This is a genomic window from Sphingomonas sp. AOB5, assembly GCF_029433115.1.
Lineage (GTDB): Bacteria > Pseudomonadota > Alphaproteobacteria > Sphingomonadales > Sphingomonadaceae > Sphingomonas.
On the sequence record NZ_JARNTV010000024.1, the window covers coordinates 1 to 54,427 of the forward strand.

The following is a 54,427-nucleotide window of genomic DNA, read 5'->3' on the forward strand; positions in this document are numbered from 1 at the left end:
TTATCAGCAAGGAAGAGCATGTCGGCCAGGCCACCCGCCTGTTCGACTATATCGACCGCAATGGCGACGGTAAGGTCGACAAGGCCGAACGCGAAGCCCTGCGCGACACAATGGTCGCCATGCGCGCCGGTCCCGGCGGCAAGGGTGGCCATGGCCGCCACGGCCGCATGGGCCCGCCGCCTCCCCCTCCCGCCGGCACCCCGAACGCCCCTCAGGGCAAATAAGCCGGTCGGAAGCCGGGCGGGCTTTTGTGCCTCCTCGCCCGCCCGGCACTTCCGATCCTCTCACGAGTTGCTATCAACCAGCCATGTCAGAGATTCCCCATATCCTGCTCGTCGATGACGAGCGCTCGATCCGCGAGCCGCTTGCACAGTATCTGACCAAGCAGGGCTTCCGCATCACCCAGGCGGGCGATGCCGAGGGTGCGCGCGCACGCATGTCCGCCTATGCGATCGATCTGGTGATCCTCGACATCATGATGCCCGGCGAGGACGGCCTGAGCCTGTGCCGCCATATCCGCGAGACCAGTGAGACACCCGTCATCCTGCTCACCGCGCGCAGCGAGGAAACCGACCGGATCGTCGGCCTCGAAATGGGCGCAGACGATTATGTCGTGAAGCCCTTCTCTCCGCGTGAGCTTGCCGCCCGCATCAAGGTCGTCCTGCGCCGTCTTCAGGCCGGCGGCACCCGCCAGACCGCGCCCGAGGCCGGCAGCTATACCTTTGCCGGCTGGGTGCTGAAGACCGGCGAGCGCGTGCTGGTCGATCGCGAAGGCGTGTCGGTGCCGCTCTCCACCGGCGAATATAACCTGCTCCACGCGCTGGTGACCCGCCCGCGCGCGGTGCTGACCCGCGACCAGCTGCTCGATCTGACCCAGGGTCGCGAGGCCGCTGCCTTCGATCGCGCGATCGACAATCAGGTCAGCCGGTTGCGGAAGAAGATCGAGCCGGATCCGAAGAACCCGACGCTGATCAAGACCGTATGGGGTGGCGGCTACACGCTGGCCGCCGAAGTCACCAAACTTTGAGGCGCTTCCTCCCCAAGAGCCTGACCAGCCAGATCGCACTGCTGGTCGCCGCCGCGCTGTTTCTGGCGCAGGCGATCAATTTCGCATTGCTGCTCAACGAACGCCGCGAATCCCGCTTCGGCCAGATCGTCGTGCCCTCGGTCACGCGCCTTGCCGATGTTGCCGAGCGGCTGAACAATCCCGCCGCCGATCCGCAGGCCGACCGCCCGGATCGTCCGCGCCGCGGGCCGCCCGGCTTCGACCAGCGCAGCCGCATCCAGATCCACGCCACTCAGCCCGATCTGCCCGCCGATCCCCGTCGCCCGGATATCGAGGCGATGGTCCGCCAGGGCATGACCGATGCCGGCACGACGCCGCAACAGGTGATCGCGGTGGTGCGTCCGATCGACGAGAACCGCCCGCTGATCCGCCGCATGAACGAGGAGCGGAAGAAGCGCCTGCGCCGGCTGGGCTCAGAATTGCATATCCTCGTCCAGCTCAAGAGCGGCCAGTGGCTGGCCCTGTCGACGGGCTGGCCGCGCACCGAGCGCGCGCTGATCTGGCAGCTGATCGCCCAGACGCTGATCCTCTATATCGTCGTGCTGATCCCCGTGCTGCTCGCCACGCGCCGCATCGCCAAGCCGTTGCGCAGCCTCGCCGCGGCGGCACGCAGCTTCCACCCCGGCAGCGCCGCCGAACCGGTGGAGGAACGCGGCCCCAGCGACGTCCGCTCGGTGATCTCGGCCTATAACGCGCTGAGTACGCGCGTGACCGGCATGCTGGACGAGAAGGACAAGATGCTCGGCGCGATCGGCCATGACCTGCGCACCCCGCTGGCGGCGCTGCGCGTCCGCATCGAATCGGTCGAGGACGACGAAGACCGCAACCGCATGGCCGACACGATCGACGAGATGAACCGCACGCTGGACGACATATTGTCGCTGGCGCGACTGGGCCGTCCCAGCGAACCGCCGACCGATGTCGACCTGTCGGCGCTGATCGATGCGGTGGTCGAGGATTTCCGCGATCTCGACATGCCGGTCGCGTTCGAAGAAGCGCCACGGCTGAAGATGCGGATCCGCCCGAACCTGATGCGCCGCGCGGTCCGCAACCTGATCGAGAACGCCGTCAAATATGGCGGTGGTGCCGAGGTCCGGCTGGTGCCCGGCACGACGACGGCGGCGATCGAAGTCTGCGATCGCGGTCCGGGCATTCCGGCGGACAAGATCGCCGCAGTGTTCGATCCGTTCACCCGGCTCGAAACGTCGCGGAACAAGGAAACCGGCGGGATCGGTCTCGGCCTCGCGCTGGCAAAGGCCATTGTCGGCGAGGCCGGCGGCACGATCACGCTGGCAAACCGCGAAGGCGGCGGCCTGATCGCCACGATCACCCTGCCGAGAGGATAGAGTTCACCTGATATGGTTCTCCGGCGAAGGCCGGAGCCTTGGCAGCCTCAGTCGAAGCCGGCCAAGACTCCGGCCTTCGCCGGAGAACAAAGAAACCGGGGGCGAGCCACGCCCGCCCCCGTAAGCCTTACAGGCCGTCCACGGCCTTGCTGACCATGATGTTCACCGCAACGCGGCGGTTCTGCGCCTTGCCGTCATCGGTATCGTTGGGCGCCGCCGGATCGGCCTCGGCCATGCCGGCAGGCGTCAGCATGCGATACGGCTTCCAGCCACAGGCCTGCTGCAGATAATTGACCACGCGCGCCGCGCGCTTCTCGCTCAGTTCCTGGTTCAGGTCCTGACTGCCGGTCGAGTCCGTGTAGCCGACGACCAGCAGCAGGGCATTGTCCATGCCCTCAGCCTGGGTCGCTACGCTGCACAGATCGGCCTTCGCGCGTTCGGACAGGCCGGTCTTGCCGGTATCGAAGTTCACGTTGGTCGTGCTCTTCACATTATACTGGTCGATGTCGCCCACGCGGTTGCGCAGCGCGTCGGTCGCCGCGGTCTGCTCGCCGAAGCGCTGGTCGGTGCCGTTATGGATCATCGACGCCGTACGCAGGTCGCGGCTCTTCAGATCGACCCGGCTCGCCACCAGGCCATCGGCCCAGCGCACCGTCCGGATGCTGACCGGCAGGCCGTTCAGCAGCGAGCTCTCGGCCAACCGGTTGCGGTTGAGGCCAAGGAAGCCGCCGCTCGACTTGATCTGGGTTCCCTCGCTGATCAGCACCACTTCGCGGGTGCCGGAAGCAGTGGTGACGTGCACCGTGCCGTCGCGGCGCGCGGAGATGATACCGTCGATTTCGGGGCCTGCAGGCAGTCCGGCCAGATCGGCAGGCGCCTGCCCGCTTACGGTGATGGATGGGTTCTCACCCTGCTGGTCCTGCGCATAGGCAACTCCGGCAGTGCTGGTGAGCATGGCGATGGCAACAAGATACTTCGGGCTTTTGGACATAAAACGCATCCGTGGCTCCTCCACATAAGAACAATCAGGACCGTACGGGCGCAGACTGATGTCCTTGCAGCGCCATGGAAGGCAGCCGCCGCGCCCCGTACGAGGGTGTCCTGAGTTCGCGCCAACCGCCCGCGCGCCCAAATGCTCCGATGGGTTCCCGCCCAAACGGACGGGACGAGCCTGCCGCACGGCGGCCCGATCCCGAAGGCGCTCCGGTTAGGTGGATTGCCCCCGGTCGCGGACGAGCCGTTTGACCTCGCGCAGCACCGGCATCGCCTGCGGGCCGAAGCTACCGTCCTGGAAGATGCCGACGCCCAGCGTTACCGGCACCTGCTCGGCCTGGCTGGCGATGATGAAGTCCGCCAGTTCCTTCGCCTTGAAACGCGGCGGCGGCATCGGCGTGTCCTGCTTGATGTGCAGCCAGTCCGCGTCGAAGCGCAGCGCGACATGCCCCTGCAGCCCCTTGGCCACGCCGGTCTTGATGTAGCGGCCGCCATAGGATTTGACCGGCAGGTCGGTCAATTCGCCCGCGAAATAGTCCTGCCAGTCGGTTTCGTGCGGGAACACCCAGTTGTTCCACGCCACCAGCCGGTCCGGATGGCCGGTCTTCACCGCCGCGTTGATCGCGTCGAACGGCAGGTTCGGGAAGCATTCGGTCGCTTCGAAGGTGGAATCGAACCAGTATCCCGCGACACGCTTGCCGTATCGCGTGCCGAATTCACGGAACACCTCGATCAGATGGTTGGCATAATCGTCTTCGTTATAGGCCGGGATGCCGTTCACCGTGCCGGGGTTGAGCGCCATGTTCCCCACGCCGGGCGGGTTCATGTACAGCATCAGCCGCATGCCGCGCTTCTCCAGCGCATCGGCGAACTCGCTGATCAGGTCGCGCTTGGTGGTGAAGCCGGGATGCAACTTCTCCCAGCTCTTGATCGGCGCGGGGCAGGTCGGATTGCCGTGATTGACCGTCCAGATCATGTATCCGGCGCCGGTCTCGGCCACCCGGCCGACCAGTTCCTCGACATCGATCCGGTTGACTGCCTCCTCATAGGGAATGCGCGGCCCCTTGGGCGGCTGGGTCAGGTCGAGGAAGTGGAACCACACGCCATAGCCCGCCTTCGCGAACCAGTCGGTATTGGCGCGCTTCGCTTCCGCACGCTTCTTCTCCGCAGCGATTCCCGCACGCGCGCTCACCGGCGTCACCTCGACCGAGCGCAGGCGGAGCATTTCCCGACCCGGCCCCGCCCTGCCACTCATCACGCGCAGCCGCACGACATTGACGCCGCGGACCAGTTCGAACTCGGCCGGCACCGGCACCCGCGCGAAATTGTAGAATTCCTTCAGCCGGAAGAAGCTCTCGCCGCTGGGATCGCCCGGGTTCTCCGCCGGCCCTTCCGGATGCGGGTGGAAATAGCCTTCGGTCACCGGCACCGCGAAATCGACTTCGGTCCGGCCCGCCTTGATCTTCACCGGCAGCCCGGCCTCGGTGGTCGAGCAGCACAGCGCCACTTCATAGCGGCCCGCCTCCGGCACGCTAACCGTCCAGGTGATCTCTCCCGGCCCCAGGAAGGGCATCATCGTTCCGATCTCCGCACCAGCGAAGCGAATATCGCCGAGCCTGCCCAGCGCCTTCACCGGATACAGCCGCATCGTCGGATTGAGCCGCGTGATCGTCACCGGGCCAGCGGGAGCGGGACCTGAATCGATCGCCACGGTCGCAGCACGGGCAGCCCCGGGCAGGCTCGCCGCCGCAATCGCGGTCACGCTGCCGCGCAGGAATTCGCTACGATTCATCATCGGTTCTTCCCCTCTCCACTCATGCCCGGCCACATCTTGCGCGCCGCCTCGACCTTGCCGACAAGTGTCACCCATGGTACGTCGTGTCAATAATGAAACATCGTTGGGAGGGGTCATGCGAATTCGGGCCGTCGAGCCGTTCATTCTTCACGCGCCGATCGCGCGCGGCACCATTTCGGATTCGACCAACACGATCTCGCACTGGGGCATCGTCGGCGCCCGCATCACCACCGATGACGGGCTGATCGGCTACGGCTTCACCGGCACCCACGCGCACCTGCCGTCGGACCGGCTGATCGCCGCCTGCATCCGCAATTGCTACGCCCCGCTGCTCGAAGGCGAGGATGCGCAGGACGGCGACCGGCTATGGCAGAAGCTGGCGCGCTATCCCGCGATCCAGTGGGTCGGCCGCGCGGGCATCGTTCATCTGGCTCTGGCCGCCATCGATATCGCCCTGTGGGACCTGCGCGCGAAAAAGGCAGGTCTGCCGCTATGGAAGCTGCTGGGCGGCGCCACGGTGGACCGGCTGGAAGCCTATAACACCGATATCGGCTGGCTCTCGGTCCCCAAGGACAAGCTCGTCAGCGGCTGCGCACAGGCGGTGGAGGAAGACGGTTTCCGCAGGCTCAAGCTCAAGGTCGGCCATGACGATCCGATGATCGATGTCGAGCGCATCACGGCGGTGCGCAAGCGGCTGGGCGACAATGTCACCATCGCAGTCGACGCCAACGGCAAGTGGAACCTCCCCACCTGCAAGCGCTTCTGCGCCCGCGCCGAGGGTCTCGACATCTTCTGGCTGGAGGAACCGCTCTGGTATGACGACGTCCACGGCCATGCCGAGCTCGCCGCATCCACCTCGATCCCGATCGCGTTGGGCGAGCAGCTCTATACCGCCGACGCGTTCCAGACCTTCCTCGACGCCGACGCGGTCCACTATGTCCAGCCTGACGTGACCCGCCTCGCCGGGATCACCGAATATATCCGCGTCGCGGACGCCGCCCATGGCCGCCGCCGCCCGGTGGTCGCGCATGTCGGGGACATGGGGCAGGTCCATGTCCACCTGTCCTTCTGGCACCCGGCAACGACGATGCTCGAATATATCCCCTGGATCCGCGACTGTTTCGTCGAACCCATCACGGTCCGCGACGGCGCCTATGCGCTGCCCGCAGCGCCAGGAGCGGGGTGCACCCCGACCGAACAGGCGATGCGCGACTACGCCCAGCCGCTTTGAGCGCAAAAAGAAACCCTCCCTCGCACGCTGCGAGAGAGGGTTTCTTTTCACATCGGGCATCCCGGCGAACCGGGAAGCAATCAGCCGACGATTTCTTCCGGCTTGAAGAAGAAGGCGATCTCGATCGCGGCATTCTCTTCCGAGTCCGAACCATGGACCGAGTTCGCCTCGATCGATTCGGCCAGTTCCTTGCGGATCGTGCCGGCGTCGGCATTCGCCGGGTTGGTCGCGCCCATGATGTCGCGGTTGGCCTGGACGGCGTTCTCGCCTTCCAGAACCTGCACCACCACCGGGCCCGAGGTCATGAAGCTGACAAGGTCGCCGAAGAAGGGGCGCTCCTTGTGGACGCCGTAAAAGCCCTCGGCCTGCTCCTTGGTCATCAGGATGCGCTTCGAAGCGACGACGCGCAGGCCGGCTTCCTCCAGCATCTTGGTGACCGCGCCGGTGATGTTGCGGCGGGTTGCATCGGGCTTGATGATCGAAAAGGTCCGGGTCGCGGCCATGGCCGTGCGGCTCCTGTATTTTGAGTTGTGGAAAAGTCGCGGCTCCCTAGTCTGAAGGGCTTCAGGATGCAAGCGGGGGCGACGACTTGGGGGATCAGGCGGAAGTCATTTCGGAACAGCCGAAGCAAAGGTTCAGGCTGACCGAACGCCAGTCCAAATTCGCTCGCGACGTCGGCGGCGTCGTGCTCGGCGTGCTGATCGCGCTGGGCATTGGCGAGATCGCGGAGGCCGTGCGCTGGCAATGGCGGATTTCCAGCAGCACCCAGGCGATGCGCGCCGAACTGGCCGGCAATCGCTACAATTTCGCCGAGCGACGCGCCTATCAAAGCTGCGTCCAGCGCCGGCTCGGCGAACTCGGCGCGATCCTGACCGAGGCGCGACGTACGCATCGCCTGCCGGATATCGGCGCTATCGGCGATCCGGGCAGGCGCCCGACCGAAACCACAGCGCTGGATACGGCCACCGGCGAAGGTGTGCTGCTCCACATGCCTCGCGCCGAAGCGCGGGCATATAGCTCGAACTACAGTATGGCCGCCTATTATGATCAGGAGGCCCTGTCGGAAATCGCCCCATGGGCGACACTGGCCCTGCTGCAAGGCGCGCCGGGTGAGATCGATGGCGACTTGCTGGCCACGCTGCTCGACGCCTGGACCCAGGCGCGGACACGCGCCCGATGGGTGGGGCTCATTGCCGAGCAAAGCGACGAGGCGCTCAAGGCGTTCGGCATCCCGATCGAAGAGCTCCCAGCGGGCGCGACCTATGAGGCGCTCACCGGCAGGATCGCGAAGCGCAACCTACTGTGCAGCCCGCTGATCGTCGATGGCAAACCCTATCAGGCGAAACCGGCGTCATGACCGAAACCCGCCCCCATCGCCTGCTGTTCTGGCGCACCGAACGCGGCGCGAAGTTCGCCCGCGAAGTCGGCAGCGTCGTGCTCGGCGTCCTCATCGCGCTCGGCTTCGGCGCCATCGCAACCGAAGTCGGCTGGTGGTTCGAGGTCCGCACCGCGCGCCATGCGATGAAGGTCGAACTGGGCGAACTGATCGGTCAGGGCGACGAGCGGGAGAAGGTCTCGCACTGTGTCGAGCACCGCCTCGATCAGATCGCGGGGATCGTCGATGCCGCGGAAAAGGCCGGCAAGCTCCCGCCGCTCGGCTCGATCCAGCTTCCGCCCTGGCGCACCTGGCCGCGCGGCATCTGGGCCAGCACGCAAAGCGCGCAGACCGCCGCGCATCTCGATCGCGACCTGCTCGACAATTACTCCAGCGCCTATGAGTTCGCCGACCAGATGGCGGTGATCAGCGTACGCGAACTCGATGTGTGGACGCGATTGAGCGCCATCGTCGGCCCCGGCGGTCGCAGCTTCTCGAACGTGGAAGCGATCCAGATGCGCAACGCGATCGGTGAGGCGCGGATGCTCAACCGGATGATGGGGCTTAACGGCATCCGGTTGAAGCAGATCGTTGTCGCCTATGATCTCGGCTACGAACAGGACAGCGCCCGCGAATATTCGGAGCGCCCCCTGTCGGCCTATTCGATCTGCAAGCCGATCGGCAGTACGCCGCCTGCGATGTACGGTCAGGCGCCGTTCGACGATGTTCTCCGGACGGCGCATAAATTCCCGATCACGCGCAAGGATGGCGGCGGGCAGAAGCGCTGAAGTGGCAGTTTGCAATGTAGGATTTCGGCTGCTTGACTGGCCTTGCCGCGGGCCCCGGCCCGTGCACGCTCTTTGACATTCCGCAGGCTGTTTGAAATTCCCGGCAGGGGTAAATTCCAACACCTAGAGTCAGCGTCCGTCGCAGGCATTGGGCAGTGTGACTCTTGTGACTCTTGCGGGGTTCCCGTTACCCTGATCGAGTAAAACCTATCAGGCGACCTTTTCCCAGCGCCCCTCGTCATTCTGCTTCCAGTAGCGCCGCTCGACCCCTTCGCGGTCGGCCAGTCCCTTCCAGGCGAGCCGGGCCTCCACGATCCGTTCTTCGTCGAAGAAGTGGAAGGCGCGGTCGAACCCCAGCGCTTCGTCGCGCCACACGCCATCGGCCAGCGCGATGTTGCGCGCGCCATTACCCGCTGCGGCCTCGCCGGAAATCAGCACCGGCTGGCGCGAATCATCCTCGCCTCCCGCCTGCCCATGAGGCAGGAAACTCTCGGGAGAGAAGCTCCACAACACCGTATCCAGCCGCGCCCGCGCACCTTCGTCCTGGGCCACGACAAGAAGGCGCCCGCCGCCTTCCAGTACCTTCTGGGCGATCTGGGGCAGCACGCGATCGAGGGGCCGGTGCGTCAGATGATAGAAATCGACCTGCATGGTTCCTGTTAGCCTGCTCGTGCGTTGGAGGCCAACGCGACGTTGCGGGGCACGAACCGGTGCGATAGGGCTGGATCGTGCGATACGGCAAACAGGGCGCCGCGCGGGAGTGATATAGAAGGTGGGAATCGTCGTGACGCGCAACGCCCTGTTGCTTTCGGGCGCACTGCCGCTGGCATTGTGCCTGGCAGGACGCGCACATGCGCAGGAGGCGGAACCCGCGCCCGCGCCTCAGGATTCGACGATTACCTCGGATGCGCTGCAGGACCGACCGGTCGAACCCGCCCCGCCCTCGCCCACGGCCTTGCCCGACGATCCCGATCAGGTTCAGTTCTCGGCCGATCTGCTCGAATATGACGATGGCAGCGACACGGTGACCGCCACCGGCGATGTCCGTATGTATCGCCGCAGCGACCGGCTTCGCGCCGACAAGGTGACGTGGAACCGCACCACCGGTCAGGTCGTGGCCGAGGGTAATATCGTCGTCACCAACCCGCAAGGCGACGAAGCCTATGGCGACCGGATCGAGCTGACCGATTCGCTGAAGGACGGCGTGGTCCAGAACATGCTGGTCGTGCTCGAAGCCGGCGGCCGCATCGCCGCCGAACGGGGCGAGCGTGCCGAGAATGGCGTTATCACCGTCCGCAACGCCGCCTACACGCCCTGCACGGTCACCGGCGCCGATGGCTGCCCCAAGGAGCCGAGCTGGAAGATCACTGCCGACAAGGTGGTCTACAATCCCGAGATCGGACGCCTGCGCTACACCGGCGCCCGCGTCTCGGTGTTCGGTTTCGCCACGATCCCGCTGCCCGTCTTCTCGCACCCCGTCGGGGGCAAGAGCGACGATGGCTTCCTGATGCCCGATATCCGCTACAGCCGGACCAACGGGCTTCAGATGACCCTGCCCTATTTCTTCAGCCTCGCGCCCAATCGCGACCTGACGATCACGCCGCGAATCTACAGCGCGGTGCTGCCGATGGTGCAGGCCGAATATCGCGAGCTGAACACCCTGGGCGCCTTCCGTGTGTCGGCTTACGGCACCTATAGCCGCCGTTCGGACGATCTGACCGTGCCGATCACCCCGGCGACCTCGAAGAACGACTTCCGCGGCTATATCGACGCCAATGGCCGCTATCAGCTGACCCCGAACTGGGCGATCAGCGGGTCGCTTCGCGTCACCAGCGACCGCACCTTCCTGCGCCGCTACGACATCACCCGCGACGACCGGCTGCGCAACAATATCCGGGTCGAGCGGATCGACGAGGACAGCTATTTCTCGCTCAACGGCTGGGCGGTGCAGACGCTGCGCGTCGGCGAGCGGCAGGGGCTCCAGCCCTTCGTCCTGCCCGAACTCGACTATCGCCGCCGCTTCAACGACGGCCTGATCGGCGGCCGGGTCGAGCTTCAGCTCAACACGCTGGCCATCGCCCGCAGCGGCGGACAGGATTCGCAACGCGCCTTCGCCTCGGCCCGCTGGGACCTGCGTCGCCTGACCGCCTGGGGTCAGGAAATCACCCTCACCGCCTATGGCCGCGCCGACGTCTACAATGCGCACGATACGCTGCTGACCACGGTCACCAGCTATCGCGGTGATGAAGGCTTCAGCTTCCGCGGCGTGGGCGCCGTCGCGCTCGACATGAAATGGCCGCTGGTCGGCGAGTTCCTCGGCGGCACGCAGCGGATCACCCCGCGCATCCAGGTCGTCGGTGCGCCGCGCACCCGCAACATGGACGTTCCCAACGAGGATGCCCGCGCGGTCGATCTCGAGGATTCGAACCTCTTCGCGCTCAATCGCTTCCCCGGCTACGACCGGTTCGAGGATTCGAGCCGCATCACCTGGGGCGTGGACTATGCGCTCTATCTGCCGGGCTTCAGCCTCGATGCGAATATCGGCCAGAGCTACCGCTTCTCCTCGCGCCAGCTCACTATCTTCCCCGATGGCACCGGCCTGAACGAAAGCGTCTCGGACATCGTCGGCCGCACCGTGGTGCGCTTCCGCGATTTCGTGACCTTCACCCACCGTTATCGCATCGACAAGGACGGCCTGGCCTTCCGCCGCAACGAAGTCGACATGACGGTCGGCTCGCGCAGCACCTATGTCTCGCTCGGCTATCTGCGGCTCAACCGCAATATCGGCCCCGCGCTCGAGGATCTTCAGGACCGCGAAGAGGCGCGCATCGGCGCCCGCGTCCAGATCGCGCGCTACTGGTCGATCTCGGGTTCGGCGCTGATCGACTTGACCGATCGCAACGAGGACATATTGTCGGTCTCGGATGGCTTCCAGCCGGTCCGCCACAGGCTCGGCCTCACCTATGAGGATGATTGCCTGCGGTTGGGCCTCACCTGGAAGCGCGACTATGAGACAACCGGCGATGCGCGTCGCGGCAACAGCTATCTGCTGAGCCTTTCGTTCAAGAACCTGGGCCGTTAGAAAGCCGGCACTCAGCCTTGGTTCAGGCACAATTGACGATTAAGCGGCGCAATCCCCGGATAGGATGAGGGCAAGGTTTACGTGAACATTGGTGTTGCGACGGCGGTCCGGGTGGCCCGCAAGACGGTATTGGCGATGGGTCTCGCCGCGGTGGCGCTTCCCGCTGCAGCACAGGTCGTGCCCGACGATCAGGCGCCGCCGATTGCCGGCCTCGACCTCCCCGCAAACCTCCAGATCTTCGGCAAGGCGGATCCGAACGTTCGCAAGCCGACCGCGATCGTCAACGATTTCGTGATCACCGGTACCGATGTCGACCAGCGTGCGGCACTGATCATCGGCCTCAACAATCTGCGCCTGTCGCCGGAAGAGCATAACCAGCTCCGCCTGCAGATCCTGCGCCAGCTGATCGACGAGACGCTGCAGATTCAGGCCGCAGCCGCCGACAAGATCGCGGTCGACCGTGCCGAACTCGACCAGAGCTTCAACCGCGTCGCGCGCAATTTCGAGCGCACGCCCGATCAGATGCGCGCATGGCTCCGCCAGATCGGCTCGTCCGAGCGTTCGATCCGCCGCCAGATCGAAGGCGAAATCGCATGGAGCCGCGTGCTCCGCCGCCGCGTCGACATCAGCGTCAGCGACGCCGAGATCGAAGCGATGCTCAAGCGCATGCGCGACGATCGCGGTAAGGACGAGTATCACTTCTTCGAAATCTACATGAACGCGACCCCGGATCGCGCCAATGAGGTCTTCGCAGCCCAGCAGCGCATCATCGAGCAGATGAAGCAGGGCCAGCCTTTCGCCTATCTCGCCCGCGTGAACTCCGAAGCTTCGACCAAGATCAAGGGCGGCGATCTCGGCTGGGTCCGCCTGACCATGCTGCCCGCGCAGCTTGCCGAACATGCTGCTCAGATGGCTCCCGGTCAGGTCGCCGGTCCGATCGAGGTGCCGGGTGGCTTCTCGATCCTGTATCTCGCGGAAAAGCGTCAGGTTGCTGTCGCAGATCCGCGCGACGCGAAGCTGAGCCTCAAGCAGCTGACCATCACCTTCGCGCCTGGCACCACCGAGGCGCAGGCGACCAGCCGTGCGGCCCAGTTCGCTGAAGCGACCCAGTCGATGCAGGGCTGCGGCGATGCGGAGCGCGTTGCCCGCCTCGTCGGCGCAGAGGTCGTCAGCAACGACACGATGCAGATCAAGCAGCTGCCGCCGGCGCTGCAGGACATCATGCTGCCGCTGCAGATCGGCCAGTCCACCCAGCCGTTCGGCTCGATCGAGCAGGGCGTTCGCGTCCTGGTGCTGTGCGGCCGCGACGATCCGCGCGAGTTCGCCGAGCCTTCGGTCGACGAGATGCGCAACCAGATCGAGGAAGAGCGCACCAACCTGCGCGCTGCCCGCATGCTGCGCGACCTGCGTCGCGACGCCATCATCGAATATCGCTGACGGCCGGCGGGGCGGTGGAGACACTCCGGCCCCTGGCTGTAGCGATGGGCGATCCCGCCGGGATCGGCCCCGAGATCACCGCAAAGGCGTGGAAGGCGCGCGAGCTGCATTCGCTCGCGCCCTTCTTCGCCGTGGGTGACGAGCGCGCGGTCGCGGCGGTCTGGGATGGTCCGGTCGTCCGGATCCAGGATCCCGAGGAAACCGCCGACGTCTTTCCCAACGCGCTGCCGGTCATATCGGTGGCCGATATGGGCGAGATCGTCCCCGGATCGCCAGATATCGACGGCGCCCGCTGTGCGCTGCAATCGCTCGAGCTGGCAGTCGGACTGGCGCGGTCGGATGCGGCCGGAGCGCTGGTGACCGGGCCGGTATCGAAGGCACAACTCTACGGCGTCGGCTTCACCCATCCCGGGCAGACCGAGTTCGTCGCCGAGCGGTGCGGCATCTCCAAGGAAAATGCGGTGATGATGCTCGCGGGCCCGACCCTGCGGGTGGTCCCGATCACCGTGCATATCCCGCTCGCCGAGGTGCCCTCCTCGATCTCGATCGACCTGATCGTCGCCAAGGCGCGGGTCACCGCACGCGGCCTGTATCGCAATTTCGGGATCGAGAAGCCGCGGCTGGCATTCGCCGGGCTCAACCCGCACGCCGGCGAAGGCGGCGCGATCGGGCGGGAGGAGATCGACTTCCTCAAGCCCGCCATCGAACAACTCCGCGACGAGGGGATCGATGCGGTCGGTCCGTTCGCAGCCGACACGATGTTCCATGCCCGCGCCCGCGCCGGATATGACGTGGCGCTCTGCCTCTATCACGATCAGGCGCTGGTGCCGCTCAAGACGCTGCATTTCGACGACGGGGTGAACACCACACTGGGCCTGCCGATCGTGCGAACCTCGCCCGATCATGGCACGGCGTTCGGGATCGCCGGCAAGGACGAGGCCAATCCGGGCGCGATGATCGCTTCGCTGCGCATGGCAGCGACTGCGGCCTTGCGCCGGGCGGAGCTGAGTGCCAGCGGGACGCTGTGACCGACTTTCCCTCGCCCGATCTCCCTCCCCTTCGCGACGTCATCCAGCGCCATGGCCTGTCCGCCAGCAAGGCGCTGGGGCAGAATTTCCTGTTCGACGGCCAGTTGCTCGGCCGGATCGCGCGGGTGCCGGGCGACCTTGCCGGACAGGACGTATTCGAGGTCGGACCCGGCCCCGGCGGCCTGACCCGGGCATTGCTCGCTGCCGGCGCCAATGTGGTGGCCGTGGAACGCGACAAACGATGCATCCCGGCGCTGGCCGAGCTGGGTGAGGCCTATCCCGGCAAGCTGCGCGTGATCGAAGGCGATGCGCTGGAAGTCGACGTGCCCTCGCTCTTCTCGGGCAAGCCGCACATCGTCGCCAACCTGCCATACAATGTCGGCACCGCGCTGCTGGTCGGCTGGCTTTCGGCGGCGTGGGAGCCGTGGTGGGCCAGCCTGACGCTGATGTTCCAGAAGGAAGTGGCCGAACGCATCGTATCGAAGGCGGGCGACGATGCCTATGGACGCCTGGCCGTGCTGGCCCAGTGGCGATCGACCGCGCGGATCGCGATGACCGTCCACCGCTCCGCCTTCACCCCACCGCCCAAGGTCATGTCGGCGGTGGTGCATATCGAACCTGCCGACGAGCCGCCGGGCGTGCGGTTCAAGACGCTGGAGGCGATCACCGCGGCGGCATTCGGCCAGCGGCGCAAGATGCTGCGCCAGAGCCTTAAATCCGTCCCCGGCGCGCTCGACGCGATGGAGACGCTGGGGATCGATTCCAGCCGCCGCGCTGAGACCGTTTCGGTCGACGAGTTCGTCGCGCTGGCCAGAGCGCTGACGGCCTGACGCTTACGGCTTGGCAGGCACCGGGGTCGCAGGCGTAGCGGCCGGCGGCACATTCTGCGCGGTCACCGTCGCGGGCGGTCCCTTGGCGATGGCAGCGGCGAGGATCGTCGCATCGTTGCAGGGATTGGTGCCGCAGATCGTCTTGATCCGGGCGAGATTCTGATTGGCCTTCTCAACCGCCCCCTTCTGCACCATCGCTTCACCTTGACCGCGCAGCGCGGCAAGGTCGTTCGGCTCAAGCAGCAGCGCTTCGCGATACATGCGGATCGCCTTGCCCGGCAGACCGCGCGAACGCGCGATCTCGGCCAGCGCGATATAGGCGGTACGGTTGCGCGGATCGACCACCAGAGCGGCCTCGAACGCGTCGGTCGCGCCATCGATATTGCCGGCGGACTGCGCGGTGCGGCCTTCCTGCACCAGCGCGGTGGATTTGGGGTCGATCTGATCGTCGGCCTTCTGGGCCACGAGCGCCGAGGAAACCGTCAACAGCATCAGCGCGCACGCCGCCGAGATCGCAGTGATCCGCATCAAAATCTCCGAAACTGGAACTCTGGTCGCTACCATGGCCGAATCATCTTCGCGACAAAAAAGCCATCGGTCGAGTGGGACAATGGGGTGAGCCGCAAGCCTGCCCCGCGTGGGCTGCCGGTAGCGAGATCGGGAACCTCGGCGGTCCAACCCGGAAAGGCATCGAGGAATGCGTCGACCTGCCCCGCCCCTTCGTCGTCAAGGAGCGAGCAGACGACGTAGACAAGCACGCCACCCGGCCGGACCAGATCGGCAGCGACGCCCATGATGTGCCGCTGGGTCATCACCAGCTTGTCCAGCCGCTGCGGGGTCAGCCGCCAGCGTGCCTCCGGATTGCGGCGCCAGGTGCCGGTGCCCGAACAGGGCGCATCGACCAGCACGATATCGGCGCGGCCGGTCTGGTCGGCGAGAATGGCGGCTTCCTGGCCCGGATTGAGTAAGCGGATTTCGGCTATGCTCACCCCTGCCCGCTCGGCCCGCGGGGGCAGGCGCTGGAGGCGCCCACGATCGGTATCGCAGGCAAGGATGCTGCCATGATTGGCCATCGCTGCGGCCAGCACGAGCGTCTTGCCGCCACCGCCCGCGCACAGATCGATGACATGATGCCCACGCTCGGGCCGCGCGGCGAGCGCGACGAGCTGGCTGCCCGCGTCCTGCACCTCGATCTGCCCGTCCTTGAAGGCAGGCAATTGCTCGACATTGGTATCGTTGGGCAAGCGCAGCGCATCGGGGGCAAAGCCGATCGGCTCGGCGCCGGGCAGTTCGGCAGCGATCTCCATCGGATCGGCTTTCAATCGGTTGACCCGGATATCGAGCGGTGCGCGCCACAACAGCGCTTCCTGTTCGTCCGCATCCAGCCCGGAGCTATCCAGCAGCTTGATCAGCCAGCGCGGCGCAGTACCCGGCTCCGCCACCGGCTCGGCCGGATCGATCGGCGCGGGGCCGTAAGGCGTGCCGTCGAACGCCGGCACCAGTTCGGGCCGGGTCCGCACCAGTGCGAGCATCGCCGCACGGCCGTTTTCGGGAAGCTCGCCGACAAGGCGGACGGTTTCGTAGATCAGCTCGCGGATCGCCCGCCGGTCCTTCGATCCGGCATAGCGGCGCGCAGCGAAGCCGCGGGCGATGATCGTGTCGGCGGCAGCCCCGCCCTCACGCGCGGCCACGATGATCTGGTCGAGGAGGTCGATGGCGGCCTGTACGCGTGCTGCTGGTGTCATGCGCCACCGAGAGCAGAAGCCACCCCACATTGAAAGCGCGGAATTGCCCGCGGCAGCTTCAAATGTCCGAAAACAGGGTGCGGATACGGTGCGGGGTGAGGCCGGGCATGGTCGCGATGAGGAATGCGATCAGGTCGCGCTCGAAGATACGCCGCGCCGCGATCACCTCGTCGCGGTTGGTTTCGTAGTAGGGGCGCTCGTCGGGTTCCAGATCGGCGAGCATCTTGCGCCATTCCCGGTCCTGGGTAGCGGGATTGGGCCTTTCCCAACCGGTTTCCTTGTCCTTCGGCATCGGCTTGCCGTTGGCCAGAGCCTCGATCCGGCCAAGGAAACGATCGACGTCATGCTCGCGGCCGATGATGTTGCAGGCACCCATCGCGGTGCCGCGGAAGCAATCCATCTCATGCGCCTTGTCGGCATAATCGGCGACGCTGGCATAGACGCGATCGAAGGCAGCAGACTGCCCGGCGTTCCAGCGGCGCTTGAGCCGGGCAATCCGCTGCAGCCGTGCCTGGGCCGCCAGCGACGCTTCATGATCCGTACAGATGCCCTGCGCTGCGCCGCTGGTGATGTCGTCGCAGGTCTGGAAATTCTCGCGGCGGCCCGATCTGCGCAACCCGTCGAGCCGCGCCACGCGGAACTCCCGCGCCGCGATGGAATCGTCGAGTTGGCAAGCGAGATGGATCGCCACGTCCAGATTGCGCGGAACGCCCCGGCCATTGGCGTAGATCATCATGAGGATGCCTTCGCCGGAGAGCAGCGGCCATGGCTCCTCGTCGCTGCCAATCTCGGTCATCGCGCACTGGCGCGCCTTCACGGGATCGGCGGGCGTGCCGATGCCGTAATAGAGGACCTCGCTATCGCATCCCTTCAGCTCAGCGCGCGCGGCGACGGACGGGAAATCCTGCTTCGGTATCTCGACCTTAGCGACCGAAGCGCAAATGCGCTGGGTGGCCGCATCATCCTCGACCCACAGCGGGATGGCAGGCACGGTGAGCACCAGCCAGAGCACTGCAGCCTGAGTGAAGCCTGGGAACATCGCGCCCTCCGCGCCCGCGGAAATGGCCGCGAGCGGAACGGATCATGACGCGAGCAAAGGTTGGCGGCAATGGGTGCCACATCCAAGAGTCGTCGATCGAACCTTAAGTCCGTCAGCGCCGATCAGCTCCCGTAAGCGACCGGATTGGTCGCTTCATAATTGTCGATGCCGTTGCCGAAAAAGCTCCCCGTGGCATCCGCAACAAAGTCTTCGACAAGCTGCGGTTCAGCCCATTCCGGCCGCTCGCCGGATTCGATAGCATCACGTTTCATACGGCGCCTCTCCTGCTTATACGCAGTTTGTATCGGCACTTACGGCGATGTGCCAAGAAAATCAGCGCGTCGGATAGTTCGGCGCTTCGCGCGTGATGGTCACGTCATGGACATGGCTCTCACGCAGGCCCGCGCCGGTGATGCGGACGAATTTCGCGCGTGCCTGAAGGTCCGAAATGGTCTTCGAACCGGTATAGCCCATCGCCGCCTTCACGCCGCCCACCAGCTGGTGGATCACATCCTTGGCCGGACCCTTGAACGCCACCTGACCCTCGATGCCCTCGGGGACGAGCTTGAGCTGGTCCTTGATATCGCCCTGGAAGTAACGGTCGGCAGAGCCGCGGCCCATCGCGCCGACGCTGCCCATGCCGCGATACGCCTTGTAGGCGCGGCCCTGGTACAGGAAGGTCTCGCCCGGTGCTTCCTCGGTACCCGCCAGCAGCGAGCCGATCATCGCGGTGGAGGCACCGGCAGCCAGTGCCTTGGCGATATCGCCCGAGGTGCGGATGCCGCCATCGGCCACCACCGGCACGCCGGCCTTGTTGGCGATGCTTGCGGCTTCCATGACTGCGGTCAGCTGCGGCACGCCGACGCCGGCGACCACGCGGGTGGTGCAGATCGAGCCCGGGCCGATGCCGACCTTCACGCCGTCCGCACCGGCGTCGATCAGCGCGCGCGCCGCATCGGCGGTGGCGATGTTACCGGCGAGCACCTGCACCCGGTTCGACAGCTTCTTCACCCGCTCGACCGCGCGGCCGACATCCTTGTTATGGCCATGCGCGGTATCGATCACGATCAGATCGACTTCGGCATCGACCAGCGCCTCGGTCCGCTCGAAACCCTTGTCGCCCACGGTCGTCGCGGCGGCGACGCACAGGCGGCCCGCGCCGTCCTTGGTCGCGTCGGGATAGGTGACGGCCTTCTCGATGTCTTTGACCGTGATCAGACCGACGCAGTGATACTGGTCGTCGACCACCAGCAGCTTCTCGATCCGGCGCTGGTGGAGCAGGCGTCGCGCATCTTCCTTGCCCACATCGGTGGAGACGGTGGCGAGATTCTCGTGGGTCATCAGCTCGGACACCGGCTGGTTCGGATTGCCCGCGAAGCGCACGTCGCGATTGGTGAGAATCCCGACGAGCTTGCCGCTATCCTCAACGATGGGAATGCCGCTGATCCGGTGCAGCGCCATCAATGCCTGCGCCTCGCCCAGCGTGCCGCGCGGCGACATGGTGATCGGATTGACCACCATCCCGCTCTCGAATCGCTTCACCTGACGCACCGCGGCGACCTGTTCCCCGATATCCAGATTGCGGTGGAGCACACCGATCCCGCCAAGCTGGGCCATGACGATCGCCATGTCCGCTTCGGTGACGGTATCCATAGCCGAGGAGACGATCGGGATGTTGAGTGCAAGGCCGCGCGTCAGCTGCGTGCGGGTGTCGGCCATGCTGGGCAGCACTTCGGACTCGCCCGGAAGCAGGAGGACGTCGTCGAAGGTAAGGCCGAGGGGGATTTCCATGGGGTGCGCCAAAGTCCTGAGTCGGAGGTTGGCGAGCCATGTAAACGCGGCCACCGGGAAACGCTAGGGGGAGCCGCGCTGAAGCTCGAGAAGCGCCGCCATGGCTTCGCCGGCACGAGCCTCCGGCACGAAAATATGGTCGTGATGGAAGGCGGCGATCATGTTGCACGGGATGCCATGCACCGCGAGCGCGCCCGCCGCGGCCGCAGTGAGGCCCACCCCGTCGAGCGCGGAATGTACGGTCAGCGTGATCTGGCACATCGGCAGCGCATCGATACCGAGCGCCACGGCCGTTTCGAACGGAATGACGAAGGAAGGCCCCTCGTCCTCGGCGAACATCGCGATCGCGGCCTCGCGGCAGGCCGCGATCAGATCGGCCCGCTCGCCGCATCCAACGAAGGCGTAGCGGCCGGGGCGAAGCTCGGGCGCCATCGCGGCGATCATGGCGTGGGTGTCGCTGACGATCCCGGTCATGCGCTTCAAGCGAACTTGTGCGGCGTGGGATCGCCGCGTTCGGCGATAAGCTGACGGCGGGCTTCGTCGCGCGCCTCTGAATAAGTGGCGGCGATATCGGGGAAGCGCTCGCGCAGGCCCGCGACGATGGCGTCGTCATCCGCCTTTGCGATTTCGCCTACCAGATCGAGGCTGAGCCGTTCGCCGAGCAGCTTCATTGTGCGGGCGCGGAGGCGGAATTCGAAGTCCATCAGGCGCGCGGACTCGATTTCCTCCTTCTTGAGCAAGGCGCCGCGCAGGTCGAAGACCATCGTCAGCCCCCGGTCCGCGCCAGCACCGTGCGAGCCTCGGCGACGTGCATCGCCTCGATCATCCGGTCGCGGAAGCGCTCGGCGCCCCCGGTCGCGGCCTCGACCAGCGCGCGGGCATCGGCGATTTCTTCCGGCGTGGGGCCAAAGGCGGCAGCGGCGACGGCGACCTGATTGGGGTGGATCAGCGTCTTGGTGTCGAAACCGAGATCGCGGCCGTGGCGGCATTCGGCGGCGAGGCCATCGGGATCGTCGAGCTTGTTGAAGACCCCATCAAATGCCCAGCAGCCGCCTGCGCGGGCGGCGAGGACGATGGCCTGAAGCGCGAGCGACAGACTGTCGCGACTGGCCGAGGGCGGAATGCGCAGTTCGGCGCGCAGGTCGTTGGTCCCGGCGATCAGGCCTTCGACACCCGGCAGCGCGGCGATGGCGGCAGCATTGAGTACGCCACGCGGTGTTTCGATCATGACCAGAAGCGGCTTGCCTTCTAGCTGTTCGACGACAGCGGCAACGCGCGCCGGATCCTCGGCCTTGGGCAGCACCGCGAAGCCCGCCGCCGAATGCGCGGTCGCGATGACGTCCTGCATATGTTCGGTGGAATCGGTGCCGTTGAGGCGGATCGCGGTCAGTCGTTCGCCAAAGCCTTCGGCCATCGCCGCAACCGCCATGGCGCGGGCCTCCGCCTTCATCTCGGGCTTCACTGCATCCTCAAGGTCGAGGATCACCATGTCTGCGTCCAGCTCGCGCGCCTTCTCGATGGCGCGGGCGTTGGAAGCCGGAAGAAACAGCGCGGTGCGCGGCGGGAGGCTGGCGGTGGTCATGACGGCGCTCTATGCTACCAAGACACAAGTTTTACGAGGGGAGTCGTGATGGACATGGATCCGTTGTTTATGCTGGCGCTGCTGGCACTGGCCGTGGTGATCCTCTACCTCTTCTCCAGTCTGAAGATCGTCACCCAAGGCTATCAGTACACGATCGAACATTTCGGCCGCTTCACTGCGGTCGCGGCGCCGGGGTTGAATTTCTACCCGGCCTTTTTCTATCGTGTCGGTCGCAAGGTGAACATGATGGAGCAGGTGATCGATATTCCCGGTCAGGAAATCATCACCAAGGACAACGCCATGATCTCCACCGATGGCGTGGTGTTCTTCCAGGTGCTCGACGCTGCCAAGGCGGCCTATGAGGTCAGCGACCTGTATGTGGCGCTGCTCCAGCTCACCACGACCAATCTGCGTACCGTGATGGGCTCGATGGACCTGGACGAAACGCTGTCCAAGCGTGACGAGATCAACGCTCGTCTGCTCAGCGTGGTCGATCATGCAACGACGCCATGGGGCGTGAAGATCACCCGCGTCGAGATCAAGGACATCCGCCCGCCCGCCGATATCGTCAACGCGATGGGCCGCCAGATGAAGGCGGAGCGCGAGAAGCGCGCCAACATCCTCGAGGCCGAAGGCACGCGTGCGTCGGAGATTCTCCGCGCCGAGGGCCAGAAACAGTCGAAGATCCTCGAAGCCGAAGGCCGCCGCGAGGCTGCTTTCCGCGACGCCGAGGCTCGCGAACGCGCCGCCGAGGCCGAAGCCAAGGCCACCGAAATGGTGTCGGACGCCATCGCCAAGGGATCGGCAACCGCGATCAATTACTTCATCGCGCAGAAATATGTCGACGCGGTGAGCAAGTTCGCGACCAGCCCCAACGCCAAGACCATCCTGTTCCCGGTCGAGGCGACCCAGCTGATCGGCACGCTGGGCGGCATCGGCGAACTGGCCAAGGAAGCGCTGAGCGGTCCCTCCAGCCCGCCCGCGCCGCCTGCCCCCGCCCGTCGCGAGCGGCCGCAGCCCTTCGCCCAGCCGGAGGGTGGTCAGTGACCGAGATCCAGAACCTGCTGAGCGAACCGGGCATCGCCTGGCTCGCGCTGGCCGCGGTGCTGGCGATCATAGAGCTGGTCATGCCCGGCATCTTCCTGGTCTTCATCGCAGCCGGCGCCGCGGTGACCGGGCTGATCGCGCTGGTGCTGCCGATGCCGATCTTTGTCGAGATCGGGATCTTCGCCGTCGCCTCTTCCGTGGCGGTGGCGATCGGGCGGCGCTGGTATCTGAAGAGCCCGGTGCCGAGCAGCGATCCGCTGCTCAACGACCGGGTGGCGCGGCTGATCGGCCAGACGGTGACCGTATCGCACGCGATCGTCTCCGGCGAGGGCCGGGTGCGCGTGGGCGACGGCGAATGGCCTGCTCGGGGCAGCGATGCTCCCACCGGCGCGCGAGTGCGTGTGACCGGCGCCAGGGACGGTTCGCTCGATGTCGAGCCGGTGACGAACTGATTTCCGGAGAAGATTGAATGGATACCGATCGCCGCAACCTGCTGCTCGGGGCGGGCGCAACCGCCGTGCTCGCCACCCTGCCCCAGCGCGCACTCGCTGCCGAGGGCGGCGACGCCAAAGCTCAGGCGCTGATCGACCGGGTCGCAGAAGCGGCGATGAAGGCCTCGCCGGAAAGCGCGACGTCGCTGGGCATCGATAACGGCAAGCGCGTGCGGCTGAAGCACCGGCTGGAAGATCGCACGGTCCGCGGCAAGGCGGCGGTGCAGGCGCAACTCGCGCGGACGATCAGCGAGATCGACAAGCTCGACCAGAGCGGCCTGAGCCACACGATGCGCGTCAATCTGGACGTGGTGAAGACCGCGTACCAATCCGGCATCGACGGGATGAAGTTCGGCTATGGCGACGTCGCGGTCGGCGGCTGGCGCAACGCTCCCTATGTCGTCGTCCAGAATGTCGGCGCCTTCCTCGATACGCCGCGCATGCTGGAGAATGATCACCGGATCGAGAAGCGCGAGGATGGCGAGGCCTATATCGACCGGCTGGCGGCCTATGCCGGTCAGCTGGACGGTGAGACCGAGCGGCTGAAGATCGCCGCGTCGAAGGGCGTGATCGCACCCGACTTCCTGCTCGACAAATGCCTCAAGCAGATCAAGCAGGCGCGCAGCGGCCATATCGCGGGCTGGAGTCTGGTGACTTCGGTCGCCAATCGCACCGCGGGCATGAAGGGCGATTTCGGGCAGCGTGCCTTCGATATCTGCACTTCGGTCATCGCCCCGGCGCTCGACCGCCAGATCGCCGAACTTGAGCGCCATCGCGCCAAGGCGACCAGCGATGCCGGGGTTTGGAAATTCCCCGATGGCGACGCCTATTACGCCTGGGCATTGCGCGCGGGCACGACCACGACGCGCAGCCCCGAGGAAGTCCATCAGCAGGGCCGCGCCGAACTGGCCGAGCTGCAAAACGAGATGGACGGCATCCTGAAGAAGCTGGGCTTCTCCAGCGGCACGGTGGGCGAGCGGATGACCGCGATGGGGAAGGACGAGCGCTTCCTCTACCCCGACAATGACGCCGGCCGCGCCGAGATCATGAAGTTCCTCAACGAGCGCATCGTCGATATCCGCGGCCGCATGCCGCAGGCGTTCCACACGCTGGTGCGCGGCAATGTGGAAGTGAAGCGGCTGCCGCTGGCCGAGGAACCGGGCGCGCCGGGCGCCTATGGCGGGCCGGGATCGATCGACGGCAAGGTGCCCGGGCGTTTCTGGATCAACCTGCACACCACGCGGCTGCACAATCGCTACAGCCTGCCGACGCTGACCTATCACGAATCGATCCCCGGCCATGGCTGGCAGGGTGAGTACACATTCAAGCTGCCGCTCATCCGCTCGCTGCTGGCGTTCAACGCCTATAGCGAAGGCTGGGCGCTCTATGCCGAGCAGCTGGCGAGCGAGCTGGGCGTGTATGACGATGATCCGGTCGGTCGCCTTGGCTATCTCCAGTCGATCGCCTTCCGCGCCTGCCGCCTCGTGGTCGATACCGGGCTGCACCAGAAGCGCTGGACCCGCGCGCAGGCGATCGAATGGTTCGCGACCACCAACGGATCGGGCATCGACGAGGTGACCAGCGAGGTCGACCGCTATTGCTCATGGCCGGGTCAGGCCTGCGGCTACAAGGTCGGCCACAGCGAGATCAACCGGCTGCGCAAGTACACCCAGGCCGAACTGGGCGCGAAGTACGACTTCAAGGCGTTCAACGACGCGATGGTATTGGGCGGTAACGTGCCGATGACCGTGCTGGGCCGCGTGATCGAAGCGCATATCGCCGAGCGCAAGGGCAAATGATCGGGCACCTGCTGCTCGCCGCCTATGCCGCGCATTTCGCCCCGGCCGCGCCGGGCGTATGCGCCGATGCGGTGGAGATCCCGCCCGAGGCAGAGGCATGGCGTGTGGCACTCTATTCGCCCGGCGTCACTGCGCCGCCGCCTGCCCCCGCTCCGGCACTGGCCGCCTATCGCGCCGCCTATCTTGAGGCGCGCAAGAAGGACTGGGCCGATGTGTGCCGCTATCGCGCCGACAATGAACGGCTGATCGCCCTGCCCGCCGCCGAGCGTCGCGTGGTCTTCATGGGCGATTCGATCACCGAGGGCTGGTCGTACGGGGATCGCAGCCTGTTCGTGCGCGGCTGGATCAATCGCGGGATCAGCGGACAGACGACACCGCAGATGCTGGTGCGCTTCCCCGGCGACGTGCTCGCGCTGAAGCCGGCAGTCGTGCACATCATGGCCGGGACCAACGATATCGCGGGCAATACCGGGCCGGTGACGCTGGAGATGATCCAGGCGAACCTGGCGGCGATGGCGACGCTGGCCAAGGCGAACGGCATCCGCGTGGTGATGGCCGCGACGCCGCCCGCGACGAAGTTCGTGTGGCTGCCGGACCTGGCCCCGGCACCGCGGATCGCGGCGCTGAACGCATGGATAAAGGCCTATGCCGCGCGCGAAGGGTTCGAGTTCGTCGATTACGGCACGGTCTGGGCGACAGCGGAGGGCGGGATGAAGCCGCAATTCACCTTCGACGGCGCGCATCCCAATGCCGATGGTTATGTGGCGATCCACAAGCTCGCGCGGGAAGCGATCGAACGGGCGCTGCACTGAGCGCTATACCGCGAAGATCATGATCCCCGGCCCAATGGCCCGCCACAGACTGCTGTCGATCAGGAACCGCCTGGCGATGTGGATCGGCACCAATATGGCGACGACCCACCATGTCGCGGGATGCACGCGGGTCCCTTCCCTCTCCCAAAAGGGAGAGGGAAGATGAGCGTCATTTCTTGCCGAACAGACCCGATGCCATGCCGACGATGTCGTTGATCGGATTGCCGTCGCCATCCTTGTCGAGCATGCCCGCATATTTCGCCAGCGAGCCTTCGCCGCCGATATGGCCGATCAGTTCCTGGATCTTGTCGAGCGGCAAACCGGTCGCCGCGGCCGCACCTTCGGCAGTATCGCCCTGCATCGGATGGTATTTGGCGAGCGCCTGAACTGCCGATTCGACATGTTCGGGCGACAGGCCAACCTTAGCCGCGAGATTGGCCACATCGGTGTTTCCGCCCAGCTGGCCGAGCAGTCCGTCAAGAATTCCCATGGTCGCGACTCCGTTTCAACGAGGCCGTAACGATAGGCTCAGGCGCCCTTCGCGTCGAGGTGCTGCTTGACCGCTTTCAGGCCTTCTTCGCTGGCGACGGCGAGATCGATCGGCCGACCGCCCAGCGCTTCATCATGCGTGTTGAGATAGGCGATCACCGCGGCATTTTCGCGGAACCGCTCCCACGCCAGCGTCGCGGCCTTGCCCTGCCGGGCAGCGGCGTCGACCGGCAGGCGGACGCCGTCGAAACGGCGGCGAAACTGCTTGGTCTTGGGCTTGTCGGTTTCGGGGACTGGGCCGTCGCTCACTGGCTCATCGCTCATCGGCGTGCTCCCTTGCGTTGCTGGAAGCCCATGCTGGCGACGCGTTCGCGATAGACCAGCCGGCCCTTTTCGAGGTCATAGGGCGACATCTCGACCATGACGCGATCCCCGACGAGCGTGCGGATGCGGAACTTGCGCATCTTGCCGGCGGTATAGACGATCACGCGGTGATCATTCTCCAGACAGACACGGAAGCGTCCATCGGGCAGAACTTCCTCGACCAGGCCGTCGAGGGTCATGAGTTCTTCCTTCGCCATGCGTCAGACCGCCTGTTCGGCGACGACGCCGGCGCCGAGCGAAAGCTGGAGCGAGCGGATACGGTCGGCATAGCCCTGCGCCATGCCAAGGTGGGAGAAACGCGAACTGGTGCAGGTCGCCGCATCGGCGCGCATCAGCGAAACCTGTTGTCGATGGAAGAGATAATTGAGGTCCACGCATGGCTCCCGTCATTGTAAGCGGGAGCGCATCGGTCTCTCAGCCGCGGGCGCCTACGAAGGATTTGCCGCGCGATACTCCGGATATAGTGCATCGGGCCGAAATAACCAGCCGAGGCCGGGAATTAGGGCAACGAATTCAGATCCGGCTGAACAAAACCGCGACGTGCAGGGACCGAGAAAAGCAACTCGCGACTGTAGAAGCCGAGCGGCCAGTCGCGCTGGCCCATGGGCGAGAGGAGCAGCGCGTTGACCCGAGCACTCAGTCCGGTCTCGGCAGCATCGCGGAGGAACAGCCGGACGCCGGCAACGAACGCGTGAGTGATCGTATCGTGATAGCCGCCATGGTCGTCATTCACCCCGCCAACGCTCTCGTTGAAGCGTGAGATGATCCCGGCGATCTGCGCGTCGACATCGACGTCGGGACGCTCGGTCAGCAGGTAGAGGCAAGCGGCAAGATGCGCCTCATGCGTCCAGTCCTCGCGAACGAGGCCGCACGCGAGCAGGCCTTCGCCGAGGCGGATCACCTCGGCGTCGGACGAGAACAGGCGGGGTTCGTGGGTGGTCATCGATCGGGCTTTCTCTTGGGAAGGCCCGATCGAGGATCAGGCCGGGTCAGGCGTTTTCGGTCGCTCCGGGCGCCGCTTGGCGGACCCCTTCGTCGACATGCTCCGCGAATTGGGCGAAGTTGGCGACGAACTCGTCGACCAACTTGCCTGCGGTCGCGTCATAATCGGCCTTGTTCGACCAGGCCGCGCGCGGATCGAGCATGTTCGGATCGATCTCGCCGACTGCCACCGGCACCATGAAGCCGAAATTCGGATCCTTGCGGAACTCGGCCGAGTTCAAGCTGCCGTCGAGCGCGGCGTTGAGCAGCGCGCGGGTGACCTTGATCGGCATGCGCTTGATGCCCGGCATCGTCGCCTTGCCGCCCGACCAGCCGGTGTTGACCAGCCAGCACTTCACGCCGCCCTTGGCGATCCGCTCCTTGAGCAGGTTGCCGTAGATCGACGGGTGGCGCGGCATGAACGGCGCGCCGAAGCAGGTCGAGAAGGTCGCCGAAGGCTCGGTCACGCCGATCTCGGTGCCCGCGACGCGCGCGGTATAGCCCGAGAGGAAGTGATACATCGCCTGTTCCGGCGTCAGCTTCGCGATCGGCGGCAGCACGCCATAGGCGTCCGCAGTCAGGAAGATGATGTTCTGCGGCACCGGGCCGAGATTCTTCTCCGACGTGTTCGGAATGAACTCGAGCGGGTAGGAACCGCGGCTGTTCTCGGCCAGCGTGTTGTCGTTGAAATCGAGCTCGCGGGTCTCGGGGTCCATCACGACATTCTCGAGCACCGTGCCGAAGCGCTTGGTGGTCGCAAAGATCTCCGGCTCGGCTTCGGCCGACAGGTTGATCATCTTGGCGTAGCAGCCGCCTTCGAAATTGAAGACCGCGGTGTCCGACCAGCCATGCTCGTCATCGCCGATCAGCGTGCGCGAGGCGTCGGCCGAGAGCGTGGTCTTGCCGGTGCCCGACAGGCCGAAGAACACGGCCGTGTCGCCGTTCGGGCCGATATTGGCCGAGCAGTGCATCGGCATGATGCCCTGTTCCGGGAGCAGATAGTTGAGCAGGCCGAATACCGACTTCTTCATCTCGCCGGCATAGGCGGTGCCGCCGATCAGGATCAGCTTCTCGGTGAAGTTGACCGCGATCACCGTCTCGCTGCGGCAGCCATGCTTGGCCGGATCGGCGCGGAAGCTGGGCAGGTCGATGATGGTGTATTCGGGAACGAAGCTCTGCAGCTCCTCATTGGTCGGGCGGACCAGCAGGGTGCGGATGAACTGGCTGTGCCAGGCGAATTCGTTGATCACGCGGACCTTCACCCGATGCTCGGGCTGCGAACCGCCGAACAGGTCCTGCACGAACAGCGTATCGCGCTTCGCGACTTCGGCGAGGAAATCAGCTTTGAGCGCGGCGAAGTGCTCGGGCGTCATGCCCTTGTTGGTGTCGCCCCACCACACGGTCGACTCGGTCTCTGCGTCGCGGACGATGAACTTGTCCTTGGCCGAGCGGCCGGTGTGCTTGCCGGTGGCAACCACCAGCGGGCCGTCCTTGGCGAGCTCGCCTTCGCCGCGGCGCAGGGCGTGTTCCACCAGCTGCGCCGGGATGAGGTTCCAATGAAGGTTGGCGCCGGTCGCAATGCCCATGGCATCGAGACCGTGGCGCGGCTGACGCTCGCTCACGTAAATCTCTCCCCTGGGCGCAGTGTCGCTCGCGCCCCTGATCTCCCGGCTGCAACCATCCCGGTTATAGCGAGTCAATGCAGGCAACGTTGTCAGAGTAGAGGTAACCGGTGGCATCAAGTTCTTGGGGCACGGATTTTATGACCGGCACGGACCTATTGGCAGATTCCACAAGTTCAGGCCGAATCACTTGTCCTCGGACGACTCGCAGCAACTGACCTACATCCCCAGATCGCTCCCCATATATCGTAATTATACGATTTATTCAACCGCGATGGTGTCGTCGATTACTTCATCGTTACGATGACCGCGCGCCAGCAGCGCCAATACCGCCATATCGCCCGCGACATTGCCGACGGTGTTGAAGCGGTCGGTGATCGGATTGACTGCCATCACGATCGCCAACCCCTCGATCGGCAGGCCCAGCGCAAGGAACATCGGCGCGATCACGATCATCCCGCCGCCCGGGATCCCGGGGATCGTCGCGTTGAACAAGGTGGCATAGCCCGCCGCCAGCGCCAGCTCGACCGGACCGAACGGCACGCCATAGAGCAACGCCACGAAATAGACGTTGAACACCCAGGAATAGCCCGAGGTCGGCTTGAAGGTGGACACCGCCAGCGGCAGGACGAAGCCATAGACCCGCTCGGGCAGCTTCCACGCATCGCGCGCGCCCTCGATCATCGCCGGAAGCGCCGACAGCGACGAACTTGTGCCCGCTGCGACCAGCATGCCGGGCAGAGCGCCGCGCAGCGTCTGGCCCGGCGACAGGCGGCCCAGCATGACCACGGCGACAAACAGCACGATCAGGGTAACCACCATCGCCGCGAACAGCGCCGCGATGAAATAGCCCATCGCCGAAAAGGCCGTACCCCCTACCCTCGCCCCCACGACCAGAGTCAGCGCGAAGATGCCGAGCGGCGCGATCCACAATATGCCCTGAACCAGCACGAGCATGATCCCGCTGACGGTATGGGCGAACCGCACCACCTGTTGCCGCGCATCCTCCGGTGCCGCGAGCGCGGCGAAACCGAACGCCACGGCAAACACGATAACCGACAGCATCGCGCCATCGGCAGCGGCCTTGAACGGATTGACCGGGATCAGCGCCTTGAACCAGCCACCGACGCTGGCATCCCCTGTCGGCAACACGGTGGTGGCAACCGATGCGCGCAGTTCCGCGGTCATCGCCGGATCGATCTCCATCGCGCTGAACAATAGTGGCCCCGAAACCGCGGCGGTGACCGCCAGCGCGCCGACCAGTCCCAGAAATGCAGCGATCGTCGAAATGCCCAGCCGCCCCGCCGCCTTCGCACTACGCGCTCCGGCGATCGCGCCGATTAGCAGGGGAACGACCAGCGGGATCACGGTCATCCGGATCGCGTTGACCCACATCGTCCCGATCACATCGAAGAAATCGACGACCTGCCCCGTCCAAGCCGGTGTCTCTGCCCCGCGGATCATCGACCCGATGCCGAGACCCAGCGCCAGGCTGGCGATCACCACCCATGGCATCGCGCGGGCATAGGTCCACCGTTTGGCCGGATCGGTCATGCTGTCCCCCTTCGGAACGGCAGCGTAGCGATTGGCAGCACCGCCGCAATCCCGCCCCGATCCTCGTCCAACCCGTGCCGATTGCGGGGCGCATTGAGGGGCGAGGGAGTTTCGTATAATCGCATGACGATGGTTCTGACACAGGTTCGCAAAGCCCGATGACGGCAACGATCGCGCTGGTCGATGACGACCGCAACATCCTCACTTCGGTCTCGATCGCACTTCAGACCGAGGGATTCCTCACCCGCGTCTATTCGGATGGCGAGAGCGCGTTGAAGGCGCTGGTCGAGAATCCACCCGATCTCGCCGTGCTCGACATCAAGATGCCGAAGATGGACGGGCTCGAGCTGCTTCGCCGTCTGCGCGAGAAGAGCGCCATTCCGGTGATCTTCCTGACCAGCAAGGACGACGAGTTGGACGAGGCGCTGGGTTTGGCGATGGGCGCGGACGATTATATCGCCAAGCCGTTCAGCCAGCGGCTGCTGATCGCCCGCATCCGCGCGATCCTGCGCCGCACCGAGGTCGCTATGCCGGCCGTCGAGGGCGAGGCCGCCGAGCCGGCCCAGCCGCTGGTGCGCGGCCGGCTGGCGATGGATCCGGCGCGGCATCGCGTGACGTGGAACGGCACGAATGTGACGCTGACGGTCACAGAATTCTTGATCCTCGAAACCCTGGCGCAACGGCCGGGCATCGTGAAGACGCGCAATCAGCTGATGGATGCGGCCTATCAGGACGACATCTATGTCGACGACCGCACTATCGACAGCCACATCAAGCGCGTCCGGCGCAAATTCCGTCAGGTCGACGGGGAGTTCGACGCAATCGAAACATTATATGGCGCCGGATATCGATTCTCGGACGAGTGAGGAGCGCGTCCTGGCGCTCAAATGGTCCAACCGGATCTCGCTGACTCCACGGATTCTGGCGGTCAACATCTTCGCGCTCGCGCTGCTGGCGGGCGGCTTTTCCTATCTCGATTCGTATCGCAGCCGGATCGTGGAGAGCCGCGTGGCGCAATCGAGCCGCGAGGTGCGGCTGATCGCCCAGTCGCTGGCATCTGCGACCCCGGCGCGGCGCGACCTGCTGGTGGTCAGCCTGGCGCGCGACATGGGTGTGCGCATCCGGCTGTATGACGAGGAAGGCAAGTTGATCTCGGACAGCAAGGAGCTGGGCCTGCGCAACTTCGTGCTGCGCGATCCGGACAAGGATCCGTGGAACCAGACGGTCGCACGCTTTCTCGACGCGGTGATCGACACCGTCGCGGGTGCCGACCGCACCCCGCAATATCGCGAACGCGACCCGACCCACGGCTTCAACTGGCCCGACGTCCGCACCGCCAACACCACCCATGGCGCGCCCGCGACGGTGTGGCGCGCGCCTGACCGTACGCCGATCATCACCGCCGCCGCGCCGATCGCCGGGCTGGGTGTGGTCATGACCACAGTCAACGCGCGCGACATTACCCAGACGGTGCGTTCCGAGCGCTACCGGCTGGGCGTGGTGCTGCTGGTCGTGTCGCTCGCCTCGATCTTCCTGTCGCTGTTCCTGGCGCGCACCATCGTGCGGCCGCTGCGCCACCTTGCCCGGGCGGCGATCCGGGTACGGCTGGGGCGCGCCCGCGAAGTGGTGGTGCCTCGCCTGCCCTCACGATCGGACGAGATCGGCCTGCTCGCCCGCGCGCTTTCGGACATGAGCCAGGCGCTGCGCGCTCGGATCGACGCCACCGAGGCCTTTGCCGCCGATGTGACGCACGAACTGAAGAACCCCCTCGCCTCGCTGCGCTCTGCCGTGGACGGGATGTCGGCGGTGAAGAAGAAGGAACATCGCGACCAGTTGCTGGCGATCGTGCGCGACGATGTGCTGCGGCTGGACCGGCTGATCACCGACATCTCCGAAGCCTCCCGCCTCGACGCGCAGCTGAGCCGCGCCACCTTCGAGCCGCTGAACGTGGGCGCGATGATCCAGGCGCTGATCGACCAGCGCGAGGCCCGCGGCGTGCCCCACGGCATCCGCCTGCGCTTCGATCAGCCGACCGGGCGGCCGCTGGTGGCATTGGGAGAAGGCGCGCGGCTGGAACGCGTGTTCGAGAATCTGATCGAGAATGCGATCTCCTTCTCGCCCGAAGGCGGGCTGATCGCGATCTCGGCCGCAAGCGACGATTATACGCTGACGATCCGCGTCGAGGACGATGGCCCCGGCGTGCCCGACGAAGCGCGTGAGGCGATCTTCCGCCGCTTCCACTCGGTGCGGCCCGACAGCGAGGCGTTCGGCCAGCATTCCGGACTGGGGCTTGCCATCGCGCGCACGATTGTCGAAGCCCATCAGGGGAGCATCGCGGTCGAGAGCCGCGAGGATCGAATGGGGGGCGCGCGCTTCGTCGTGCGGCTTCCGCTGGCCGAGAGCGAGTGAATGGCTGAGTTGCGCGTGCCCGAACTGTCTTCCGAGACGATCCATGCGAGTTGCGTGGCCATCGGCGGCCGTGCCGTGCTGATCGAGGGGCGTTCGGGCGAAGGCAAGTCGGACCTGGCGCTGCGACTGATCGACCGGGGCGCCGTGCTCGTTTCCGACGATCAGACCATCTGCCACCGCGCCAGCCGCATCGGCGAACTGCTCGCTTCTCCGCCGCTCAACATCGCCGGCAAGATCGAGGTGCGTGGGATCGGCATCGTCGAGCTGCCGCATGTCGCCAAGGTGCCGATCGACCTGATCGTGGTGATCCTCGATTCGCCGCCGCGCTTTCCCGAGGAGCGCCGCTCGCGCCGGGTCGCCGGCGTGGACGTCCCCTGCTTCCCCCTGCCCGCGCTGGAACCCTCCGCGCCGATCAAGGTTGAGCTTGCGCTGAAGCAGATCGGGCGCATCGCGAAATGAGCAAGAAGCGGCCCAAGCAGATATTGCTCGTTACGGGCATGTCGGGCGCGGGCAAATCGACCGTGTTGCGCACGCTGGAGGATCTGGGCTGGGAGATTGTCGACAACCTCCCGCTGCTCCTCCTCAACCGCCTGCTCGATACCGCCCCTGCCGAGGACAGCGACGACGATCGTCCGCTGGCGATCGGCATCGGCGTGGCGACCCGCGGCTTCGACGCAGAGAGCATCGTCCGCCGCATCAAGAAGCTGCGCGAGGAGCATGGCCACGATATCGGGACGCTGTTCCTGGAGTGCGCCGGGGCCGAGCTGGAGCGGCGTTACAACGAGACGCGGCGGCGCCACCCGCTGGCGCAGGACCGGCCGGCAAGCGAGGGCATTGCCCGCGAACGCGAATTGCTCGCGCCGCTGCGCCGCTGGTCGAACCGGGTGATCGACACGACGAAGCTGGCCTCCAACGAACTGGCGCAGCAGATCCGCGCGACCTTCTCGGGCGAGCGGCTGGGCGAGCCGACGCTTTCGGTGATGTCGTTCGGCTATTCGCGTGGCCTGCCGAGCAATGCCGATCTGGTGTTCGACATGCGCTTCCTGCGTAATCCGCACTGGGTTGAGTCGCTGCGGCCCGGAACCGGGCAGGATGCCGATGTCTCCGAATATATCGCGGGCGACCCGGCCTACGATCAGGCGATGATCGAGATCGAGTCGCTGCTGCTGTTGCTGCTGCCGCGCTACGAAGCCGAGGGAAAATCGTACGTTACGATAGCGTTCGGATGCACCGGCGGCCGTCATCGCTCTGTGCATGTAACCGAGCGGATGGCCGCCCGGTTGCGCGAAGAAGGATTTTCGCCCACGGTGACCCATCGCGATCTGCAGACTGCGCCGCAGGATTCGCTTGAGGGGGCGCCGGCGGCGGCATCAGGGGGCGGAGTTCAAGTGCAATGATTGGTCTCGTTCTCGTGACGCACGGGCGGCTCGCCGAAGAGTTCGTCGTCGCGATGGAGCATGTCGTCGGGAAGCAGGAAAAGATCGCCACGATCTGCATCGGCCCCGAGGACGATATGGAAGAACGCCGCGCGGATATCGCAGCGGCCATCGCGGAGGTCGATTCGGGCCGCGGGGTAATCCTGCTGACCGATCTGTTCGGCGGGACCCCGTCGAACCTGGCCATTTCGCTGATGCAGGCGGGCAAGGTGGAAGTGATCGCCGGGATCAACCTGCCAATGCTGATCCGCCTGGGCGGCGCGCGCAAGACGATGAAGGTCGGCGAAGCGGTCGCTGCGGCGCGCGAGGCGGGCAAGAAATACATCACTGTCGCCTCCGAAGTGCTGGGAGAGGCTGCCGCATGAGCGAAACGAGCCGCACCGTCCTCATCTCCAACCGGCGCGGGCTCCATGCGCGCGCAAGTGCCAAACTGGTCACGCTGGCATCGACCCAGCCGGTGCCGCTGGTGGTCGAGAAGAACGGATCGAAGGTGACTGCCACCTCGATCATGGGCCTGATGATGCTGGGTGCCGCGATGGGCGACACGATCACGATCAGCGCCGAGGGAGCAGGCGCCGAGGACGCGGTTCAGGCGCTGGTGACTTTGGTCGAGGACCGTTTCGGGGAAGAGTGACCCTGATCGTCATGCCAGCGCAAGCTGGCATCTCAAGCCGCATTATCCAGTCTCATGAGACCCCAGCTTTCGCTGGGGTGACGGAACCTCTAAAGTCCTAACATGCCCCGCGAGATCACCGCCTTTTCCAACCCGCTGATCAAGCGGGTCCGCAACCTGCGCGACAAGAAGCATCGCCGCGAGGAAGGGCTGTTCCTTGCCGAAGGGCTGCGCATCCTGACCGAGGCGCGCGAGGCGGGGCGGCTGCCGCAATATCTGTTCTATGCGCGGGACATGGCCAATCATCCGCTGGTGCGAGAGCTGATCGCGGCGGTGGAGGGCAAGACCGGCTGGGCGATCGAGACCAATGCCGACATCCTCTCCAAGCTTTCGGGCAAGGACAATCCCGGCGCAGTGGTGGGCGTGTTCGCCGAGTTCGAGGCGACGCTAGAGGATCTCGACCGCAACAGCGCGCCGATCTGGCTGGTGGCCGAGCGGCTGCGCGATCCCGGCAATCTGGGGACGATCCTGCGCACCGCCGATGCGATCGGTGCGGGCGGGCTGATCCTGGTCGACGATTGCGTCGATCCCTTCTCGGTCGAGGCCGTTCGCGCGAGCATGGGAGCACTGTTCACCGTGCCGGTGGCCCGCGCGCCATGGGCGGAGTTCGCCACCTGGCTGCGCGCGGGACCGGGGCAGCTGGTGGGCCTCAGCCTCGATACGGAGATCGACTATCAGGCCGCGCGCTATGAAGCGCCGACCTTCCTGCTGACCGGGAACGAGGCGCAGGGAATGCCCGATTTCATGGCCGCGGCATGCGACCTGACGGTGAAGATTCCGATGCTGGGCAAGGCGGACAGCCTGAACGCGGCTGTCGCGACCGCGGTAATGGCCTATGAGGTGCTCAACCAGCGTCGCAAGTGAGGGGGAGAAGCCAGTGATCCGATTGCTGTGTGCCGCAGCGGCCCTGTGCGCCGCTATTCCAGCCGCCGCGCAGAGCACGGACGGCGACTGGTGGTGGGTCGATACCGGCGCCGGGCAGAGCGAAGAAATCTTGCTGGTCGATGGCGAGCCGCGGCGCAGCGGCGATCTGTCCGAGCTGGCCACCTATATCGCCTATCGCGAACCGGATCCCGACAAGGTGATCGGCGTCGACGCGACCGTGACCATCGACTGCGTCCGCAACACCGTCGCGATCCAGCTGAAGCGGCTGAATTATTCCGATGGCAGATTCGACGAGATGACCGACCGGGGCGACACCAAGCCCCTGCCCACCACGACCGCGAGCTATCAGTTCGCCTGCACCGCGGATCGCGCCCATTCCCGCTATTACGGCAAGCGGCCGCGGCTGGGGCTGGCTGCGGAAATCTTTGCCGCCAATCCGAAGCGCTGAGGAACATATGATCCGGTACCTGATGATCGCCATCGCCGTGCTGTGGTTCGCCACACCGGCAGCCGCACAGACCGCAGCCACGGATGCGAACGCGGACTGGTGGTTGATGCCGACGCCCGGGCAACCGATCACCGATCGGCTGATGCTGATCGACGGCCAATTCAAGCGCACCGGCAACATTGCCGAGATCGGCAGCACGATGATGTTCCGTGCGCCGGACCATAACAACGTCATCGCCGTGCGGACGGTGATGCTGCTGGATTGCAGCGCGCGGACCTATACCAATCGCCTCCTCCAGCTCGACAAGGCCGACGGGACTGTCGAGGCGATGAACTATCTGGGCGATGTCACGCCGATCGGGACCGATCACAGCGTGTATCGCTTCGCCTGCCTGAACGACGCCGGCGGCCTGAAGCATTACGGGCGAGGCGGGCGCAACGGCATCGCGCAGCGCATCTTCGCCGAGCCCCCGGCGCAATAATCTGAACGGCAGCGAAACAAAGCGGCCACCATGCGTTCAGCCCCGCAGGACGATGTGAGCGTTCGAGGAGACTGACGATGAAGACCCTGATTGCCGCCGCTGCCGCCCTGACCGTTCTTGCTTCGCCCGCGCTGGCGCAGCGTGGCGGGCCTTACAAGGCAGTGGGCACCGAACCCTTTTGGGGCCTGACCATCGATTCGCGGACGATGAAGTTCGAGACGCCCGACCGCCGGCCGGTGACGGTGCCTACCCCGCGGGTGATCAACGGCTTTGCCGGCGAGATATACAAGACCCGGCGGATCGACGTGAACATCGTCCATCGTCAGTGCAGCGACGGGATGAGCGACCGCACCTATAGCGACACCGTGACCGTCACGGTCGACGGGCGGCGCTATAGCGGCTGCGGCGGCGACACGCAGGTGCGCGAGACGGCGACGGTGATCGACGGCAACTGGCGCGTGCTGAGCATCGGCGGCATCCAGGTCGGCCCACGCGCCGATGTGGCGCTGCAGTTCCAGCGCGGCCGCGTGACCGGCAATACCGGGTGCAACAGCCTGAACGGATCGTTCCGCCTCGACCGCGGCTTCCTGACCGCCGGACCGCTGGCGACCACCCGCCGCGCCTGCATGGGCAATGGCGCGATGGCGCTGGAGCGCGCCCTGATCGACACTTTGGGCCAGCGGCTTAGCGTCAGCCAGGGCAATGGCCGCCGTCTGGTGATGACTGCCCGCGGAGGCAAGACCCTCGTACTGGAACGTGCCCGCCAGCCGGGCCGCCGCTAAGCTATTCCGCCGCCTCTTCGGAGGCGGCGACCAGCTTGGTCAACGGACGGGGCGCCGACTCGATCACGGGCAGCGCCTCGATTTCCTTCGCACCGCCGGAAACTTCCAGCGTTTCGAAGCGCTTGGCCTGCGTCATTACCTGGCTTTCGAGGCTACCGACCATCGCATTATAGGCGCCGGTCGCAGCTTCTAGATTGCGGCCCATGCGCGCAACATGGCTGCCCATGGTCGCCAGACGCGAATGGAGTTCCTTGCCCAGCCGGGCGATCTCCGCCGCTTCCTCGGCCAGACGCTCCTGCCGCCAGACGCTGGCGACGGTGCGGGCGATGGCGACGAGATTGGTCGGCGTGGCGAGCAGCACGCGGCGCTCGAACGCCCATTCCCACAGTGCGTCATCCTGCTCGAGCGCGGCGGTGAGGAATTGCTCGCCCGGGATGTAGAGGATCACATAATCGGCCGCGTCGCCGAACTGCTCCCAGTAATTCTTCGAGCCCAACTGTTGCGCGTGATTGCGGATCGCGGCGGCATGCGCCTTCAGATGCGCGGTGCGGGTGGCATCGTCGACCGCCTCGCTGGCGTCGAGATAGGCATTGAGCGAGCATTTGGCGTCGACGATCAGCTTGCGCCCGCCCGGCAGCTTGACCACCACGTCCGGACGCAGGCGACCGTCATCGGTGTTGACCGAAACTTCGGTCTGGAAATCGGCGAACTGCGAGAGGCCAGCCTGCTCCAGCACATTCTTCAGGCTCTGCTCGCCCCAGCGGCCACGCGCCTTGGGGCTGGCGCGCAGGGCGTTGACCAGCTTGGCGGTCTCGTCGCGCACTTGCGTGTGGCCCGCGTGGAGCAAGGTCACGGCTTCGCGCAGTGCCTGATAGCTGCCGACGCGCTCCTTCTCGACCTGGCTCAACCCTTCCTCATAGCGTTTCAGCGTGGCCTCGACCGGCTGAAGCAGCGCCTTGAGGTTCTGGCCCGCGACCTGCTCCGATTGCTTGAAGCGATCGTCGGCGCGCTTGAGGAAGCTTTCCTGCGCTTCGTTGAGGACGCGGCCGGCGAGTTCGGCGAAGCGAGCTTCGAGACCCGTGGTTTCGGCCTTCACCGTCGCCAGTTCCACCTGTGCGCGGCCTAGCTCTGCCGCGGCGGTCTTGAAGTCCGTTTCGCGCGCATCGCGTTCGGTGCGCATCTGCGCGGCCCCGCGACCGCCGAGGAACCAGCCAAGCGCCAGACCGCCCAGAAGAGCGACAAGGACGAGGATGAGAGCGAGCGTATCCAAGGAACCTCCAAGAGTCACAAGAGTCACGCTGATCGTGCGCGCGAGCGGGCCTGTGCGCCCGCGCGCGATGCGAGCGCGAAGGGGAACATAGGCCGAACATATCCTGTAGGACAGCGATTTTTCTTCGCCCCTGGTTTCCGCCCCTTGCAGGCGTAAACCGTCGCGCTACCGTCCGCCGCGATGCTGACCGATATCGAAATCTCGCGCGCCGCGGCGCTTCGCCCCATCCCCGAAATCGCCGCCCGGCTGGATATCCCCGAGGCGGCGCTGCATCCCTATGGCCGGGCCAAGGCCAAGGTGGATCTGGGCTGGATCGAGGCGCAGCAAGCTGACGAGGGCAAGCTGATCCTGGTCACCGCGATCAACCCGACCCCCGCTGGCGAAGGCAAGACCACCACTTCGGTGGGGCTGGCCGACGCGCTGACCCGGATCGGCAAGCGGACCGCGCTTTGCCTGCGCGAGCCGTCGCTGGGACCCTGCTTCGGCACCAAGGGCGGGGCGGCCGGTGGCGGCTATGCGCAGGTGGTGCCGATGGAGGACATCAACCTCCACTTCACCGGCGATTTCCACGCGATCACCAGCGCCCACAATCTGCTGGCCGCGATGATCGACAACCATGTCCATTGGGGCAATGCGCTGGATATCGACGTGCGGCGGATCACCTGGCGGCGCGTGCTGGACATGAACGACCGCGCGCTGCGCGACGTGGCGCAATCGCTGGGCGGCCCGGCCAACGGCTTCCCTCGTGAAAGCGGGTTCGACATCACTGTTGCCAGCGAAGTGATGGCAATTCTGTGCCTTGCGACCAGTCTTGAAGATCTGGAAGCAAGATTGGGCCGGATCGTGGTGGCGCAGACGCGCGGCAAGCAGCCGGTTACCGCGCGCGACCTGAAGGCGGACGGGGCGATGGCCGTGCTGCTGAAGGACGCGATCATGCCGAACCTCGTCCAGACGCTGGAGGGCACCCCTGCCCTGCTTCATGGCGGGCCGTTCGCGAACATCGCCCATGGCTGCAATTCGGTGATTGCGACCCGCGCGGGCCTCAAGCTCGCCGATTATGTGGTGACCGAGGCCGGGTTCGGCGCCGATCTGGGCGCGGAGAAATTCTTCGACATCAAATGCCGTCAGGCGGGGCTGAAGCCGGCCGCGGCGGTGGTCGTCGCGACGGTGCGCGCGCTGAAGATGAATGGCGGGGTCGCCAAGGCCGATCTGGGCAAGCCCGATGCAGACGCGGTGCGCCGCGGTGGCGTCAATCTGGCGCGGCATCTGGAGAATGTCCGCCAGTTCGGCGTGCCGGTGGTGGTGGCGGTGAACCACTTCACCAGCGATACCGAGGAAGAGACCGCCGTCATCGCCGAGATCGCGGCGGCGCAGGGGGCCAAGGCCATCACCTGCACCCATTGGGCCGATGGCGGCTCGGGCGCGGAGGCGCTGGCCGAGGAAGTGGTGACGCTGACCGGCGGTGGCGCGCAGTTCGCGCCGCTCTACAGCGACGACCTCGGGCTGTTCGAGAAGATCAACACCGTCGCGACGCGCATCTATCGCGCCGAGGAAGCTGTGGCCGACCCGAGCGTGAAGGCGCAGTTGAAGCGCTGGGAAGAAGCCGGGTTCGGGCATCTGCCGGTGTGCATGGCGAAGACGCAATATAGCTTCTCGACCGATCCCGCCGCGCTGGGCGCACCCACCGGTCATGTCGTGCCGGTGCGCGAGGTGCGGCTGGCGGCGGGCGCGGGGTTCGTGGTGGCGATCTGTGGGGAGATCATGACGATGCCGGGCCTGCCACGCGTGCCGGCGGCGGAATCGATCCGCATCGGCGCGGACGGGGCGATCGAAGGGCTGTTCTGAGAACCTCATGCCCTTTCCCAGCGGAGGCTGGGGTCCAGTCGCACTGAAGAGGTTGGAGAGGGTAGAACGCAACAATATCCACCTCTGCAACTGGGCCCCAGCCTTCGCTGGGGAAGGAAGATTTTCAGAGGGATCGGCACCGTAACGATGGAACGTCGCCGTCGCTCACCCGTTGGCCGGGGATGAAGCTGTTCCTTCCTCTCGCCGCGCTGGCGCTTGCCGCATGCTCGTCCGAGCCGGTCAACCAGACTGCCGATCTGCCCGAGACTGCGCCGCCGGTCGCGACGCCGGAGCCTGGACCATCCACCACGCCGATGCCGGAGCCTGCCCGCTATATCGGCCGCTGGGCAGCGACGCCGCAGCTTTGCGCCGGGGGCGTATGGCGGTTCGAGGAGATGGACCTTTCCACCGCAGGCGAAGTCTCGTGCGACTTCCACCGCGTGGCGAATGTGCCCGGCGGTTATGATGTCGCCGCGACCTGTTTTGCCGAGGGCAATCGCAGCGAGGAAGCGATCAGGCTGCGCTTCCCGGCGAATGGCGGCGGCATGACGGTGGAATCGAAGCTTTTCCAGCCGGTTAGCCTGATCCGGTGCGATGCAAACAAGGACGAGTCGAGCAAGGACCGTTAACCTTAGCGTGCCATGATGGGCGCATGGACGCGCTGGCCCCCATCATCGACTATGTGCTGCTGGCAGCGCCCGTATGGATCTTCGCGTTCGCATTCATGACCGCGCTCGAGCTGTTGCTGCCGCGAGGCAGGAATTCCATCGCCGGGCGCATTCCCGGATTGATGTTCTGGGCGATCTGGCTGCCCGCGACCTGGGCGGTCTATGGGCTGTTCCATCAATTCTGGGCGTATCTGGGCATCCGTCCGCTGATCGTGTTGCCGCTGTCGCTCGACTGGACGGGTGCCATCGCGGTAATCGCGGCGCCGATCGTCGGCGCGATGGTCGGCGACTTCTTCTTCTACTGGTTCCACCGCGCGCAGCATCGCTGGCTGTGGCGCTATCACGCCGTGCATCATTCGATCCGCGAGATGAGCGCGGCGAACAGCTATCACCATATCAGCGAGCCGGTGGTGCACACCCTGCTCTATCTGATCCCGACCAGCCTGATCGTGTCCTATACCGGCCCGGTCGCGCCGGCGATGACGGTGCTGCTGTATCTGCACGCCAGCTATATCCATTCGCCCGCCGCGATCAGCTTCGGACCCGGCCGCGCGCTGTTCGTCGACAATCGCTTCCACCGCATCCATCACTCGCTCGACGAGAAGCATTTCGACCATAATTTCGGGGCGTTCACGACCATCTGGGACCGGTTGTTCGGCACGGCATGGTATCCGGCGAAGGACGAATGGCCCGATGTCGGGCTGGCCGAGGTGGATCAGCCGCGCACCGTGGCGGAATGGATCACCCTGCCCGGCCGCTATGCGCGGGCGACTGCGACTGCGGCTGCAAACCCTGTGGTTCGATAGGGAATAGTTTCCCTACCCGCACCCCAACCAACCCTCGGTTGTCCTGCGCCGCCCTCCGGCCCATTTCCCCGGCATGGCATCCCTTCTCGATCCTTCCGCGCGTGGGCGCGTGATCCTTGTCGGTGCGGGTCCGGGCGATCCGGGCCTGTTGACCGTCCGCGCCGTGGAGGCGCTCGCGCAGGCGGACGTGCTGGTCCATGACGGGCTGGTCGATCCGCGCGTGCTCGATCTGGCGCCGCAGGCGCACCGCATTTCGGTCGCCAAGCAGCGTTCCAAGCACACGCTGTCGCAGGACGCGATCAACGCGCTGATCGTCGCGCATGTGAAGACCGGCGCGATCGTGGTGCGGCTGAAGGGCGGCGATCCCTTCATCTTCGGTCGCGGCGGCGAGGAAGTGGAAGCGGTGCGCGCGGCCGGACTGAAGGTCGAGGTGATTCCGGGCATTTCGGCGGCGCTTGGTGCCGCGGCGGAAGCGATGCTGCCGCTGACCCATCGCGACTGGTCGAGCGCGGTCAGCTTTGTGGCGGGCCAGTGCAAGGGACTTTCCGACCAGAACTGGTCCGGGCTGGCCGGCAAGGGCCGCACGCTGGTGATCTATATGGGCGTCGCGACCTGCCCCGATATCAGCGAGAAGCTGATGAACGACGGCGTCGCGCCGGACATGCCGGTCGCGGTGCTGGAGCGCGGTACGCTCGAGGGTTCGCGGGCGATGCGGACCCTGCTCGCCGATCTTGGCCCAATGGTCGAGCGCGAGAAGGTCAAGAGCCCGGCGATCATCGTCGTGGGCGAAGTCGTCATGCTGTCGGACGCCGAGAGCAAGCTGGCGAGCTGGGCCAAGGCCGCGGAGGCGCTCGCATGAAACTGCTGACCGGAAACGACCTCGCCACCGGCGACGTGACCTGGTGGACCGGCTCGGGCTGGTCGCGCCATGTGGAGGAAGCCGCGGATGTCGGCGATCAGGGCGAAGCGATTGCGCATGCCGAAGAAGGCGCGCGCCGGGTCAACGCACCCTATGTGATCGACGCGACGGCGACGCCCGAAGGCCCCCGCCCCGCGCATATCAAGGACCGCGTCCGCGCGCTCGGCCCCACCGTGCGCCCCGACCTGACGCTGAAACCCGCCGACCCCAATGCCGGCAGCTGGGTGATCTGACATGTACAAATACGACACTTACGATCAGGCGATCGTCGATGCCCGGGTCGAGGAATTCCGCGACCAGGTGAACCGCCGCCTTGCCGGACAGATCACCGAGGACCAGTTCAAGCCGCTGCGGCTTATGAACGGTCTCTATCTGCAGCTGCACGCGTACATGCTGCGCGTCGCCATCCCCTATGGCACGCTGGACAGCCGCCAGATGCGGATGCTGGGTCATATCGCGCGCAAGTACGACCGTGACTATGGTCACTTCACCACACGCCAGAACCTCCAGTATAACTGGATCAAGCTGGAGGACGCACCGGATATCCTCGCCGATCTCGCTTCGGTGGAGATGCATGCGATCCAGACGAGCGGGAATTGCATCCGCAACATCTCGTCCGATCAGTTTGCGGGTGCCGCGGCCGACGAGATCGCAGATCCGCGCCCCTGGGCCGAACTGCTGCGCCAGTGGAGCACCTTCCACCCCGAATTCAGCTATTTGCCGCGCAAGTTCAAGATCGCGGTGATCGCGTCGGACGAGGATCGCGCGGCGATGCGCCTGCACGATATCGGTATCCAGATCGTCGCCAAGGACGGCGTGCTGGGCGCCAAGGTGTTCGTCGGCGGCGGCATGGGCCGCACCCCGATGATCGCGCCGGAAATCAAGGACTTCGTGCCGTTCGAGGACTTCCTGAGCTATATGGAAGCCTGCCTGCGCGTCTATAATCGCTATGGCCGCCGGGATAATATCTACAAGGCGCGGATCAAGATCCTGATCCATGAGATCGGGGCCGAGAAGTATACGCAGGAAGTCGAGGCTGAGTTCGCCAAGGTGAAGGCGCTGGGCATCGATCCGCCGCGCGCGGAGCTGGAGCGGATCGAAGCCTTTTTCGCGCCGCCGGCCTATGAGGCGGGTGCGTCGGACGCAATCGACCGGACCGATCCGGACTTCGCGGTGTGGCTCGACCAGAATGTCCTGGCGCACAAGGCGCCGGGCTATGTCATCGTCAATATCAGCCTGAAGCCGACGGGCGGCATTCCGGGCGACGCTACGTCCGCGCAGATCGACCTGATGGCCGACCTGGCGGAGAAGTACAGCTTCGACGAGTTGCGCGTGACCCATGCGCAGAACATCGTCCTGCCGCATGTGAGGAAGGCCGATCTCTACACGATCTGGCAGGTGCTGGCCGACAACGGGCTGGCCAAAGCCAATCTGGACCTGATCAGCGACATCATCGCCTGCCCCGGTCTCGATTACTGCTCGCTAGCCAATGCGCGCTCGATCCCGGTTGCGCAGAAGATCGCGACGCGTTTCTCCGATCTGGGCCGCCAGCGCGACTTGGGCGAGCTGAAGCTGAAGATCAGCGGCTGCATCAACGCCTGCGGCCACCACCACGCCGGCCATATCGGCATTCTGGGCGTCGACCGTAAGGGCGTGGAGAATTACCAGCTCCTGCTCGGCGGATCGGGCGCGGAGGACGTGTCGCTCGCCAAAATCACTGGCCCCGGCTTCAGCGAGGACGGCATCGTCGACGCCGTGGAAAAGGCAACCGACGTGTATCTGGCGCAGCGTACCGATGGGGAGCGTTTCCTCGACACCTATCGCCGCATCGGCATGGAGCCGTTCAAGGAGGCGATTTATGGGTGATGTCAACGATTTGCCGGCGAACGCCGGCGGGCTGCGCTACCGCAACGACGAGCCTCATGACGAGCCCGCTGTCACGCTGGACGCATTCCTCGGCCAGTCGAACGCCACCGCCGTCCGCATCGAGGCAGGCGACGAGATCGCGCCGCTGCTCAGCCAGCTCGACCGGCTGGCGCTGGTGGAAGTGAGCTTCCCCAAGTTCCGTGACGGCCGCGGCTATTCGACCGCGCGCATCCTGCGCGAAGCCGGGTACAAGGGCGAACTGCGCGCGCAGGGCGATGTGCTGGTCGACCAGATCCCGCTGATGCGCCGCTGCGGCTTCGACAGCTTTGCCCCTGAGGCCGAGATCGACCAGGCGACGCTGACCGCGGCGCTGGAACGGTACGAGTTCGTCTATCAGGCCGCGGCCGACGAGCATGTGCCGGTGTGGAAACGGCGGCATGGCTGACGCCGACATTAGGAAGGTTGATCGTATCGACCTGACGCCGCGCTTCACCGAAGCCGATGCGGTGCGCCTGAACAACATGTTCCGCGGCGCCGACACGCTGGAAATGCTGCGCGCGGTGCTCGGCAATCACATGCTGGGCGATGTCGGCATCGTTTCGTCCTTCGGCGCGGAGAGCGCCGCGCTGCTCCACCTGATCGCCAGTGTGGATCGCAGTATCCCGGTGATGTTCATCGATACCGGAAAGCACTTCCCCGAGACGCTGGCCTATCGCGACCAGCTGGCCGAACTGCTCGGCCTGAACCTGCGCATTCTCTCGCCCGATCCCGAGACCATCACCAAGCGCGACGAGACGGGCCTGCGCTGGTCCTACGATCCCGATGGCTGCTGCGAGATCCGCAAGGTCGCGCCGCTGGAAAAGGCGCTGGTCGATTTCGACGCGACGATCACCGGCCGCAAGGCGTTCCAGGCGAGCACGCGCGGCAATTTGCCCCGCTTCGAGATCGACGGGGACCGGCTGAAGGTGAACCCCTTCGCCAGCTGGACCAAGGCTGACCTCGAAGCCTATTTCGAAGCGCATGACCTGCCCCGGCATCCGCTGGAGGCGCAGGGCTATCTCTCGATCGGCTGTGCGCCGTGCACCAGCGTGGTGAAGCCGGGCGAAGACCCGCGTGCGGGCCGCTGGCGCGGCTGGGAAAAGACCGAGTGCGGCATCCATACGCCCACCGACGATAACGATCCGAACCTGCCGGTGTTCTGATCCGCCGGGTTTGACCGGCCTTCATGATATGTTATCACACGGCCATGCCGATGCTGGCCGCATTGCTCATGATGGCTTCCGACGACGCCGCGACACTGCGCGAGGCGATCGTCTCGCGCTGCGACATCGCTCCCGAACGGCTCGCGATCGAGCAGATGGATGGACAGGCCGAGGCGGTGCTGGCGCTCAAAGGAAGCGCGCCGCTGAACGATATGCAGCTCGATTGCTTCGGAAAGGAGATCGCGGGCGCACAGACTGTCGGCTTCACCATCGAGGATGATGCGATCAGCCGGCGTTACAGCACCCTTGCCGCCACCCGCGCGCTCGACAGTCTGGGACGGTCGGCGCCGCTGCCGGTATTCGACCGCGGGCGGGAAAGCGTCGCGGCCTATGCGGTGCGGCTCGAGCGGCTGTGCGGCGTCGCACCGCGTTCGACCCTGCGCGCGGTGCGGGGCAATATCGAGGTGATCCCGAGCGCGATCGACCGCAAGGGCCGCGCTTTCCTGCGCGTGCATTGCACGATCACTACGGCTTCGGCCGCCGGGTTCAGTCCGTTCGGCACGGTGCCGGAGGTCCCGCTGCACATCGAAGTGCGTTGACGCGCCCCGCGCATTCTGTTCCCTTCCCTCCAGTGCCTGCCGATGCGGCGGAGATGCGGACCAACCGCGCCCGTCACAGCCTGTCCCGGTAGCGCATGTGGAGAGTGATGATGGATCGCAATTCGAAGGAGCAGGCGCTGCGCCTGCATGAGTGCCTCGACTATATCGGCCTGCGCGCTCAGGCGACTTCGGTGGGCCTGTTGCAGCTTTGCGCGGAACTGGTCGCGGTCGGCGTGCTCGATGACGACGCGGTCGACCGGATCAAGGACGCCATCCAGCACGACATCACCGTCTCGCGCCCGCGCAAGCATGGCCAGATGGAATTCGAGACGGTGCTGCGCAAGCGGCTGGACGCCGTGTTCCCCCGCGTCGCCGACCCGACCATCGGCATCCGCGTGGGCACCGCCTGCGACATGAAGGTGGCGATGGGCGATGTATCGCCTGTGACAGCGCCGAACTAACCGGCCCAGGCCGCCACATCCTCCTCCTGCGCGACCAGCGCGAGGCCGTGGGCGATCGAGGTCAGTTCGCCGCCCGATCCGATGCGAGCCTCGCCGAAGCGGGTTTCGAACAGGCGGCGCACGGCGGGGATCAGCGACGAGCCGCCGGTGAGGAAGACGCGGTCGATCGCCGTTTCCGCCACGCCTGCCGCGGCGAGGGCATTGTCTATCGTCGCTTCGATGCGGGCCAGATCGGGTGCGATCCATTCCTCGAACTGGGCGCGGGTCACTTCCGCCGAGATATCGATGCCACCGCCCGAGAAGGCGAAAGCCGCGGCTTCCTCGCCTGACAGCGCCCGCTTCAGCCGGCCGACGGCTTCGTAGAGCGGGAAACCCAGTTCATTCTCGATGATCGCGATCATCCGGCCGATGGCGGCAGGATCGCTGGCGGCATGCTGTAGCTTGTGGAGTTCCTCCAGCGTGCGGCGGTTTCGCATCAGCGCGAGCCGAGACCAGTCGCTGAAATCGGTGAAATAGCCGCGCGGGATCTCGAGCAACTTGTCGAACGAGCGGTAGCTGCCGCCCTGCCCCAGCATCGGCAGGACGAGCTTGTCGACGATGCGCGCGTCGAACCGGTCGCCAGCGATGCCGATACCCGCATGGCCGAGCGGGACGCAGCGCTGCGCCGCGCCGGGTTCTGCCACGCGGACGATAGAGAAATCGCTGGTGCCGCCGCCGAAATCGGCGACCAGGATCGTCGCGGGGTCGCTCAGCCGCCGCGCATAGCTGAACGCGGCGCCGACAGGCTCGTAGACATAGTGGATCTCGGTGCCGAGCGTGGCGAACATGGCGTCATAGCGCTCGCGCGCCAGTGCAGGGTCGGGGCGGCTGCCGGCATATTCTACCGGACGGCCCACCACGATGCGATCAGGCATCTTGTCGAGCTTGCCGCCCGCATGGCTCACCAGCTTGCGGAGAAAGGCCTGGCCGAGTTCCTCGAAGCGGAGCCGCTTGCCGAAGATCGCGGCATGCTCGAACGAAGCACTGGCCGCGACCGACTTGAACGACTGGATGAAGCGGCTGCCCTCGGGATATTCGAGATATTCGGCGATGGCCCATGGCCCGGCCTCGACCGCCATGCCGCCGCGCACGGTCTCGTCTTCCCAGAAGCACAAGGCCGAGCGGAATACCGATCCGGTCGCGGCAGGCGCGGCGAATTCGACCATCTCGGGCGCGCCGCCGTCCGCGGCCAGCGCAGCCACGCTGTTCGTCGTGCCGAAATCGAGGCCGAGCGCATTCGTCACGTCCGAAACTGCCTGTGCTGCCGTTGGGGGACGGCGCCTATGGCGTCCCCAAGCGCATCGGGCAAGCGCAGACGGTCAATAACCGCCGGGAACGAGATCGCTGAACTTGGTGAACTGACGCTCGAAGCGCAGATCGACCGAGCCGGTGGCGCCGTGACGCTGCTTGGCGATGATCACCGTCGCCTTGTTCGCCACCTCTTGCTGGTGATCGAACCACGCCTGGTATTTGGCGATCTCGTCGGGTGTCGAGCGATCGGTCGGCTGGGCCGGTGCCTTGAAATCGTGATAATATTCGTCGCGATAGACGAACATCACGATGTCCGCGTCCTGCTCGATCGAGCCGGATTCACGAAGGTCGGACAGCTGGGGGCGCTTGTCCTCGCGGCTTTCGACGCCGCGGCTGAGCTGGGAAAGCGCGATCACCGGAACGTGGAGTTCCTTGGCGAGCGTCTTCAGGCCGCGGCTGATTTCCGAGATTTCCTGCACGCGGCCATCGCCTTGGCTGCGGCTGGAGCCGGTGAGCAGCTGGAGATAGTCGACCACGACCATGCCGATCTTGTGCTGGCGCTTCAGACGCCGCGCCCGGGTGCGCAGCGCGGCGATGGTGAGGCCGGGCGTATCGTCGATGAACAGCGGAAGCTGCTCAAGATCGGCGGCGGCGCGGGCGAATTTCTGGAAGTTTGCCGGGCTGAGATCGCCGGTACGCAGTTTTTCCGACACGATCTCCGATTGTTCGGACAGGATACGCATCGCCAGCTGATCGGCCGACATTTCGAGGCTGAAGAAAGCGACCGGTGCGCCGATCGACTTTTCCTCGTCGATCCCGGCTTCCTTGTCGTCGATCCAGCGGCGCGCGGCGTTGAACGCGATGTTGGTGGCGAGCGAGGTCTTGCCCATGCCCGGGCGCCCGGCGAGGATGATCAGGTCCGAACGGTTCATGCCGCCGGTCATCGCGTTCAGGTCCGACAGGCCCGAGGTGATGCCCGACACGCTGCCGCCCGAGTTCATCGCGCGCTCGGCCTGTTTCACCGCAAGCGCGGCGGCGCGGGTGAAGCTCTTGGCCCCGCCCTCGCTGTCGCCCTTCTCGGCGACTTCGTAGAGCTTGAGTTCGGCAATCTCGATCTGCTTGGCGGGATTGATGTCCACGCTGGTGTCGAGCGCGCCATCGACCATGTCCCGACCGACTGTCACCAGCGCGCGGAGCATGGCGAGGTCATAGACCTGATCCGCGAATGCCCGTGCGCCGATCAGGCTGGCCGGATTGCCGGTGAGCTGCGCCAGATAGGCCGGACCGCCCAGTTCCTTCATCGCCGGGTCCGCGGCGAACATCGGGCGCAGGGTGACCGGAGTCGCGAGGCGGTTGTCACCGACCAGAAACGCGATCTGCTCGTAGATGCGGCCGTGAAGCGGCTCGAAGAAATGCTCGGGACGCAGTTTCTGGAGTACGTCCTCGGCGATGCGATTGTCGATCATCATCGCGCCGAGCAGCGCAGCTTCCGCCTCGATGTTCGCGGGAAGCTGCACGCCTTCGGGCGCGCCGGGGGCGGGAAAGGGAATCGGCTGGGCCATGGGCAATCCTGTCGTCGAGCGACCTTATAGCATCAACCACAACGCTTGTGGAAAACGGGGGAAACACGGATAGGGCGTGCATGTCGGACCCGCGCATCATCGATGTCACGCTGGACGAGCGCACCATCCTGTGGCGCTCGGCCGATATCGAGCAGGAACGGCGCATCGCGATCTTCGACCTGATCGAGGACAATCATTTCGCGCCGGTGCTGCGCAGCCCCGACTATGCCGGGCCGTTCAAGCTGCACCTGAGCGTGGAGGAGGGGCGGCTGGCGCTGCACATGATGCGCGCCGACGGGTCCCATCTCGAAACGCTTGTGCTGGGTCTCGCTCGATTCCGCCGCCCGATCCGGGATTACTTCGCGATTTGCGACAGTTACTATCAGGCGATTCGCAACGCCTCGCCCGCGCAGATCGAAACGATCGACATGGCGCGGCGCGGCATCCACAACGAAGCGGCCGACCTGTTGAAGGAGCGGCTGGAGGGCAAGATCGACGTGGATTTCGACACCGCCCGCCGGCTGTTCACGCTGATCTGCGTGCTGCACATCAAGGGCTGACCGGTGTCGCCTCGCGTTCTCTGGCGCAGAACGCGCGTGTTCGCCGGGGTCACGCTGGCGCTGGCGCTGATCGGCCTCACCGGTTTCCTGCTGGCGATCAACTGGAAGCCCGACGAACGCGCCTTTCCCGAACAGGGCATCGACGTGAGCGAGCGCAATGGCGCGATCAACTGGTGGGGCGTGAAGCGCGCCTATGGCGTGCGCTTCGTCTATGCCCGCGCGACGATGGGCGCGAAGGAGCGCGATGCGCGCTTCGCCGATTACTGGCGCGGCCTGTACGAAGCCGGCATCCCGCGCGGGGCGATCCATGTGTTCTCGCTGTGTCAGCTTGCCGCGGATCAGGCAGGCAATCTGGTCTCCACCGTGCCGCGGTCCGACGATCAGTTGCCGGTGGCGCTGATGCTCGATTTCGAGGGCAGCTGCCCTGCCCGGCCCGAACGCGACGTGGTGATCGGCGAGATCAACCGCTTTCTGGAGGGCGTGGAGGCGCATACCGGCAAGCCGGCGATCCTGAAGGTGTCCAGCGCGTTCGAGGATCGATATCGGGTCAGCGCCGGAATTCAGCGCAAGCTGTGGAGCGTGCAGGCCTTCTTCCCCGGATCCTATTTCGACAAGCCATGGACGATGTGGCAGGCATCGAGCTTCCGCCGCATCGAAGGCGTGGCGGGCATGGTCAACTGGAATGTGATGGTCAAATGAGCGATGTGACACCGGCAATGCTGATCGCGGAGGCCCGCAAGGCCGCGCGCAACGCCTATGCACCCTATTCGGGCTTCGGCGTGGGGGCGGCGGTGCTGCTGACCGACGGGACGATCGTGACCGGCGCGAATTTCGAGAATGCGAGTTACGGCCTGTCGCTGTGTGCCGAGACGGTGGCGCTGGCGACGGTGAGCGCGCAAGGCCGGTTGCGCGACGTGGCGGAAATCGGGGTGATCGGCGGTCTGATCGGCCCCGATGGTCCGGCGGGCACGACGCCGGTCAGCCCTTGTGGCCGTTGCCGTCAGGTGATCAACGAAGCCGCCCAATTGGGCGACCGCGACCTGCCCGTCCATTGCGGCGCGGCGGAGGGAGACGCGATCACGACCTATCGCCTGTCCGAGCTGCTGCCGGCGGCGTTCGGGCCGAAGGATCTGATCTAGCTCGCGATCCGCACCACGACCTTTCCCTTGGCACGGCCGGATTCGAGATAGGCGAAGGCCTGGTCGATCTCGGCGAAGGGGAAGGCGCGGTCGATTACCGGTTCGATCTTCCCCGCCTCGACCAGCGCGCCCAGTTCGGCGAGTTCCGCCCCGCTGGGGTGCATGAACAGATAACGATATCTGACGCCATGCCGCCGTGCCGCGGCGCGCGAGCCGAAGCTGGCGAGCCAGAACAGCGCCTGCAGACCGATGCCGCGGTTCAGATCCTTCCGGGCGGTTTCGGGTTCGGGGAGGCCCGCGACCGACACCACAGTGCCGCCCCGCTTCACCACGCCGAACGATTTTTGCAGTGTCTCGCCGCCGAGCAGATCGAACACACCGTCCATGTCGCGGACATGATCCTCGAAGCGCTGGCTGGTGTAATCGATCACGACATCCGCCCCGAGCCGCTCGACAAGTGCGCGGCCGCGCGGCGATGCGGTGGTGGTGACATGCGCGCCGAGCCATTTGGCGATCTGGATTGCGAACGTGCCGACACCGCCCGCACCGCCCGGGATGAACACGCGGCTGCCGGGCTTGAGCTTCAATTCGTCGCGAAGCGCCTGAAGCGCGGTCAGCCCGGCCAGCGGGATGCCCGCGGCGGCTTCGAAATCGAGCGATGGTGGGATCGGCGCTGCGATATCCTCGTGCGCCACCGCATATTCGGCGAAGGCGCCCATGCGCGCCTTGTCGGTGCGGACGAATACGCTGTCGCCGGCAGCGAAGCGGGTGACGCCCTGCCCCACTGCTTCGACAACCCCGGCGAACTCGTTACCCATCACGGCGGGGAGCGTGTAGCGCTGCACGACCTTGAGCATGCCCTGGCGGATCTTGAAATCGACCGGGTTCAGGCCCGCGGCATGCACGCGCACCAGTATCTCGTTCGGACCGGGTTCGGGGCGCGGCACTTCGCGCAATTCGGCGACTTGTGGGCCGCCATATCTCGTCAGCACGAACGCTTTCATGCGCGCGACTATGCCGCAAAGATGCGGGCGCCGAAAGGCGATCCCGCGCAGGTGAGTTAGCGCTATCATTCTTCGCTTGCCATGCGCGCGCAGCACGGCAAGGTGCGTCAAAAGTGGAGGAGAGAGATATGCCGTCGAGACTGGCCAAGGCGATTTTGACAGCGTTGACGTGTTGCGTGGCGCCTTTCGCCTCCGCGCAGACTCTGCTCCATCCGATGTTTCAGGATCACGCCGTGCTTCAGCGCGACAAGCCGCTGCCGATATGGGGTGCAGCCAAGCCGGGCGAGCAGGTCAGCATCGAGATCGCAGGCAACAGCACGACGGCAACGGCAGATCGGGAAGGCAATTGGCGCGCGACCCTTCGCCCGATGCCGGCGGGCGGACCCTTTACGCTTGGCGTGACGGCGGGTGGGGTGACGCAGACGATCAGCGACGTGCTGATCGGCGAGGTCTGGCTGTGTTCGGGCCAGTCGAACATGGAATTCTCGGTCTCGCAGGGCCTCAACGCCCAGAGCGAGATCGCCAACGCCAATGATCCGCAGATGCGCCTGCTGAGCGTCAGCCGCGATTCCGCGCCCAACCCGCTCGCCACGTTCGGCAAGCCGGTATCGTGGCAGAAGGTGACGCCGGCCAGTATCGCCGACTTTTCCGCCGCCTGTTATTTCATGGCGCGCGACCTGAAGGGGCGGCTGAACGTGCCGTTCGGGCTGATCGATGCGACCTGGGGCGGCACTGCGGTGAATGCGTGGCGCAGCGCGGCGTCGCTTGCCGTCGATCCCGCCGCCAGCGAGAGCGGCGCGCTGCTGGCGCTGCATCGCAAGGATCCAACGGCTTCGGCTAAGCAATGGGGCGAGACATGGACCCGCTGGTGGCGCGAGCGCAGCGGGGACGCGGCCGGGCGCGAGCCGTGGCAGGCCGGTGCGCCGGGTGACTGGGCCACCCTGCCCGCCTTCGATTTCTGGGAGAAATGGGGTGTGCCGCAGCTCGAGGCCTATAACGGCATCGTCTGGTACCGCACCGAGATCACGCTGACCGACGCACAGGCGAAACAGGCCGTCTCGATCGACCTCGGCATCGTCGACGATATGGACATGAGCTTCGTCAACGGCATTCCCGTGGGCACGACGAACATGTGGGACGCGTTGCGATCCTATCCGCTGGCCCCCGGCACGCTGAAGGCCGGCGTGAACCGGATCGTGATCAGCGCGCTCGACACGTTCGGTCCCGGCGGCGCCTATGGAAAGCCCGAGCAGCGCGTGATCCGCTTGCGCGACGGCAGCACGATCCCGCTGCCCGAGGCCTCGAAATGGCAATACAGGGTCACGCCCGGCATCGGCGATCCGCCGCATGCGCCATGGGAGACCATCGCGGGGCTTTCGGGCATCTATAACGGCATGATCGCGCCGATCGGACCCTATGGGCTGCGCGGCGTCGCCTGGTATCAGGGCGAGGCGGATACCGGCGTTCCGGCGGGCTATGCCGGGCGTCTGGCCGGGCTGATGTCGGGATGGCGCACGCAGTTCGGCGATACCGGCCTGCCCTTCCTGATCGTCCAGCTTGCCAATTGGGGCGCGCCGAACACCGCGCCGATGGAGAGCGGCACCGCGGGCGTACGCGACGAACAGCGCCGCGCGGTCGCGGGCGATCCCAATGCCGCGCTGATCGTGGCGGTCGATCTGGGCGATGTGTGGGACATCCATCCCGCCAACAAGCAGGAAGTCGGCCGCCGTCTGGCGCTGGGCGCGCGGGCAAAGGCCTATGGCGAGCAATTGCCATGGTCCGGCCCCTGGGCGGTGAAGGCGAGCAAGGGGCCCG

The 54,427-nt window shown here is 65.8% G+C and carries 61 protein-coding genes and 1 pseudogene (1 of these 62 cut by a window edge); 38 read left to right on the plus strand and 24 right to left on the minus strand.

What is annotated here, in order from left to right; all coding sequences use genetic code 11:
* The 3 genes and pseudogenes from P1X14_RS11915 to P1X14_RS11925 form a co-directional block, all read left to right on the plus strand.
* Positions 1–224 (plus strand): annotated as a pseudogene (locus P1X14_RS11915) (hypothetical protein); the annotation flags it as partial.
* Positions 225–307: 83 nt separating this feature from the next.
* Positions 308–1,027, plus strand: coding sequence for a response regulator (locus P1X14_RS11920; protein ID WP_277315590.1), 720 nt, complete (start codon positions 308–310; stop codon positions 1,025–1,027).
* A complete protein-coding gene (locus P1X14_RS11925) occupies positions 1,024–2,412 on the plus strand; it encodes an ATP-binding protein (RefSeq protein WP_277315591.1) in 1,389 nt (462 codons plus the stop codon). Before P1X14_RS11920 ends, P1X14_RS11925 begins: the two co-directional genes overlap by 4 nt.
* A 127-nt stretch (positions 2,413–2,539) precedes the next feature.
* Here the strand turns inward: P1X14_RS11925 and P1X14_RS11930 are convergent, their stop codons facing one another.
* Positions 2,540–3,412 (minus strand): OmpA family protein, encoded by an 873-nt coding sequence (locus P1X14_RS11930; protein ID WP_277315592.1) that lies wholly within the window; start codon positions 3,410–3,412, stop codon positions 2,540–2,542.
* Between the two features lie 207 nt (positions 3,413–3,619).
* Positions 3,620–5,200: an alpha-L-fucosidase gene (locus tag P1X14_RS11935; protein WP_277315593.1), complete on the minus strand. Its 1,581-nt coding sequence runs from the start codon at positions 5,198–5,200 to the stop codon at positions 3,620–3,622.
* A gap of 115 nt (positions 5,201–5,315) precedes the next feature.
* Between P1X14_RS11935 and P1X14_RS11940 the strand changes: the two genes are divergently transcribed.
* Complete coding sequence (locus P1X14_RS11940; RefSeq protein ID WP_277315594.1) at positions 5,316–6,431, plus strand: mandelate racemase/muconate lactonizing enzyme family protein; 1,116 nt, start codon at positions 5,316–5,318, stop codon at positions 6,429–6,431.
* Positions 6,432–6,511: 80 nt separating this feature from the next.
* Here P1X14_RS11940 and ndk read toward each other — a convergent pair whose 3' ends face one another.
* On the minus strand, positions 6,512–6,934 hold the full coding sequence (gene ndk / locus P1X14_RS11945; protein ID WP_277315595.1) for a nucleoside-diphosphate kinase: 423 nt from the start codon (positions 6,932–6,934) through the stop codon (positions 6,512–6,514).
* Between the two features lie 86 nt (positions 6,935–7,020).
* Here ndk and P1X14_RS11950 point away from each other — a divergent pair, with 86 nt between their 5' ends.
* Complete coding sequence (locus P1X14_RS11950; RefSeq protein ID WP_277315596.1) at positions 7,021–7,788, plus strand: hypothetical protein; 768 nt, start codon at positions 7,021–7,023, stop codon at positions 7,786–7,788.
* Entirely contained in the window at positions 7,785–8,594 is an 810-nt protein-coding gene (locus tag P1X14_RS11955; protein WP_277315597.1) for a hypothetical protein, read from the plus strand. Before P1X14_RS11950 ends, P1X14_RS11955 begins: the two co-directional genes overlap by 4 nt.
* Positions 8,595–8,804: 210 nt before the next feature.
* Here P1X14_RS11955 and P1X14_RS11960 read toward each other — a convergent pair whose 3' ends face one another.
* Positions 8,805–9,245: a DNA polymerase III subunit chi gene (locus P1X14_RS11960; RefSeq protein ID WP_277315598.1), complete on the minus strand. Its 441-nt coding sequence runs from the start codon at positions 9,243–9,245 to the stop codon at positions 8,805–8,807.
* Between the two features lie 133 nt (positions 9,246–9,378).
* Here P1X14_RS11960 and lptD point away from each other — a divergent pair, with 133 nt between their 5' ends.
* The 4 genes from lptD to rsmA all read left to right on the plus strand — a co-directional run bounded on the left by lptD (position 9,379) and on the right by rsmA (position 14,971).
* Positions 9,379–11,676 (plus strand): LPS assembly protein LptD, encoded by a 2,298-nt coding sequence (gene lptD / locus P1X14_RS11965; protein ID WP_277315599.1) that lies wholly within the window; start codon positions 9,379–9,381, stop codon positions 11,674–11,676.
* 111 nt (positions 11,677–11,787) lie between these two features.
* A complete protein-coding gene (locus P1X14_RS11970) occupies positions 11,788–13,113 on the plus strand; it encodes a peptidylprolyl isomerase (protein WP_277315600.1) in 1,326 nt (441 codons plus the stop codon).
* Positions 13,114–13,127: 14 nt separating this feature from the next.
* Positions 13,128–14,141: a 4-hydroxythreonine-4-phosphate dehydrogenase PdxA gene (gene pdxA / locus P1X14_RS11975; RefSeq protein WP_277315601.1), complete on the plus strand. Its 1,014-nt coding sequence runs from the start codon at positions 13,128–13,130 to the stop codon at positions 14,139–14,141.
* Positions 14,138–14,971: a 16S rRNA (adenine(1518)-N(6)/adenine(1519)-N(6))-dimethyltransferase RsmA gene (gene rsmA, locus P1X14_RS11980; RefSeq protein ID WP_277315602.1), complete on the plus strand. Its 834-nt coding sequence runs from the start codon at positions 14,138–14,140 to the stop codon at positions 14,969–14,971. The genes pdxA and rsmA overlap by 4 nt, the downstream gene beginning before the upstream one ends.
* 3 nt (positions 14,972–14,974) lie before the next feature.
* On the opposite strand, the gene P1X14_RS11985 is transcribed toward rsmA, so the two are convergent.
* From P1X14_RS11985 to P1X14_RS12020, 8 genes are all read right to left on the minus strand, one after another.
* A complete protein-coding gene (locus P1X14_RS11985; protein WP_277315603.1) occupies positions 14,975–15,499 on the minus strand; it encodes a tetratricopeptide repeat protein in 525 nt (174 codons plus the stop codon).
* 29 nt (positions 15,500–15,528) lie between these two features.
* Positions 15,529–16,716: an RsmB/NOP family class I SAM-dependent RNA methyltransferase gene (locus P1X14_RS11990; protein ID WP_277315604.1), complete on the minus strand. Its 1,188-nt coding sequence runs from the start codon at positions 16,714–16,716 to the stop codon at positions 15,529–15,531.
* A 58-nt stretch (positions 16,717–16,774) separates the two neighbouring features.
* Positions 16,775–17,755, minus strand: a complete 981-nt coding sequence (locus P1X14_RS11995) for a hypothetical protein (protein WP_277315605.1) — start codon at positions 17,753–17,755, stop codon at positions 16,775–16,777.
* Positions 17,756–17,877: 122 nt separating this feature from the next.
* Entirely contained in the window at positions 17,878–18,027 is a 150-nt protein-coding gene (locus tag P1X14_RS12000) for a hypothetical protein (protein WP_277315606.1), read from the minus strand.
* Between the two features lie 61 nt (positions 18,028–18,088).
* Positions 18,089–19,546: an IMP dehydrogenase gene (guaB, locus tag P1X14_RS12005; protein WP_277315607.1), complete on the minus strand. Its 1,458-nt coding sequence runs from the start codon at positions 19,544–19,546 to the stop codon at positions 18,089–18,091.
* A 63-nt stretch (positions 19,547–19,609) separates the two neighbouring features.
* Positions 19,610–20,020, minus strand: a complete 411-nt coding sequence (locus P1X14_RS12010; protein ID WP_277315608.1) for an ACT domain-containing protein — start codon at positions 20,018–20,020, stop codon at positions 19,610–19,612.
* 5 nt (positions 20,021–20,025) lie between these two features.
* A complete protein-coding gene (locus P1X14_RS12015) occupies positions 20,026–20,310 on the minus strand; it encodes a hypothetical protein (protein WP_277315609.1) in 285 nt (94 codons plus the stop codon).
* Between the two features lie 2 nt (positions 20,311–20,312).
* A complete protein-coding gene (locus P1X14_RS12020; protein WP_277315610.1) occupies positions 20,313–21,128 on the minus strand; it encodes a CoA ester lyase in 816 nt (271 codons plus the stop codon).
* A gap of 69 nt (positions 21,129–21,197) precedes the next feature.
* On the opposite strand from P1X14_RS12020, the gene P1X14_RS12025 reads away from it, so the two are divergent.
* The 4 genes from P1X14_RS12025 to P1X14_RS12040 are packed head-to-tail and all read left to right on the plus strand — an operon-like array spanning position 21,198 to position 25,277.
* Entirely contained in the window at positions 21,198–22,175 is a 978-nt protein-coding gene (locus P1X14_RS12025; RefSeq protein ID WP_277315657.1) for an SPFH domain-containing protein, read from the plus strand.
* Positions 22,172–22,627, plus strand: a complete 456-nt coding sequence (locus tag P1X14_RS12030; RefSeq protein ID WP_277315611.1) for an NfeD family protein — start codon at positions 22,172–22,174, stop codon at positions 22,625–22,627. Before P1X14_RS12025 ends, P1X14_RS12030 begins: the two co-directional genes overlap by 4 nt.
* Positions 22,628–22,644: 17 nt before the next feature.
* Positions 22,645–24,465, plus strand: coding sequence for a DUF885 family protein (locus P1X14_RS12035; RefSeq protein ID WP_277315612.1), 1,821 nt, complete (start codon positions 22,645–22,647; stop codon positions 24,463–24,465).
* A complete protein-coding gene (locus P1X14_RS12040) occupies positions 24,462–25,277 on the plus strand; it encodes an SGNH/GDSL hydrolase family protein (protein WP_277315613.1) in 816 nt (271 codons plus the stop codon). Before P1X14_RS12035 ends, P1X14_RS12040 begins: the two co-directional genes overlap by 4 nt.
* Positions 25,278–25,280: 3 nt before the next feature.
* On the opposite strand, the gene P1X14_RS12045 is transcribed toward P1X14_RS12040, so the two are convergent.
* From P1X14_RS12045 to P1X14_RS12080, 8 genes are all read right to left on the minus strand, one after another.
* The gene (locus tag P1X14_RS12045) at positions 25,281–25,403 is read right to left on the minus strand and encodes a hypothetical protein (protein WP_277315614.1); all 123 of its coding nucleotides are present in this window, start codon (positions 25,401–25,403) and stop codon (positions 25,281–25,283) included.
* A 43-nt stretch (positions 25,404–25,446) separates the two neighbouring features.
* Complete coding sequence (locus P1X14_RS12050; RefSeq protein WP_277315615.1) at positions 25,447–25,767, minus strand: hypothetical protein; 321 nt, start codon at positions 25,765–25,767, stop codon at positions 25,447–25,449.
* 38 nt (positions 25,768–25,805) lie between these two features.
* Entirely contained in the window at positions 25,806–26,090 is a 285-nt protein-coding gene (locus tag P1X14_RS12055; protein ID WP_277315616.1) for an antitoxin Xre/MbcA/ParS toxin-binding domain-containing protein, read from the minus strand.
* Positions 26,087–26,347 carry a translation initiation factor IF-1 gene (gene infA, locus P1X14_RS12060; protein ID WP_277315617.1) on the minus strand — a complete coding sequence of 87 codons (261 nt, stop codon included), beginning with the start codon at positions 26,345–26,347 and terminating at the stop codon, positions 26,087–26,089. The genes P1X14_RS12055 and infA overlap by 4 nt, the downstream gene beginning before the upstream one ends.
* 3 nt (positions 26,348–26,350) lie before the next feature.
* Positions 26,351–26,524, minus strand: coding sequence for a hypothetical protein (locus P1X14_RS12065; RefSeq protein ID WP_277315618.1), 174 nt, complete (start codon positions 26,522–26,524; stop codon positions 26,351–26,353).
* Positions 26,525–26,649: 125 nt separating this feature from the next.
* Entirely contained in the window at positions 26,650–27,093 is a 444-nt protein-coding gene (locus P1X14_RS12070; protein ID WP_277315619.1) for a hypothetical protein, read from the minus strand.
* A 46-nt stretch (positions 27,094–27,139) separates the two neighbouring features.
* Entirely contained in the window at positions 27,140–28,753 is a 1,614-nt protein-coding gene (locus P1X14_RS12075) for a phosphoenolpyruvate carboxykinase (RefSeq protein WP_277315620.1), read from the minus strand.
* A 261-nt stretch (positions 28,754–29,014) separates the two neighbouring features.
* Complete coding sequence (locus tag P1X14_RS12080) at positions 29,015–30,307, minus strand: dicarboxylate/amino acid:cation symporter (RefSeq protein WP_277315621.1); 1,293 nt, start codon at positions 30,305–30,307, stop codon at positions 29,015–29,017.
* Positions 30,308–30,465: 158 nt separating this feature from the next.
* On the opposite strand from P1X14_RS12080, the gene P1X14_RS12085 reads away from it, so the two are divergent.
* From P1X14_RS12085 to P1X14_RS12130, 10 genes are all read left to right on the plus strand, one after another.
* Positions 30,466–31,173, plus strand: a complete 708-nt coding sequence (locus P1X14_RS12085; RefSeq protein ID WP_277315622.1) for a response regulator transcription factor — start codon at positions 30,466–30,468, stop codon at positions 31,171–31,173.
* Positions 31,142–32,716: a stimulus-sensing domain-containing protein gene (locus tag P1X14_RS12090; protein WP_277315623.1), complete on the plus strand. Its 1,575-nt coding sequence runs from the start codon at positions 31,142–31,144 to the stop codon at positions 32,714–32,716. Before P1X14_RS12085 ends, P1X14_RS12090 begins: the two co-directional genes overlap by 32 nt.
* Positions 32,717–33,175, plus strand: coding sequence for an HPr kinase/phosphatase C-terminal domain-containing protein (locus tag P1X14_RS12095; protein WP_277315624.1), 459 nt, complete (start codon positions 32,717–32,719; stop codon positions 33,173–33,175).
* Positions 33,172–34,113, plus strand: coding sequence for an RNase adapter RapZ (gene rapZ / locus P1X14_RS12100; protein ID WP_277315625.1), 942 nt, complete (start codon positions 33,172–33,174; stop codon positions 34,111–34,113). The genes P1X14_RS12095 and rapZ overlap by 4 nt, the downstream gene beginning before the upstream one ends.
* Complete coding sequence (locus P1X14_RS12105) at positions 34,110–34,517, plus strand: PTS sugar transporter subunit IIA (RefSeq protein ID WP_277315626.1); 408 nt, start codon at positions 34,110–34,112, stop codon at positions 34,515–34,517. The genes rapZ and P1X14_RS12105 overlap by 4 nt, the downstream gene beginning before the upstream one ends.
* Positions 34,514–34,786 (plus strand): HPr family phosphocarrier protein, encoded by a 273-nt coding sequence (locus tag P1X14_RS12110; protein WP_277315627.1) that lies wholly within the window; start codon positions 34,514–34,516, stop codon positions 34,784–34,786. The genes P1X14_RS12105 and P1X14_RS12110 overlap by 4 nt, the downstream gene beginning before the upstream one ends.
* Before the next feature lie 102 nt (positions 34,787–34,888).
* Entirely contained in the window at positions 34,889–35,689 is an 801-nt protein-coding gene (locus P1X14_RS12115) for an RNA methyltransferase (protein WP_277315628.1), read from the plus strand.
* A 13-nt stretch (positions 35,690–35,702) separates the two neighbouring features.
* Positions 35,703–36,158, plus strand: coding sequence for a hypothetical protein (locus tag P1X14_RS12120; protein WP_277315629.1), 456 nt, complete (start codon positions 35,703–35,705; stop codon positions 36,156–36,158).
* Positions 36,159–36,165: 7 nt separating this feature from the next.
* Entirely contained in the window at positions 36,166–36,639 is a 474-nt protein-coding gene (locus P1X14_RS12125; RefSeq protein WP_277315630.1) for a hypothetical protein, read from the plus strand.
* Positions 36,640–36,716: 77 nt separating this feature from the next.
* Entirely contained in the window at positions 36,717–37,421 is a 705-nt protein-coding gene (locus P1X14_RS12130) for an META domain-containing protein (RefSeq protein ID WP_277315631.1), read from the plus strand.
* Between the two features lies 1 nt (position 37,422).
* Here P1X14_RS12130 and P1X14_RS12135 read toward each other — a convergent pair whose 3' ends face one another.
* Positions 37,423–38,691: a DNA recombination protein RmuC gene (locus P1X14_RS12135; protein ID WP_277315632.1), complete on the minus strand. Its 1,269-nt coding sequence runs from the start codon at positions 38,689–38,691 to the stop codon at positions 37,423–37,425.
* Positions 38,692–38,871: 180 nt separating this feature from the next.
* Between P1X14_RS12135 and P1X14_RS12140 the strand changes: the two genes are divergently transcribed.
* From P1X14_RS12140 to P1X14_RS12185, 10 genes are all read left to right on the plus strand, one after another.
* A complete protein-coding gene (locus tag P1X14_RS12140; RefSeq protein ID WP_277315633.1) occupies positions 38,872–40,536 on the plus strand; it encodes a formate--tetrahydrofolate ligase in 1,665 nt (554 codons plus the stop codon).
* Between the two features lie 182 nt (positions 40,537–40,718).
* Positions 40,719–41,165: a hypothetical protein gene (locus tag P1X14_RS12145; protein WP_277315634.1), complete on the plus strand. Its 447-nt coding sequence runs from the start codon at positions 40,719–40,721 to the stop codon at positions 41,163–41,165.
* A gap of 23 nt (positions 41,166–41,188) precedes the next feature.
* A complete protein-coding gene (locus tag P1X14_RS12150) occupies positions 41,189–42,010 on the plus strand; it encodes a sterol desaturase family protein (protein ID WP_277315635.1) in 822 nt (273 codons plus the stop codon).
* A gap of 73 nt (positions 42,011–42,083) precedes the next feature.
* Positions 42,084–42,869 (plus strand): uroporphyrinogen-III C-methyltransferase, encoded by a 786-nt coding sequence (gene cobA / locus P1X14_RS12155; RefSeq protein WP_277315636.1) that lies wholly within the window; start codon positions 42,084–42,086, stop codon positions 42,867–42,869.
* Positions 42,866–43,162 (plus strand): DUF2849 domain-containing protein, encoded by a 297-nt coding sequence (locus P1X14_RS12160; protein ID WP_277315637.1) that lies wholly within the window; start codon positions 42,866–42,868, stop codon positions 43,160–43,162. Before cobA ends, P1X14_RS12160 begins: the two co-directional genes overlap by 4 nt.
* Position 43,163: 1 nt before the next feature.
* Positions 43,164–44,795, plus strand: a complete 1,632-nt coding sequence (locus P1X14_RS12165) for a nitrite/sulfite reductase (RefSeq protein WP_277315638.1) — start codon at positions 43,164–43,166, stop codon at positions 44,793–44,795.
* Entirely contained in the window at positions 44,788–45,240 is a 453-nt protein-coding gene (locus tag P1X14_RS12170) for a DUF934 domain-containing protein (protein ID WP_277315639.1), read from the plus strand. Before P1X14_RS12165 ends, P1X14_RS12170 begins: the two co-directional genes overlap by 8 nt.
* A complete protein-coding gene (locus P1X14_RS12175) occupies positions 45,233–45,997 on the plus strand; it encodes a phosphoadenylyl-sulfate reductase (protein ID WP_277315640.1) in 765 nt (254 codons plus the stop codon). The genes P1X14_RS12170 and P1X14_RS12175 overlap by 8 nt, the downstream gene beginning before the upstream one ends.
* Positions 45,998–46,041: 44 nt before the next feature.
* Positions 46,042–46,596 carry a hypothetical protein gene (locus P1X14_RS12180; RefSeq protein WP_277315641.1) on the plus strand — a complete coding sequence of 185 codons (555 nt, stop codon included), beginning with the start codon at positions 46,042–46,044 and terminating at the stop codon, positions 46,594–46,596.
* A gap of 110 nt (positions 46,597–46,706) precedes the next feature.
* Positions 46,707–47,057, plus strand: coding sequence for a hypothetical protein (locus tag P1X14_RS12185; protein ID WP_277315642.1), 351 nt, complete (start codon positions 46,707–46,709; stop codon positions 47,055–47,057).
* Here the strand turns inward: P1X14_RS12185 and P1X14_RS12190 are convergent.
* Both P1X14_RS12190 and P1X14_RS12195 read right to left on the minus strand, forming a co-directional pair.
* The gene (locus tag P1X14_RS12190) at positions 47,054–48,340 is read right to left on the minus strand and encodes an Hsp70 family protein (protein WP_277315643.1); all 1,287 of its coding nucleotides are present in this window, start codon (positions 48,338–48,340) and stop codon (positions 47,054–47,056) included. The two genes, P1X14_RS12185 and P1X14_RS12190, sit on opposite strands and share 4 nt — an antisense overlap.
* 75 nt (positions 48,341–48,415) lie before the next feature.
* Complete coding sequence (locus P1X14_RS12195) at positions 48,416–49,909, minus strand: replicative DNA helicase (RefSeq protein ID WP_277315644.1); 1,494 nt, start codon at positions 49,907–49,909, stop codon at positions 48,416–48,418.
* 80 nt (positions 49,910–49,989) lie between these two features.
* Between P1X14_RS12195 and P1X14_RS12200 the strand changes: the two genes are divergently transcribed.
* From P1X14_RS12200 to P1X14_RS12210, 3 genes are read left to right on the plus strand one after another with little or no spacing between them, the layout of a single operon-like run.
* Positions 49,990–50,469 carry a UPF0262 family protein gene (locus P1X14_RS12200; RefSeq protein WP_277315645.1) on the plus strand — a complete coding sequence of 160 codons (480 nt, stop codon included), beginning with the start codon at positions 49,990–49,992 and terminating at the stop codon, positions 50,467–50,469.
* A gap of 36 nt (positions 50,470–50,505) precedes the next feature.
* The gene (locus P1X14_RS12205; RefSeq protein WP_277315646.1) at positions 50,506–51,168 is read left to right on the plus strand and encodes a GH25 family lysozyme; all 663 of its coding nucleotides are present in this window, start codon (positions 50,506–50,508) and stop codon (positions 51,166–51,168) included.
* A complete protein-coding gene (locus P1X14_RS12210) occupies positions 51,165–51,608 on the plus strand; it encodes a cytidine deaminase (RefSeq protein ID WP_277315647.1) in 444 nt (147 codons plus the stop codon). Before P1X14_RS12205 ends, P1X14_RS12210 begins: the two co-directional genes overlap by 4 nt.
* Here the strand turns inward: P1X14_RS12210 and P1X14_RS12215 are convergent.
* On the minus strand, positions 51,605–52,612 hold the full coding sequence (locus P1X14_RS12215) for an NADP-dependent oxidoreductase (RefSeq protein ID WP_277315648.1): 1,008 nt from the start codon (positions 52,610–52,612) through the stop codon (positions 51,605–51,607). The two genes, P1X14_RS12210 and P1X14_RS12215, sit on opposite strands and share 4 nt — an antisense overlap.
* A gap of 176 nt (positions 52,613–52,788) precedes the next feature.
* On the opposite strand from P1X14_RS12215, the gene P1X14_RS12220 reads away from it, so the two are divergent.
* Positions 52,789–54,427: the 5' portion of a sialate O-acetylesterase gene (locus P1X14_RS12220; RefSeq protein ID WP_277315649.1), read on the plus strand. Its footprint extends 263 nt past the window's final position; the window shows 1,639 of its 1,902 coding nt (coding positions 1–1,639); its start codon is at positions 52,789–52,791; its stop codon lies off the right edge, out of view.

What these genes read in the sequence shown, in the direction of transcription:
- P1X14_RS12040 (WP_277315613.1), top strand. Translation starts at nt 24,462, where the DNA reads ATGATCGGGCACCTGCTGCTCGCCGCCTATGCCGCGCATTTCGCCCCG.
- P1X14_RS12090 (WP_277315623.1), top strand. Translation starts at nt 31,142, where the DNA reads ATGGCGCCGGATATCGATTCTCGGACGAGTGAGGAGCGCGTCCTGGCG.
- P1X14_RS12000 (WP_277315606.1), bottom strand. Translation starts at nt 18,027, where the DNA reads ATGAAACGTGATGCTATCGAATCCGGCGAGCGGCCGGAATGGGCTGAA.
- P1X14_RS12145 (WP_277315634.1), top strand. Translation starts at nt 40,719, where the DNA reads ATGAAGCTGTTCCTTCCTCTCGCCGCGCTGGCGCTTGCCGCATGCTCG.
- P1X14_RS12215 (WP_277315648.1), bottom strand. Translation starts at nt 52,612, where the DNA reads ATGAAAGCGTTCGTGCTGACGAGATATGGCGGCCCACAAGTCGCCGAA.
- P1X14_RS11995 (WP_277315605.1), bottom strand. Translation starts at nt 17,755, where the DNA reads ATGTTCCCAGGCTTCACTCAGGCTGCAGTGCTCTGGCTGGTGCTCACC.
- P1X14_RS12080 (WP_277315621.1), bottom strand. Translation starts at nt 30,307, where the DNA reads ATGACCGATCCGGCCAAACGGTGGACCTATGCCCGCGCGATGCCATGG.
- P1X14_RS12025 (WP_277315657.1), top strand. Translation starts at nt 21,198, where the DNA reads ATGCTGGCGCTGCTGGCACTGGCCGTGGTGATCCTCTACCTCTTCTCC.
- P1X14_RS12070 (WP_277315619.1), bottom strand. Translation starts at nt 27,093, where the DNA reads ATGACCACCCACGAACCCCGCCTGTTCTCGTCCGACGCCGAGGTGATC.
- P1X14_RS12160 (WP_277315637.1), top strand. Translation starts at nt 42,866, where the DNA reads ATGAAACTGCTGACCGGAAACGACCTCGCCACCGGCGACGTGACCTGG.
- P1X14_RS12105 (WP_277315626.1), top strand. Translation starts at nt 34,110, where the DNA reads ATGATTGGTCTCGTTCTCGTGACGCACGGGCGGCTCGCCGAAGAGTTC.
- P1X14_RS12010 (WP_277315608.1), bottom strand. Translation starts at nt 20,020, where the DNA reads ATGACCGGGATCGTCAGCGACACCCACGCCATGATCGCCGCGATGGCG.
- P1X14_RS12185 (WP_277315642.1), top strand. Translation starts at nt 46,707, where the DNA reads ATGGATCGCAATTCGAAGGAGCAGGCGCTGCGCCTGCATGAGTGCCTC.
- P1X14_RS11940 (WP_277315594.1), top strand. Translation starts at nt 5,316, where the DNA reads ATGCGAATTCGGGCCGTCGAGCCGTTCATTCTTCACGCGCCGATCGCG.
- P1X14_RS12180 (WP_277315641.1), top strand. Translation starts at nt 46,042, where the DNA reads ATGCCGATGCTGGCCGCATTGCTCATGATGGCTTCCGACGACGCCGCG.
- P1X14_RS12140 (WP_277315633.1), top strand. Translation starts at nt 38,872, where the DNA reads ATGCTGACCGATATCGAAATCTCGCGCGCCGCGGCGCTTCGCCCCATC.
- P1X14_RS12095 (WP_277315624.1), top strand. Translation starts at nt 32,717, where the DNA reads ATGGCTGAGTTGCGCGTGCCCGAACTGTCTTCCGAGACGATCCATGCG.
- rapZ (WP_277315625.1), top strand. Translation starts at nt 33,172, where the DNA reads ATGAGCAAGAAGCGGCCCAAGCAGATATTGCTCGTTACGGGCATGTCG.
- P1X14_RS11935 (WP_277315593.1), bottom strand. Translation starts at nt 5,200, where the DNA reads ATGATGAATCGTAGCGAATTCCTGCGCGGCAGCGTGACCGCGATTGCG.
- P1X14_RS11985 (WP_277315603.1), bottom strand. Translation starts at nt 15,499, where the DNA reads ATGCGGATCACTGCGATCTCGGCGGCGTGCGCGCTGATGCTGTTGACG.
- P1X14_RS12050 (WP_277315615.1), bottom strand. Translation starts at nt 25,767, where the DNA reads ATGGGAATTCTTGACGGACTGCTCGGCCAGCTGGGCGGAAACACCGAT.
- P1X14_RS12125 (WP_277315630.1), top strand. Translation starts at nt 36,166, where the DNA reads ATGATCCGGTACCTGATGATCGCCATCGCCGTGCTGTGGTTCGCCACA.
- P1X14_RS12085 (WP_277315622.1), top strand. Translation starts at nt 30,466, where the DNA reads ATGACGGCAACGATCGCGCTGGTCGATGACGACCGCAACATCCTCACT.
- ndk (WP_277315595.1), bottom strand. Translation starts at nt 6,934, where the DNA reads ATGGCCGCGACCCGGACCTTTTCGATCATCAAGCCCGATGCAACCCGC.
- P1X14_RS11920 (WP_277315590.1), top strand. Translation starts at nt 308, where the DNA reads ATGTCAGAGATTCCCCATATCCTGCTCGTCGATGACGAGCGCTCGATC.
- P1X14_RS12055 (WP_277315616.1), bottom strand. Translation starts at nt 26,090, where the DNA reads ATGAGCGATGAGCCAGTGAGCGACGGCCCAGTCCCCGAAACCGACAAG.
- P1X14_RS12200 (WP_277315645.1), top strand. Translation starts at nt 49,990, where the DNA reads ATGTCGGACCCGCGCATCATCGATGTCACGCTGGACGAGCGCACCATC.
- P1X14_RS11930 (WP_277315592.1), bottom strand. Translation starts at nt 3,412, where the DNA reads ATGCGTTTTATGTCCAAAAGCCCGAAGTATCTTGTTGCCATCGCCATG.
- P1X14_RS11955 (WP_277315597.1), top strand. Translation starts at nt 7,785, where the DNA reads ATGACCGAAACCCGCCCCCATCGCCTGCTGTTCTGGCGCACCGAACGC.
- infA (WP_277315617.1), bottom strand. Translation starts at nt 26,347, where the DNA reads ATGGCGAAGGAAGAACTCATGACCCTCGACGGCCTGGTCGAGGAAGTT.
- P1X14_RS12015 (WP_277315609.1), bottom strand. Translation starts at nt 20,310, where the DNA reads ATGGTCTTCGACCTGCGCGGCGCCTTGCTCAAGAAGGAGGAAATCGAG.
- P1X14_RS12195 (WP_277315644.1), bottom strand. Translation starts at nt 49,909, where the DNA reads ATGGCCCAGCCGATTCCCTTTCCCGCCCCCGGCGCGCCCGAAGGCGTG.
- P1X14_RS11990 (WP_277315604.1), bottom strand. Translation starts at nt 16,716, where the DNA reads ATGACACCAGCAGCACGCGTACAGGCCGCCATCGACCTCCTCGACCAG.
- P1X14_RS12210 (WP_277315647.1), top strand. Translation starts at nt 51,165, where the DNA reads ATGAGCGATGTGACACCGGCAATGCTGATCGCGGAGGCCCGCAAGGCC.
- guaB (WP_277315607.1), bottom strand. Translation starts at nt 19,546, where the DNA reads ATGGAAATCCCCCTCGGCCTTACCTTCGACGACGTCCTCCTGCTTCCG.
- P1X14_RS12020 (WP_277315610.1), bottom strand. Translation starts at nt 21,128, where the DNA reads ATGACCACCGCCAGCCTCCCGCCGCGCACCGCGCTGTTTCTTCCGGCT.
- P1X14_RS12150 (WP_277315635.1), top strand. Translation starts at nt 41,189, where the DNA reads ATGGACGCGCTGGCCCCCATCATCGACTATGTGCTGCTGGCAGCGCCC.
- P1X14_RS12175 (WP_277315640.1), top strand. Translation starts at nt 45,233, where the DNA reads ATGGCTGACGCCGACATTAGGAAGGTTGATCGTATCGACCTGACGCCG.
- P1X14_RS12165 (WP_277315638.1), top strand. Translation starts at nt 43,164, where the DNA reads ATGTACAAATACGACACTTACGATCAGGCGATCGTCGATGCCCGGGTC.
- P1X14_RS12115 (WP_277315628.1), top strand. Translation starts at nt 34,889, where the DNA reads ATGCCCCGCGAGATCACCGCCTTTTCCAACCCGCTGATCAAGCGGGTC.
- P1X14_RS12170 (WP_277315639.1), top strand. Translation starts at nt 44,788, where the DNA reads ATGGGTGATGTCAACGATTTGCCGGCGAACGCCGGCGGGCTGCGCTAC.
- P1X14_RS12130 (WP_277315631.1), top strand. Translation starts at nt 36,717, where the DNA reads ATGAAGACCCTGATTGCCGCCGCTGCCGCCCTGACCGTTCTTGCTTCG.
- P1X14_RS11960 (WP_277315598.1), bottom strand. Translation starts at nt 9,245, where the DNA reads ATGCAGGTCGATTTCTATCATCTGACGCACCGGCCCCTCGATCGCGTG.
- P1X14_RS12035 (WP_277315612.1), top strand. Translation starts at nt 22,645, where the DNA reads ATGGATACCGATCGCCGCAACCTGCTGCTCGGGGCGGGCGCAACCGCC.
- cobA (WP_277315636.1), top strand. Translation starts at nt 42,084, where the DNA reads ATGGCATCCCTTCTCGATCCTTCCGCGCGTGGGCGCGTGATCCTTGTC.
- P1X14_RS12110 (WP_277315627.1), top strand. Translation starts at nt 34,514, where the DNA reads ATGAGCGAAACGAGCCGCACCGTCCTCATCTCCAACCGGCGCGGGCTC.